The sequence below is a fragment of the Achromobacter sp. NCFB-sbj8-Ac1-l genome (assembly GCF_052695805.1).
This window is the reverse complement of sequence record NZ_CP199812.1, coordinates 3,681,296-3,737,454: the sequence shown is the minus strand read 5'-3', so window position 1 is coordinate 3,737,454 and position 56,159 is coordinate 3,681,296. Positions and strand designations below refer to the sequence as shown.

Here is a 56,159-nt window from a genome sequence, read left to right as displayed (position 1 = left end):
ATCAGGTTTTGAGGTTGGGCGATGTCTACGATGCTGACGACCCGGCCCAGCTGCGCCAGCACGTCGGGGCTGCGGGCCAGGGTGTTGCCGCCGACGGTGTCGAACACGACATCGACGCCGCGGCCGTCGGTCAAGCGCATGACGGCGTCGACGTAGTCTTCTTGTTCGTAGTCGATGACTTCGTCGGCTCCCTGGCTGCGAGCGAATTCGAAGTTGGCTTCGCGGACGGTGGTGTAGACCTTGGCGCCGATGGCTTTGGCGAGCTGGATGGCGACGTGGCCCACGCCGCCCGCGCCGCCGTGAATCAGGATGCTTTCGCCGACCCGCAGCCCGGCGCGCACGACCAGGGCTTCCCATGCCGTGCCGCCCACCAGGGTCAGGCTGGCCGCTTCAAGATGGCTGAGCGACGCGGGCTTTTTGCCGACGATGCTTTCGGCGGCGACGTGGTATTCGGCGTAGCTGCCAGGGCCGTCGAAGATCTGTGGGGTGTACCAGACTTCGTCGCCGACGGCGAAGGCGGTGACGCCGGGGCCGACGGCCTCGACGACGCCGGACACGTCGTGGCCGGTGATGGCGGGCAGGGGCACCAGGTCGGGGTAGTCGCCTCGGCGGACCTGGTAATCCAACGGATTGATGGCGGTGGCCTGCACGCGGACCAGGACTTGCCCCGCCTGGGGCACGGGCTTGGGCAGGTCACGCAGTTCGAAGGCGTCCGGGCCGCCAAAGGCGGTAAGTACTAAAGCTTTCATGAGAATCCTTGTTTCGGTAAAAAGGGATATCGGGAATTATCGATGTGTTGATGCGAAAAAATGGGGTGCGAAAAAAGTGCGAAAAAAAGGGTGAAGGGAACGGTGAAAAAAAGGGTGAAGAAAAGGGCACAGAAAAATCAGAGCTCTTTGCCAATCAGCCCGGCCAGCGCGCGGATGGTGGCTTCGTTGCGCTTGTAGTAGGTCCATTGGCCAATGCGCCGGACTTCGACCAGACCCGCGCGTTGCAGGGTGGCCAGGTAGTCGGACACGGTGGACTGCGACAGCCCGACGCCTTCTTGAATGCTGCTGACGCAGACGCCCACGGTGTGAACGTCGCCCTCGTCTTGCGGCGGGAAATTCTTGGCAGGGTCTTTCAACCCTTTGAGGATGTCCAGACGGGTGCGGTTCGAGAGGGCTTTGAAGATTTCGAGCAAGTCCATGGCTGCCATGATATCGGTATTTTCCGATATGTCAATACGCGGCCCGACGGCGTGAATGGCCTGTTCCCCTAAACCGGACGCCTGCGGACGGGAGAAGTTAACACTTGGGGGTGCGCAGGATTGTCCTGTCCACGCCCCCTGTCACGCCAGCCCCAGTCACGCCTCCCCAGCCACGCCCGAACCCGCCTCGATGCACTATCTTTTTCGCCCCATCAAACACCTGTACCCGATCCGAGAGTGGGCGCTTGAGCGGGGCGCCCAGATGCGGATTGCACCTGAAACGTACGAGATGTCGTTGCAGCTGGGCGAGCGCAAGGTGGTGCTGTTTCCGCGCTTCGTGACAGAAGAGCAGGGCCGCATCGTGTACCAGCGCGACATGTCGGCCGACGGCAATTTCATTGGCTGGATGCCGTACATCGTGAAGTCGTGGGCGCTGTCCAACGACAAGCGCAATTTCAAGGACTACGCGGTGGCCAATGGCCTGCGGGTGACGGCCAGTTGGTCCGAGGGCCCGGCCCTGGCGCCGGACTACATCGTGAAGCCGGCGGTGGGGTCATTTGGCGAGGGGATACGCGGGCCGTTCGGGCCCTTGGCGCCGCTGGATCCGACGGTGGCGTTGGCGGAAGGCGAGTTCTTCGAGCAGTTCATCCGGGGCCGCAGCGCCAAGGCCTGGTTCTGGAATGGCCAGCCCGTGGCGCTGGAGGTGTTGAACCCGCCGACGATCGCGGGGGATGGCCGGCGCAGCCTGCGCGAGATCGCGGCGCAACCGCGCGGCAATTTCGATGTGGCGCTGAACCTGGACGACTCGGTGCAGATTCTGGCCTGGCAGGGCGTGGATCTGGATTCGGTGCTGCCCGCGGGGACGGAAGTGGTGCTGGACTATCGCTACATGACGCCCTACGACCGGGTGACGGTGGCAAACCGCAATGTGTGGCCGTCGGTGGCGCCGGAGATTGCCGGGCAGTTCAGCTATGCCGGGCAACTGCTGTACCGCGGCATCGACGCGGCGGTACAGCGCAATTCCGTGTTCACGCTGGACGCGGTGATCGACGCCGAAGACCGGGTGTGGTTGCTGGAAATGAACAGCCATCCCATGATTCACCCCAGCGTGTATCCGCACATGCTGGCGTCGGTTTTCGATGATGAGGGGCAGGCCGACATGCACATGCTGTCCGACCAGCAAGCGGTGGCTTCGCCTTTGTCGTCCGGCCCGCCCGCTTAGCCCGGCTGGGCGGCTGGCCGCTTGATGTTGGCGGCGTCCACCAAGGTCTGCAGCAGGGTTTCATCCCACATCTTGAAGACGAGCACGCGGCGGTCGCTGGGGCAGATGCGCGAGACGGAGCGGCCGACGTGGTGGGGGTCGCCGCGCAGGATGGCGATGCGCCCCGGGCGGGGCATGATGCCGCCGCTGATTTCGCCGTCTTCGTCGAAGATCAACGTTTCGCCGGCCCAGGTGATGTCCCATTGCGGGCTGCAGTAGATCAGCACGGTCAGGTGGGCGGGGGCGACGGCGCGGTTGCGAAAGTCGAAGTGCGGATTGCCTTCGGTGCCGAAGGTGTTGGCGCTGACGCTGCATTCGTACAGGCCTAGCGTTCCGCCGAGGCGGGCGGCAACCATTTCCCAGGTTTCGCGCAGCACGTCCAGGGGCTCTTCCAGCGCATCCATCTGGTCTTGGACGCGGCCGAACAGCACTTCTTCGGTGACGGCGACGGGGTAGTACCAGTGGATGTCCAGCGAGTGGGTGTCGAACCGGCTGGCGCGGTTCAGGAAGTACATGGGCATCCAGTTGGACGCCTGGGTCAGGCGCTCGAGCAGGTCGGGCGTGAACCAGTCGTCGTGGATGTCAACGCCGGCGGGCAGTTGCATGGGGTTTCCGGATAGTGAAGCGTTCAGGGAAAGGGATGAGGGAAGGTCGACGCGGGATGGTGGCTGGCCACGCTGCCGCGCGGTTCCATGCCGCTGCCGAATGACATGGGCACCAGGCCGGGCGCAAAGGCGCGCGCAACCGTCAGGCGTTCGCCCGAGCCCAGGGCGCTCTGGCGGGGCGTGATGTCGACGAACAAGGGGGCGATGCCTTGCGCGACCAGGCCGTCGTACAGCGCCTGCGCGTTCGGCAGGTCGCGGCGTTCGGCCTGCGCGAAAGGCTGGTGGGTCGTGGGCGCGGCCAGGTGATCGGCCCGGTCAAACCAGGTGGGGTTGGCGTACAGGTCGAAGTGATCGTCGGGCGTACGGACGCTGGCCGGGCGGACGCGGCCGATGGCAACGCCGTGCAGCAGCGAGAACACGCGGGATTCCAGTTCGGCCAGGGCCGATTCCAGGGCGCGTTGCAGGCCTAGCCCGGCCCCTGCGCTGACGCAGGCGACACGCCGCTCGGCATGACGCGCCATCAGGAAGATCACCTGGGCGTAGGGGGACGGCAAGGTCTGGACCGAGACAGAGAAGCCGGTGTCGTGGATGGCCCGGACGCGGGCCAGGAACGCGCCAGGCAGCGAGTCGGCCGGCAGGCCCGTGCCGGGCTGCTGGGCAAGCCAATGGCGCATGAAGCCATCGCGTTCGATCAGTTCCAGCATGCCGGCCAGGCGGGCGTCGGCCTGGGTGGTGCCGGCGGCGCAGCCCGAGGAATTGCTGTACCAGTAGAACGCGCTTTGCCCATGGTGGTTGCGCAGCGAGTCGGCCGAATAGACCAGGTCGGCCAGCACGGCGATGCGTCGGCCGTCGGTCAGGCGTTCGGCGTTGGCCCAGAACTGGGGGGCGTGCTCATCGAATGGCTTGCAGGGAAAGCCTTTGCGGCGGTATTGCTGCGGCGTAAAGCGCGCGATCTCGTGCGGATGCAGGGCATCGGCCAGGTCAGCGTAGATGGCCTGGTTGAGGTCGCGCGGTTCGCAATAGCCTTGGCGTTCGATGGTCTCGGCGACGGCTTTGCGGCAGGCCAGCACGGGGTCGGTGTCGCGGCCCCAGGTGGGGCGTTCGATCGGGCCGTGCCGGAGTTTGGCGCGGCCGACGTAGTAGGGCAGCGTGTAGGCGGCCGAAGGCGCATCGGCCCACACGAAATCCACGGTGGGCGCGGCGTCGGCCTGGGCCAGTTGGCCGGCGCTGGGCAGGGCGCCGAAGATCGCCGCGCCCAGGATCAGGTGGTCCGGCGTACGACACAGGCTGCGCACGATGGCTTCGTAGTAACTGCCGAAGGTGACGAAGCCCAGATCGTGGCGGCTGGCGGCCAAGGCGCCGTTCTGCAATGCCATGCCGGCTTCGGTATACAGGTATTGCACCGCGCGGTTGCGATAGCGCAGCGTGGCCAGTTGTGCATCCGCCGCCAGGAAGATCATGCCCGCGGCCGATTCCAGCAGCCAGGGTTTGGCGATGGCGCGCGGCAGCGTCGCCAGCGACGGGTCGATCAATTCGTATTGCAGGCGATAGGCGTCGGGATAGCGCACGCGATACAGGCCCGGTGCCAGCGTCTGGCCCGCGTCGCCCTGGGTGGGCCGCTGCAAGGCGAGGTAGACCTCGGTCAGGTGCATGGCGCCGGCCGACGGCGTGGTGCGCCGCGGCAGCACGTGACCGGCGCGTTGGCGGGTGGTGCAGATGATGCCGGCCAGCGACCAGGCCAGGGCGTCCAGCGCGTCTTGCGACACGGGGGCATCGCCGTAGGTGTAGGTCGAGCGGCGGGCGTCCAGGGCGGCCTGCAGGGCGTCGTCCGGTTGGCGGGCGATGGCGCGTTGCAGGATGGGCCGGGGCGCTGCCGCGGCGGTGGGAAGGAGCTGCTCGGACGCGATGGCCGCGTGGGCAAACCGCTGGCCGATGCGGTCGGACAGGTTGTCGGGCGCTGGCTGGCCATAGGGATTGCTGCCCCAGGCAAAACCCATGTTGGCCAGCAGGTAGCTGCCGGCGTCCACCAGGGCGCCGCTGTCCAGCAGAAAAGGGATGAACCGGCTGAGCCGATCGCGGGTGTCGCGGTGGGTGACGCTGTCCAGCAGTTCCGTGACAGAACGGGTGCCGTCGCACAGGGCGAAGGCTCGGCGCAGCAAGGCGCGTTCGGCGCGAATGGCGATGTCGCCCTGGGCGTGGCGCACGGTGAGCGTGTCGCCATCGATCAGCGCGGGGCCGGCCAGCATGGGGCACACCCTGTCCGGGTCGTTGGCGCCCAGGTCTTCGGCGGTGATTAAGGCTGGCGTGAGCATGCAGAAGTCGTCAAGGAAAGGGATGGGGAAATTTGGCGTGGCGATGCACGGCGTCGACCATGCCCAGGGGTTCCAGGCCTACGCCGAACGTCAGGGGCACCAGGGACGGCACGAATGCCTTGACCACGTGCAGCGGGCGCGTGCCGTGGTCCAGTACGCATTGCGGGGTGGTGAGATCGACGATGACGGGCGCCAGGCCGGCCGCGGCCAGCCGGTGCGCCAGCGCGCCGGGCTGGGGCCGCTGCATCGGCTTGCGCCAGTCGACGGCGGGGGCTTGCGGTTGAATCAGCGCATCGGCGCGCCGGTAATACCGCCTGACGCCATACAGCTCGACATGATCGGACGGGGTGCGCACGGCGGCCGGGTGGCTGATCGTGGGGGCGTGGCCCAGGGTCCAGGCCAGCACGCGCGATTCCAGCTCGGCCAGGGCGTGCGCCAGGGCCTCGTGCGGATCGGCGCCTGCGGCCGCGCCCAGGGTCGTGAAGGGGCGTGCGTCGTCGCGCGCCCAGGCAATGAAAACGTGCGCCCAGGGCGAGTCCAGCCGTTGCAGGCTGACCTGGCAGGGCAGCCCACGCAGCCGTTGCAGGCTCGCCCGGATAGTCGCGGGGAGGTGGCTTTCGGCCAAGGGCGTGCCGGGCCGTTGGCCCAGCCAGTGGCGCATGAAGGCGTCGCGCTCGACCAGTTCCCACAGTGCGCGTTCGACGGCGTCGGGCAGCGTGGCGCCGGCCGCGCAGCCGGACGTCGTGGCGTAGGTCAGGGGGGGATGGTCGGCCAGGCCGGCGGCAACGAGCGACGGCCGGGCGTAGACCAGGTCAGCGGGAATCCAGGCGGGGCGGCCATCGTCGCTGTGCGTGGCGCGGGCCCAGTGGTAGCACTGGGCTGCCGAAAATGGCCGGAAAGGAAAGCCCGGCCGACGGTACTGGGCCGTGCGATACCGAATGAAGGCGGATGCGTCCCGCGCGCCGGGCAGGTCGCGGGCGCTGGCCTCGGCCGGCGCCGCCGGCGTACGCCAGGCCAGGCGTTCGATGGCTTCTGCACTGGCTTTGCGATAGGCGGTGTCCGGGTCCGGGGCGGCGCCCCAGGCCTCGTCGCCATCGGGCGCGTCGTGCCGCAGCCGGGCGCGGGCCAGGTGCAGCGACGGGGCGGCAGCCGACGTGGCCGCGTTGGCCGGCAGGCCGGTGTCGATCCACGAGAATTCCAGTTCCGGGCCGGTTGCCACCGCCACGGACGCGTTCGGCAGCGGGCCGAACACCGCCGAGCCCAGGATCAGTTGCGGCCCGGTGCCGCAAAGCGCCTGCACGGCCGCTTCGTCGTAGCAGCCCAGCGTGGCGTAGCCCAGGCCCAGCGCAGTGGCAGCCAGCGCGCCGTTGTGCAAGGCGGCGCCGGCTTCGGTGTACAGGTACTGCACGGCGCGGTTGCGGTAGCGGGTGGCGGCGACGGTGATATCACCGGCCAGAAACAGGGCGCCGGTGGCCGTCTGCACATGCCAGGGCTGGACGAAGGCGCGCATCAAAAGGGCGGCATCGCCGACGCGTTCGAGCGCCACCTGGCGTGGCCCGGGATAATGCACGCGGTAGACGCCCGCCGCACGGCCGTCGACGGGGCGGCGCAAGGCCACGTAGGGGTGGACCCGATGCAGCGCGCCGGCAGAGGCGAGAGTCCGCCGGGCCACGTCGCTGCCCAGCCGCTCGTGGCCGGTCCGCACGATGCCGCACAGCGCCCACAGCAAGCCCGTGAGGCTGCCGGCCGGCAGGGCCGTATCGGCGAAGGCGTAGCGGGAAATCCGCTTGTTCAGCGGCGCCATCCAGGCGGCGTCGTCGACGGTGTCGATGCGCAGGTCACCCGCGGCCGACGCGGCGGCGTGCGCGCGCGGATGCCGGCTGAGACGATCCGTGTCCTGTGTCGGCGCGGACCGGCCGTGCGGGGCGGCCTGCCAGGCGTATTGCAGTGCATGCGCCGTCAACAGATTGCCGTCCACCAAGGCCCCCGCCGCCAGCAGATCGGCCAGAAAGACCGCGAAGCGCGTGGCGTCGATGGCGGCGGGCAACGCCGACAGGATGGCATCGACAGGGCGCGTGCCGTCGCACAGATCCAGCGCCGCGCGCAGAAAGGCGGGCGGCGCGGTGACGGACAGCTCGCCGTCGGCGTGGCGGATGCGCAGGCGACGGCCAGTCAGGATGGCGGTGCCCATGACCGCCGGGCACATCGTGGTTGCCGCCCGCGGCGCCTGGGGGCCGGGCAGCGTGGCGGCGTCGGTCTGTGAAGCCATGAGGGTGTGAGGGGAAAGAAAAATCCCTCACTGCCGCCAGGCGGGCGAGGGATCGGGCAACGCGGACAACGCAGGGGGGGGCGGCGCGTGCTGCTCAGTTGCTGGCGTCGTCGCCGCTGCCGCCGGAGCCCAGCGGCATGCCGACTTTGTGGGGCAGGCGCATCTTGTGCGTTACCGACCATTCGACTTCCCGGCGGGGCTTCTTTTTCTCGACCTTGACCGCCGCGCCGCGTTCAAGCGCCTCGGCGGATTCCGCGACCTGTTGGGCAGCGATGAGCGTCATGGATATCTCCTGATATGTGTAGACAAAGAGGACCTGCATCGACCTTTTTTGCCATCCTCGACAACATATCCGGCTGGGGGTGGAAAAGTTTAGCGGAGCGACGGCATTTGCCGCGCGGGTATGGGGCATCAGCTTGCGCTACGATCTGGGCGGCCTGCATCCGATGACCGGTCGTCGCGTGTCGGATAGAGCGTTTGCGTTTTGGTTCGTGGCCTCGGCCGCGCACGCGTTGATTTTGTCACCGAATGAGGGAGCATGGCGCCCATTGCCATCCGAAGACGAAGGCCGTTTTTTCTGACGTTGATCCTGATCGCCATCCTGGGCTACGCCGGCCTGTCGATCTGGTCGTTCAAGCTGCAGGAAGACGGCGTGCCGCGCGGCAGCTGGTCTGCCCGCTCCATGCCGGCCATGCTGAACGCTTTTCCGGTGTTCGAGACGTGCGGTCCGGTGATGCAGCGGCTGGAAGGCCGGGACGGCGAACGTGCCCAGGCCAACTTTGTGTCGTATGCGTCTTCGTTGTCTGCCGAGGCGCTGCTCGGCCGCTACCAAACAGCCTTGGCGTCATTGGGGTGCACGGTCTCTCCGGGCGACGCGGCGCTGTCGCTCAGCCTGGCGTGTCCGGGCCAGGCCGTGTCGGGCTTCGATATCGAGGTCACCGACGGTCCAAGTTGCCGATCGGTCGAGGCGTTCTGGTGGGGCGGCGAGGACTGAGGCTTCCCGCGTCAGTGGGGCTAGGCCGTGCCCGGCGGCCCGTCTGGCAAGAACTCATCGTTGGCACGGGCAAATCGCTCGATCAGGAAATCCAGCAGCCGCCGCACGCGCGGCGCCATGTAGCGGGTGCCGTGAAACACGGCGTGCACACCCGATTCGGCGACGCTGTATTGCGGCAGTACGGCGTGCAGGCGCCCGGCGCGCAGGTCTTCGGCCGCGTCCCAGATGGTTTTGCGGGCAATGCCGCGGCCGGCCAGGGCCCAGTTGCGGGCGAGTGCGCCGTCGTTGGTTTCCCAGGCGCGTTCCAGCGGCACGGTAATGCTTTGGCGCTGGCCGTCGTGGGCGAAGTGGAACTGGTTCAGGGGGCCGGCGGCGGTGACCAGCACGATGAAGTCGTGGTCGGCCAGGTCGGCGGGCGTGCGGGGGTGGCCTCGCTTGGCAAGGTACTCGGGCGATGCGCACAGCACGCGCCAGTTGGGCGCCAGGTAGCGGGCGACCAGCGAGCCGTCCTGGGGTTGCCCGAAGCGAATGGCCAGGTCGATGTCGTCCTGCAGCAGGTTGGACAGCGAATCGGACAGGGTCAGCGCGATCTTCAGGTCGGGGTGGGCGGCGCTGAATTCGTCGAGCCAGGTGCTGAGCAGGTGGCGGCCGAAATCGGCGGACGCCGACAGGCGCAGCTTGCCGCGCACGCTGTGCTGGCCGGCCTGCAGCGCGGCTTCGGCATCGTCGATGGCGCGCAGCGCGACTTCGCAATGGGCCAGGTAGACGCGGCCTTCTTCGGTCAGGCGCAGTTGACGCGTGCTGCGGTGAAACAGTTTGGCGTGCAGCGCGGTTTCCAGCTTGATGAGGCGGGCGCTGGCCGCGGCGGCCGACAGGCCGAGCTTGCGGCCGGCGGCAGACAGGCTGCCCAGGGCCGCTGCCTGCGCGAACAAGCGCATGTCACCGAGTCGATCCGTTGCCATCTTTAAGCTGGATTTGAAAGTTATTCAAATTCTAGGCCAATTATCAAATTCAAAGGCAGGTAGCAGACTGGCGTCTCTTCAATCCAGGGCCTTGGCCCACGATGCAAGGGAAGCCAACAATGCGTCAAACCTCATCTTCGGCGGCAGTGGACGATCACGTGCCGGACGTCCGTACGTCGGACACCCGCACGTCGGACACCCGTATGCCAGACACCCGTAGGTCGGATATCCGTATGCCGGACGCCCGCATGCTGGCTACCCGTACGCCGGACGCCCGTACGCCAGACGCCCGTACGCCGGCTGCCCGAATGCCAGCAGCGCATACCCCCGCCCACGGGCAACCCGCCGCGAGGACGAGCCTGCCCATGGCGGCACTGCTGGCGCTGACGATGTGCAGTTTCATCGCGACGGCCAACGAGACCGTGCCGGCCGGCCTGTTGCCGCAAATTGCGCAGGGCTTCGGCGTGACCGAGGCGTGGGCCGGACAGCTGGTGACGTTGTGCGCGCTGGGGTCGGGCCTGGCGGCGATTCCGCTGACGCTGCTGTTGCGCGGCTGTCGGCGGCGCGTGGCGCTGTTGCTGGCGATAGGCGGATTTTTTGCCTGCAATGCGGTGACGGCGTGGTCGCCCTTTTACGGCTTGACGCTGGCCGCGCGTTTCCTGGTGGGCGTGGCGACGGGCCTGGCATGGAGTCTTCTGGCCGGTTATGCGCGGCGCATGGTGCCGCCCGCGCAGCAGGGGCGGGCCATGGCGGTGGCGATGGTGGGGATTCCGCTGGCGCTGTCGCTGGGGGTGCCGCTGGCGGCATGGCTGGGTGGCATCGTGGGGTGGCGCGGCATCTTCGGCCTGTTGTCGGGCCTGAGCCTGGCGCTGATGGCGTGGGTGTGGTTGAAGGTGCCCGATTACCCCGGCCAGGCCGAGGCGCGGCGCGTGCCGATGCGGCAAGTGTGGACGACGCCGGGCGTGCGGCCGGTGCTGTTCGTGATCCTGGCGTGGATTCTGGCGCACTACACGCTGTACACGTATGTCGCGCCGTTCATGGCGTCGTTGGGTATGGCGGGGGAGGTGGACGTGGCGTTGCTGGTGTTCGGCGTGGCGTCGTTGGCAGGCATCTGGATCACCGGGCTGCTGGTGGACCGTTGGCTGCGGGCGCTGGTGCTGGCCAGTCTGGCCGCGTTTGCCGTGGTGGCATGGGCGCTGGGACAGGGCCAGGCGCAGGCGTCCTGGGTGTTTGCAGGCGTGGCTGTGTGGGGCCTGAGTTTCAGCGGCGCGCCGACACTGTTGCAGACGGCCTTGGCCGACGCGGCGGGCGACGGGGCAGAGGTGGCGCAGTCGATGCTGGTGACGGTGTTCAACCTGGCGTTCGCGGCCAGCGGGGTGCTGGGCGGCGTGCTGTTGGAAACGACCGGGGCGGGCGCGTTGCCGCGGGTGGTGGCGGCGTTGCTGGCGGTGGGGCTGCTGGCGGCGGGGGCGGCGCGAACACATGGGTTCAGGCCAGGACGGCGCGCGTCGGGGCAATGAATTCGGGGCAATGAAGCCGAGGCACTGAAGGGATGGCTGTGAATCTGCGACATTGACTTGCGGCAATCACGGACAGCGTAGAAGGGGGGCGTCGCGGTACAGTTGGCAGCTTGGGCGGCAACGATGCCGCCGCTGCTTTTTCCCGGATGATTGCCGTGAATGCTTCGTTTGCCTTGTCCCGATTCGTTGCGGTCTGTGCGACCGGTCTGGCGTTGACGTCGCCCTTGCCCGCGCAGGCGCAAGCCAAGCCGGCGGCGTCGGGGTCAGCAACGGTTGGCTCGGGTGCTGCGGGCGCCAGCGCCGCACCCGCCGCGCCCATTTCCGTGCCCGCCGCCGGTACGATCGAAGTCGGTTTTTCTCCCGACCAAGGGGCCGAAACGCTGGTGCTGCGCGTGATCGATTCGGCCAAGACCGAGCTCAATGTGATGGCCTACAGCTTTTCCAGCAAAAGCGTCACCGAAGCGCTGGTGCGCGCGGCCAAGCGCGGCGTCACGGTGTCGTTGCTGGCCGACCATAAACGGAACCTGGTCACGGATCGCAGCGGCAAATCTCGCCATGCGCTGGAAACGCTGGCCGAGGCCGGCGTGAACGTGCGCATCGTGTCGGCCTTCAAGCTGCATCACGACAAGGTGCTGATCGCCGACAGGCAGACGGTGGAACTGGGCAGCTTCAATTTCGCCCATTCCGCGGCGCACGAGAATTCCGAGAATGCGCTGGTGAACTGGAACAACCCGGCGCTGGCCAAGGCGTACCTGGCGCACTTCGAGCGCAATTGGGCGCTGTCGCAGCCGTTCCGTTCGGCGGATTGACCGGCCGCGCGGCGGCTGTGCAAGCGGCCACGCCAGGTTGGCGCTCAGCCTGGCGTGGCCGGCATGTCCAACGCGGTGAAGGTTTCGCGCACGCATTCGGCCATGCGCCGGGCCAGCGTGTTGACCGGATGATGGTCGGACGTGACCGCGTAGCTGTGGAAATCGACCTTCTCTGAAAACGGGATCTCGCGCAGGTCCGCAATGCCGAGCGCGCGCGGCACCACGGGATTGACGATGGAAATGCCCAGGCCCTTGCTGACCATGGTGCAGATGGTGGTGGCGTAGGGCGTTTCTATCGACAGGATGCGGGCGTCGTCGGGAAAGTGGCGGTCGATGGCGGCGCGGTTGAAGCTGCCCGCGGGCAACGAGATGAAGTTCTCGTCGTGAAAGTCGGCCGGGGTCAGCAAGGCTTTGGCGGCCAAGGGATGCGCGGCGGGCACGATGCCGGCGCCGTGGGCGGTGTTGATGCGTTCGTAATGCAGGCCGGGCAGGTCGGTGTGCAGCGAGCAAAAGCCGATGTCGCAAACGCCCGTGGCCAGCCATTTGGCGACGACGTCGGATCCGCCGGTGTTGACCACCACGGGGATGTCGGAAAACTTCTCGCGGAACAGCCGGATGGCGTCGGGCAGCACGCATTGGGTGATGGACCCGACGGCGCCCACCCGCAGCAAGCCGGTGCCGCGGCGGCGGATCGAACTGGCGCTGTCGTTCAGCGATTCCAGGCCGATGAAGGCGCGTTCGACGTCGGCGTAGAAGGCCTCGGCTTCGGGGGTGGGAATGATGCGGGTGCCCACACGCTGGAACAGCACGAACCCCAGCGTTTTCTCGAGCAGGGCGATCCAGCGGCTGACGTTGGGCTGCGAGGTGTGCAACAGGCCGGCCGCGGTGGTCATCGAGCGCGTCATCATGACGGCGCGAAAGGCCTCGACTTGCTTGAAATTCATGGAAGGAAATCCTGGCGGGGCGAAACGGAAACACGCCGCTTGCGTCAGACGGCGCCGGGCGCATGGGCGTCTGCCAACCCCGGCGCGGCGAGCGGTCCAAATCATATCATTTCTGTATGAGTAGCTGTAAGAATCTGATTTGACGTATGAATTGGCCCGGCGAGAGACTACGGTTTTCCCTGTTTCCTCCGGACCCGATATGGAATCGAAAGTCAGTACGCGCTTGAAGCAACCCCTGGCCAAAGCGGTGTTGCAGCACCTTTTCCTGCCGCGCTTGAACCGGGAGTTCTTCGCCAATTTCGAGATGCTGACCCAGGTGAACCTGGCGCATCTGCTGATGCTGCACGAGCAGGGCATCCTGGACCACGACGCGTCGCAGCGCCTGGCGCAGGCGCTGCTGGTGATGCAGGCCGAAGGCCCCCATGTGGTCGAACTGGACGCGGCCCGCGAAGAGGCCTATTTCAACTACGAGGCGCACCTGATCAAGGCGGTGGGGCAGGAATTGGGCGGCCGCCTGCACACGGCCCGCAGCCGCAACGACATTGGCGCCACCATCGACCGCATCCGGGCGCGCGATTTTGCCGCCCGCATCGGCGCGGCCCTGATCGGCGTGTCGCAGGCGGCGCTGGTGCAGGCCGAACGTTACGCGGACTGTGTCATGCCCGGCTACACGCACATGCAGGCGGCGCAGCCGATCACCTATGGCTATTACCTGTCGGCGCTGGTGGATGCCTGGTCGCGCGATATCGGCCGGCTGGCGCACGCGCTGGAAACGGCGGATGCCTCGCCGCTGGGCGCCTGCGCGCTGGCCGGCACGTCGTTTCCGATCGACCGGGACAGGACCAGCGCGCTGCTGGGCTTCAGCGGCCCGCTGGCCAATGCGCTGGACAGCGTGGCGTCGCGCGATTTCGCGCTGGAACTGAGCGCGACGCTGTCGATCATGATGATCACGTGCAGCCGCATGGTGCAGGATTTCTACATCTGGTCCACGCCCGAATTCGGCTACCTGACGTTTCCGGACAGCATCGCGAGCACGTCCAGCATCATGCCGCAGAAAAAGAACCCGGCGGTGCTGGAATACCTGCGCGGCAAGACGGGCCACCTGATCGGGCTGACGTCGGCGGCGCTGACGACGGTGAAGTCGACCCATTTCACGCATTCGGGCGACAGTAGCCGCGAAAGCACGCGCACGTGCTGGGAGTCGTGCGAGGAAGCGCTGAAGGCGCTGGAACTGATGCAACTGCTGGTCGAGCAGGTGGCGCCCAACCGCACGCGCATGGCCGCGCGGGCGGCGGATGACTTTTCCACGGTGACGGACCTGGCCGACCTGCTGGTGCGCCGCGCGGATGCGTCGTTTCGCGACGCGCACCACGTCATTGGCGCAGTAGTGCGGCAGGCGCTGGAAGCGGGCCTGCCGGCGCGCGCCATCACGCCGGCAATGATCACGTCGGCGGCGGCCGAGCAGTTGGGGCGGCCGGTGACGCTGGACGAGGCGGACATCGCGGCTTGCCTGGACCCGGTGCGCAACGTGGCCGCGCGCCAGTCGCTGGGCGGCCCGGCGCCGCAATCGGTGCGGGCGCACCTGGCCGAGCAGCGCGCGCGGCTGGCGGTTCAGCAAGCGGCGATCGACGCGGCGCAGCGGCGGGCGTCCGAGGCGCGCGACGCCTTGCAGCGCCAGGCGGCCGCGTTGGCGGCCGCGGCAACGGCGGCGGCGTAGCGATCCTTTCAGACACGCCGTCTGATCCCGGCAGATTCACATCGATCCAACACACGGCACAAGGCGCGGCTTCCTGCGCCGCCGTATCAATCACAGCATGCAAGGGGAATTCAATCATGGTCAACGCATTGCCGAAGTTTGCCGTGGCGCTGGTCACGGCATTGGGCCTCAGCCCGGGCGCCCAGGCGGCGCAGGCGGGCTATCCGAACAAGCCGATCACGCTGGTGGTGCCGTTCGCGCCAGGCGGCACGGTGAACCTGATGGGACGCCTGTTGGCCAACCATATGTCCGAAAAGCTGGGGCAGACGGTCATCGTCGAGAACAAGCCGGGCGGGGGCGGCAGCATCGGGGCCAATTTCGTGTCCAAGGCGGCGCCGGACGGCTACACGCTGCTGCTGGCGACGATGGGGCAGCAGTCGATTCTGCCGCTCCTGTCCAAGAACCTGCCGTACAACGCCGACAAGGACTTCGCGCCGGTGGCGTTGTTCTCGACGGTGCCCAATGTGCTGGCGGTGTCCAAGGACGCACCGGCCACGACGGTGGCGGAATTGGTGGCGTACGGCCGCGCCCATCCGGGCAAGCTGAACATGGCGTCGGCAGGCATGGGGTCGGTCAACCATCTGACCGGCGAGCTGTTCATGTACCGTTCGGGCGCCAAGTTCGAGCACGTGCCTTACCGCGGTGCCGGCCCGGCCACGTCGGACCTGCTGTCAGGCCAGGTGCAGGTGCTGTTCGCCAATCTGCCCAACGTGCTGGCTTACGTGAAGACAGGCCAGGTGCGCGTGCTGGCGGTGGCCAGCGATAAACGCAGCGCGTCCCTCAAGGACGTGCCGACGCTGGCGCAAGCGGGCGTGAAGGATGCGGTGGTCGAGTCCTGGTATGGCGTGATGGCGCCGGCAGGCACCGACCCGCAGGTGATCCGCAAGCTGCAGGACACGGTGATTGCGATTGCCAACGACAAGGCGCTGGTGGGGCAGCTGGCCGATCAGGGCGCGGTGCCGTACCCGGGCACCAGCGAAGACCTGGCCAGGCTGTCTTCTGAAGAGACCCGGCGCTGGAAGGAAATCATCGACAGCGCGAAGATCCAGCTGGATTGAGCGCGTCAGGCGGGGCCACCGTGTTTGGCGGCCCCCCGGGCGTAGCCGCAGGGGGCAGACGCCTACAGGTCCATCACCATTTCATGCCAGGCCATGCCGCCATGGTCGGACGGCGAGGGCCGCACGTAGCGGTAGCCCAGCTTGCGGTAGAGCTCGACGTGGCGTTCCTTGCACATCAGGTGGATGGTCTGCTTGCCCCGTTGCCGGGCGTGATCGACGAAGGCGTGCATGAGGCGGGTGGAATAGCCCTTGCCCTGGTGGGCGGGGTCGACCACCACGGACATGATCACCACGTTGGGCGCGTCCGGGTCGTGGCCGACCAGTTCCTTGAACGCCTCGTCGGACATGACCACGTCGTGGGCGCAGCCGCTGTTGATGAAGCCGACGATCTGGCCGTCGGCCTCCAGCACCAGGAAGCCCTGGGGATACTGGGCGATGCGGGTGGCGATCTTGGCGTGCGTGGCGGCTTCGTCGCCTTCGTAGGCGGTGGTCTCGATCTGGAAGCAACGATCGACGTCGGCGGGTCGGGGCGGGCGAAATACCAGATTGGGCATGGCAGTGATGAGGCAGCTGAAACGAGCAAAGGCGGTATGGTAGCCGTTTCGCCGGCCGACGCTTCTTGCGCCGTGCCCGCCGATAAAAAAAGCGCATTCCCCAGGGCAGGGGAATGCGCCAAATAGCGGTGCGGCGTCGCACGAGAAACCTGCTTGCGGCGCCCCGCCGGCTTGCGGTACTTCGGCCCGAGTCCGCGAACTGCTGCGGGAACTCGCGGCCAGAGTAGATACTGTTGGTCGCACGGCTATACCGTGCGTCTCAGTTTGAGGGTAATCCACGGGTATTTACTTTTTGTTATGCTCGGCACAGCCCAGCCTGCAGCCCACCCGCGCAGCGACCCTCAAGCATGAACCCCAATGCTTTCCTGACCGGCCCGGCCCCGTCCGCCACGCCCGATATCGTCCACCATCATTTCGATGTGGCGGCGCAGGCTCCCGAACGCCGTTTCCTGGCGTGGCGCGAGCAGGTCGGGCATGTGGTGGATGTGCTGCCCAGCCGGGATGCGCTGCAGCAACCCTTCCAGGCCTCGATCGACCGCTTTCGGGTCGGCCCCCTGATGTTCACGGATTGCCGTTCCGATGCCATGCGCCTGGAACGGTCGCTGGTGCGCATTTCACGCGACAACATCCGAGATTTTGCCTTCCACGTGTTCCTGGAAGGCAGCGTGGACGAGGTCGCCGTGCGCAACGGCCCGCGTACGCCGGACGAGGGCGGCGCGGTACGGGTGCTGGCGGTGGATCTGGGCCAGCCGGTACGGATGCGGCGCCACGCCTGCCGCATGTTGACGTTTTTCGTGCCGGCGGACATGGTGCTGGAGGTGTTTCCGGACCCTGAGGCGCTGCATGGCCGGATGCTGCGGGACGCTACACCGCTGGTCCGGCTGGCGCTGCGGCAGGCCTCGGCCTTGGCGCAGGCGGTGCGCGGTTTGCGCGCGGCGCAGGCCCAGGACGACATCACCGCCTGCGTGCGCCTCTTGCTGGCGGCGTTCGGCCGGGATGCCCGGTTGTCCGGCAATGCCCGCGCGGCGGCGCGGGCCGCCATGTTCGGCGAGGTGCGGCGTTACATCCAGGCCAATCTGCACCAGGCCGGGCTGACGCCGGAAGCCGTGGTGCAGGCGCTGCGATTGCCGCGCCCGACGGTGTACCGGATGTTCCAGCACGAGGGCGGGCTGGGCGCCTATATCCGCAACCTGCGGTTGCGGCTGGCGGCCGAGGAACTGGTGCGCTATCCGCACCTGACGGTGATGGAAGTTGCCTACGGATTGGGGTTTGGCAGCGCGTCTGATTTTGCGCGGGCGTTCCGCCGCGCCTACGAGATGCCGCCGCAGGAATTCCGCGAGCAGTCCTTGCAGTGGCCGGACCGGATCAGGCGGCGGGCGTAGCGCGATCGTGTCGGGCGGGGGAGCGCCGTCGGCCGCCCTGACCGCCGGCCTTACGGCGCGCAGACCTGCCGTACGCATTCCCTCAACCAGCGGTGCCCGGGATCGGCGTCCATGCGCGGATGCCACAGCATGGACACGGTAAGGGCGGGCGTGTCGACGGGCAGTGCAAAGCTGTGCATGCCGGCGCGCAGGTTGCCGGTGTGGCGTTCGGGCACGCTGGCGATGAGATCGCTGCCGCGCGCCAGCGCCAGCGCGTCGGAAAAGCCGGCCACGAGGGTGGCGACGTGCCGGGTCAGGCCCAGCGCCGCCAGGGCCTCGTCGATGGGGCCTTTGTCCAGCCCGCGCCGCGACACCAGCACGTGCTGGCCGGCGGCGTAGCGGGCCGGCGTGATCTTGCCTTTGGCCAGGGGATGACCGGCGCGCACGGCGCCGATGAACTTGTCGCGGAACAAGGCGCGCGTGCGGATCTCGGGGCTGCTGGCGGCGCCGACCACGCCGGTTTCCAGGTCGACGGTGCCCTCGCGCAGGGGCGCGCTGTGCTTGTCGGACTTGGCGACAAAGCGCAGCGTGACGCCGGGTGCCTCGCGGCCGGCGAGCGCAATGAGCGCCCCGCCGAAATTTTCCACGAAGCCGTCGCTGGTACGCAGCGTGAAGGTGCGCGCCAGCCGGGAAGGGTCCAGCAGTTCGGCGGGGCGCAGTACGGCGTGGGCTTCCTGCACCAGCCGGGCCACGTGCTCGCGCAGTTCGATGGCGCGCGGCGTGGGCACCAGGCCGCGGCCGGCCCGCACCAGCAAGGGGTCGCCGGTGGTGTCGCGCAGGCGGGCCAGCGCCCGGCTCATGGCCGACGGGCTCAGGTGCAGGCGGCGCGCGGCGCGGGCGACATTGCCTTCGGCCAGCAGCACGTCCAGCGTCAGCAGCAGGTTGAGGTCGGGGCGGGACATGGCGCGACGTTATCACGACGCAGGCGTGGGATGGCGTCTGGTGCATGGATAAAGTGCAAATGCTGCGTCTTCCGCCAGGGTAAGGGCGGGCCTACGCTGGGGGGCAGGTCTGTTCGACGCATGTCGGGCGGTCCGTTCCGATGCCAACCTTCGCAGAAAGCCATGTCGCCAACTTTGTCGAACCCGAACCCGAACCCGGCCGCCGGCCGGCACCCCGCCTGGGCGCTGGCCAGCCTGTCCTTGTCCCTGTTGCTGGCGTCCCTGGGCACCAGCAGCGCCAACGTGGGGCTGCCGACGCTGGCGCAGGCCTTCGCCGCACCGTTCCCGCAGGTGCAGTGGATCGTGCTGGCCTACCTGCTGGCGATCACGGTCTGCGTGGTCGGCGCCGGCCGCCTGGGCGACCAGTGGGGGCGCAAGCGCCTGTTGCTGGGGGGCATCGCGGTGTTTACCGTGGGGTCGGCGCTGTGCGGCCTGGCGCCCACGCTTGGGCTGCTGATCGCGGCGCGGGCCGTGCAGGGAGCGGGCGCGGCCGTGATGATGGCGCTGTCGATGGCGTTCGTGGGCGACATCCAGCCCAAGCATCGGACGGGCAGCGCGATGGGGCTGCTGGGCACGATGTCGGCCGTGGGCACCGCGCTGGGGCCGACCCTGGGCGGCGTGCTGATCGCGGCGCTGGGCTGGCGCTTCCTGTTCCTGGCGAACTTGCCGCTGGGCCTGCTGGCCATCGTGCTGGCGGCGCGCCATCTGCCGGCGGACCGCGAAAGGACGGCTGGCCTGGGCTTCGACTTGGCCGGGACGGTCGTGCTGGGCGTCGCGCTGGCGGCCTATGCCCTGGCGATGACGCCGGGACGCGGCCAATTCGGCGGCCTGAACATCGGCTTGCTATGGGTCGCAGGGGCGGGCGCATGGCTGTTCCTGCGGGTCCAGGCGCGGGTGGCAGCCCCGTTGGTGCGTCCGGCCATGCTGCGCGATCGCGGCCTGGCGGCCGGCCTGGCCATGAACGCACTGGTGTCCACGGTGATGATGGCGACGCTGGTGGTCGGCCCGTTCTATCTGACCCAGGCGCTGGGGTTGGGCGCGGCCGCGGCCGGGGGGGTGATGTCGGTGGGGCCGCTGGTCAGCGCGGTGTGCGGCGTGCCGGCCGGCCGTCTGGTGGACCGCCATGGCGCGGCACGGATTGCGCGGCTGGGACTGGCGGCCATGGTCGCGGGCGCGGCGTTGCTCGCGGCGCTTCCCGTAGCGCTGGGGGTGGCGGGTTACCTGGGGCCGATTGTCGTGCTGACGGTCGGCTACGCGGTGTTCCAGGCGGCCAACAACACCGGCGTCCTGGCCGATGTCGACGCGCATCAGCGCGGCGTGGTGGCGGGCATGTTGAATCTGTCGCGCAACCTGGGGCTGGTGACCGGGGCTTCGGCCATGGGGGCGGTGTTTGCACTGGCCGCCGGGGCGGCGGACCTGGCGGCGGCGCCGCCCGAGGCGGTGGCGCGGGGGATGGGGGTGGCGTTTGGCGTGGCCGCGGGGCTGGCGGCTGGCGCCTGGGGAATCGGCTGGCGCCAGCGTCGGCCTTACCGGCTGCCGGTTTCGTAGATGTCCCAGGCCTGCCTGGCGTCGGCGTTGTCGTGAATCATTGCCATCAGCGCCCGCACCACCGCCGACGGGTCGGCGTGCTGGTAGACGTTGCGGCCATACACCAACCCCACGGCGCCCTGGTCCAGCAGTTCACGCGACCGGCCAAACACCTGGCGCAGGTCTTCGCGGCCGCCGCCGCGCACCAGCACCGGGCAACGGGCGGCCTGCACCACGCGATGAAAATCCTGCGCATGCGTGGTGGGGTCGGCCTTGACGATGTCGGCGCCCATTTCGCGCGCCAGCCGCACCAGCGTAACGATCTTTTCGGCGTCGCCGTCGACCATGTAGCCGCCGCGCTCGGTGTGCGGCGCCATGACCAGCGGTTCGATCATCAGGGGCATGCCGTAGCGGTCGCAGTCGGCGCGCACGCGGGCGATGTTGGCTACGCACTGGCGGAACAGGTCGGGTTCGCCGGGCAGCATGAACAGGTTGACCACGACGCAGGCCGCGTCCATCTGCACGGCGGGCAGCACGGGGTCTTGTTCGTTCTGCAGCACCGCCCACATGACGCGGTGGATGGTGGCGTTGTAGGGGTTGCCCATGTCCAGGCGCATCACCAGGGCGGGCTTGTCGCGGCCGGGTTGCTGTTGCAGCAGGTCGGCCTGGCCGTAGTTCAGCTGGATGGCGTCGGGGCCGGCGGCCAGCAACTGGGCCATGACGGCGGGCATGTCTTCCAGCCCGGACAGGAAGCTGGGCTCGTTGCACACGCCATGGTCCACGGCGATGTCCAGGCAACGGCCGGCGTTCAGCAGGCGGTTCAGGCGGGCTTGTTTAAGGTGCGGCATGGGGGGGGCTCCGGGGTCAGTCCAGCGCTTGCAGATGGCGCTGGGCGGCCGCGTCGATGGCGGCGATATGGTTGGGTTCCAGGCGCAGCGCGGCGGCGCGGGCGTTCTGGGTGGCCTGGCGGGCGTCGCGGGCGCCGCACAGCGCCACGGTGACGCCGCCGGGCCGGGTGGTCCAGGCGATCATCAACTGCGACAGGGTGCAGTCCAGTTGCCAGCGCAGCGGTTCCAGGTCCTGGAAAAACGCGTGCAGCCGGGTGCGGTTGGCAGTGGAAAAGCGCGGGTTGCCGGCGCGCTGGTCGTCGCCGCCGAACTGGCGCGCCGGGTCGATGGGGCCGGCCAGCAGGCCCAGCGCCAGCGACGAATAGCCGAGGATGCCGACATTGTGTTCGTGGCACAGCGGCATCAGGGTGGATTCGATGTCGCGGTCGATCAGGCTGTAGCGTTCCTGGATGGCGTCCACCGCGCCGTGGCGCAGGTATTCGGCCAGGATGTCGGGTTCCACATTGCTGACGCCGATGCCGCGGATCTTGCCCTGGCGCTTCAGGTCGAGCAGGGCATCCATGGTTTCGGCCACCGGCGTGGTGTCGTCCTGCCAGTGGGTGATGTACAGGTCGATGTAGTCGGTGCGCAGGCGCGCCAGGCTTTGCTCGACCTCATGGAAGATGGACGCGCGCCCCAGATGGCGGTGCACCGCCTGGCCGTCTTCGTCAAAGAAGTGGCGGCCCTGGCGGGTGTGCCAGACCAGGCCGCACTTGGTGGCGATCACGGCGTGCTGGCGGCGGCCTTCCAGGGCCCGCCCGACCAGGTCTTCGGCGTGGCCCAGGCCGTAGGCGGGGGCGGTGTCGATCAGCTGCACGCCGGCATCGAGCGAGGCGCGGATGGCGTCGATGGCGGCGGCATCGTCGTTGCCGCCCCACATCCAGCCGCCCATGGCCCAGGTGCCCAGGCCCACGGTCTGGCAGCGGATGCCGGAAGTGCCCAGCGTGGTGGTGTTCATCGGTGTCCTTTCTTGACGTTCATGAGATGGTCGACGGTGACGGCGCCCAGGAGGATCAGGCCCTTGACCACGTCCTGCCAGTACGGCGACACGTCCAGCAGGATCAGCGAGCTGGTCACCACCGACAGCAGCGCCAGGCCCAGCACGGCGCCCAGCACGGTGCCCGAACCGCCTTTCAGGCTGGCCCCGCCGATGACGACGGCGGCGATGACGTTCAGTTCCATGCCGACGCCGAACGTGGGCGTGGCGGCGCCGAAGCGCGCGGTGTACACCACGCCGGCCAGGCCGGCCAGCGCCGAGCACAGCACGGTGACCCAGAACTTGACGCGCCCGGTGCGGATGCCGGCATACAGCGCGGCCTTTTCGTTGCTGCCGGTATAGAACACCTTGCGCAGCAGGGCCGAGCGGCGCAGGGCGAAGTCGCTGAGGGCGACGATGGCGCCGAAGATCAGGATCACGGCGGGAATGCCGGCAATGGTGCCCTGGCCGATGAACTTGAACTGGGCCGGCAAGGAAAACAGCGACTGCGGCGTGCCCTGGGTGATGGCCAGGCACAGGCCGCGCACGATCACCATGAAGGCCAGCGAGGCGATGAAGTGGGAGAGGCCGATGCGCGTGACGCAGCCGCCGATCAGGGCGCCCACCGCGGCGCTGGCGGCAATGGCCGCCAGGCCGGCTGTCCACGGGTCCAGCCCCATCAGGAACAGCTTGCCGGTCACCACCATGGCCAGGCACACCACCGAGCCCACCGACAGGTCGATGCCGCCAACGATGACCAGGAAGGTCATGCCGACCACCACGATGCCTTCAATGGAAAACGACAGCAGCATCGCCCGCACGTTCTCCCAGGTCAGGAAGTGGGGCGAGGCGAAACTCATCACGATGCACAGCGCGGCAATGATCAGCAGCAGGCCGGCTTCGCGCAGGCTGGCCAGCCGGTGGCGCAGGCGCGGCGGCGCGTCGGCGGCCCGGGCAGGGGGCGCCAGCGCCGCGCCGGCGGATTGCGGGGAGGGTAGGTCGGTCATCATGCCGTCTCCTGTGCGCCCAGGCCCGAGGCCAGCCTGAGCAGCTTTTCTTCTGTCATGTCGGCGCGGGCCAGCTCGCCGGCCAGCCTGCCGTTGCGGATCACCAGCGCGCGGTCGCACAGGCCGATGATTTCGGGCAATTCGGATGAAATCACCACCACGCCGACGCCCTGGTCGGCCAGCTCGCGCAGCAGGTGGTGGATTTCGGACTTGGCGCCCACGTCGACGCCGCGCGTGGGTTCGTCCATCAGCAGCACGGCGGGGCGGGTGGCCAGCAGCTTGGCGATGGCCACCTTCTGCTGGTTGCCGCCCGACAGGCAGGCGGCTTCCTGGCCCACGCCGGCGGACTTGAGCTTGAGCCGCGTGCCCAGGTCGACGGCCAGCTGGCGTTCGGCCGTGCGCCGCAACAGGCCGAAGCGGCTGCTGATGCGGGCCAGCGCCATGGACGACACGTTCTGTTCGATCGGCATGTCCAGGAACAGGCCGGCGGCCTTGCGATCTTCGCTGAGATAGGCGATGCCATGGCGCAGCGCGTCGGCATAGCGGCGCAGCCGCAGGCGCTTGCCGCGCAGGCTGACCGTGCCTTGGCGCGCGCGCCGCAGGCCGCAGACGGTTTCGGCCAGTTCGCTGCGGCCGGCGCCCATCAGCCCGGAAATGCCCAGGATTTCGCCGCGCCGCAGGCGGAATGAAATGCCGTGCACGCGTGCGCCGTCGTCGATGTCCTGTACATCCAGCAGGATCTCGGGCGGCTTGCCGGTGTCGGCCTGGCCGGGCGGGTAATAGTTGCCCAGGTCGCGCCCGACCATGCTGCGCACCAGGGTGTCCGGCGTCATGTCGGCAATGGCGGCGCAATGCACGTCGCGGCCATCGCGCAGCACGGTGACGCGGTCGCAGTGTTCGAAGATCTCGGCCATGCGGTGGCTGATGTAGATGATGCCGATGCCCTGCGCCTTCAGGCCGTGCAGCACGCGAAACAGCGCGGCCGATTCCACTTCGGTCAGCGCCGCGGTGGGCTCGTCCAGGATCAGCACCTTGCAGTCCAGCGTCAGGGCGCGGGCGATTTCGACCAGTTGCTGGCTGGAAATGCCCAGTTGGTCCACCCGCAGCGCCGGGTCGATGTCCTGGCCCAGTCGCCGCAGCACCTGGGTGGCGCGGCGCTTCAGGTCGGCGTAGTCCATCCAGGCGCGCGGTTGCGTGTTGATGTGCGGCATGAACAGGTTTTCGGCCACGGTGGCATCGCCGCACAGCGCGATTTCCTGGTGTACCAGGCCGATGCCCAGCCGCATGGCGTGGGCCGGGCCGTCGATGACGACCCGCTGGCCTTCCAGCAGGATGTCGCCGGCATCTGGCGCATGGATGCCGTCGATGATTTTCATCAGCGTCGACTTGCCGGCGCCGTTCTCGCCGCACAGGGCATGGATTTCGCCCCGTTGCAGCGAGAAGTGCACGCCGGCCAGCGCCTGCGCCGCGCCGAAGCGCTTGCTGATGCCCTGCAGTGCCAGCAGGGGCGCGGCGGGCGTCATTCGTTGATGCCCTTGGTGCCGCGGCGCGCCAGGTACTTGTCCCAATAGAAGTCGTCGGCGTTGGCCTTGCTGACGATGGACAGGCCGTTGTCCAGGAACGGCACGGCCATGGGGTTGCTGCCGTTGCGCTTGGCGTCGTTCATCGGGTCGATCAGTTGCTGGTTGCGGGCCAGGAACAGCAGCATCATGCCCATGTAGCCCTGCACGCCCTGGTTGGGGTTGACCGAGCCGTAGACCTCGCCGGACTTGATCATGTCCAGGATCTTGGCGTTGACGTCGCAGCACAGCACCTTGATGTTCTTCTTGGTTTCGATGCTGGCCTGGGCCGCGCCCAGCGCGGAATTGGCCTCGGGCATGAACAGCGCGCCCAGGCCGGGGTTGGCCTGCGCCAGGCTCAGCGTGGCCTGGTAGGCCTTGTTGGGGTCCTGGTTGCTGGCCGCGCGGCCCACCAGCTTCATGCCGGGGTGCTTGGTTTTCATGCGGTTGATGAAGGCGGCGATGCGGCGGTCATGGTTGTCCTGGCCGGGGTTCTCCAGCACGGCGTATTCGCCCTTGCCGCCCAGGGCCGCGGCGATGGCGTCGGCCGCCTGCGCGCCTTCGCGGTCGTTGTCGGACGTCACGAACGACACGCGCTTGGAATTGGGCGAGTCGGCCGCAAACGTCACCACCGGGATGCCCATGGCCGCGGCGCGGTTGATGGGCTCGATGAACGGGTCCGGGTTCATCGGGTGCAGCAGGATGCCGGCGGGCTTGCGCGCCAGTTCCTGCTCGAACGAAGCCAGTTGCTTGTTGACGTCATATTCGGGCGTGCCGGAATACCGGGTGCGTACGCCGAGCGACTGGCCCAGCTGCTTCATCATTTCGTACACGGGGAACCAGTACTCCACCCCCGACACCATCACGTTCATCACGTAGACGTCGTCAGGGTTGCCGCGCAGCCCGGGGGCTTGCGGCGTGGCCTGTGCAAAGGCATTGGCGCTGGCCAGGCCCGCGCCCGCCGCCGCCACGGTCTTCAGGAAATCTCGTCTCATGTCTCCGCTCCTTGACTTGCATGGATGCAACCAACGGCCCTGTGGCCCGGGGAACCTGCCGATCGACCTGAAATGATCGATTCGTTGTTATGACATCGACAGCACTATAGGGCAGCCGAAATTTTTAGATTACTAGGGGAAACACTGCTATCCTGCCGAAAATTTCCGTAGACAATGTTATGACATGAGAACAGACATCTACCTCGGGATAGACATGGGCTCCACGGGCTTGAAGGCGGTTGCCTTCGAAGCCGGGAGCGGGGCCACCCTGGCGGCCGCGGGCGGGGCATTGCCTTACCGGCAACTGCCGCACGGCGGGTGCGAGCTGGCGGCCGATGCCATCGAAGCGGCGCTGGCGCATGCCTTGCAAGGCGTGGCGCAACAGTTGGGCGAGCGCCTGCGCGATCTGCGCGCGCTCAGTTGCACGGGCCACGGTGCGGGCCTGTATCTGCTGGACGAAGGTGGCCGCTTGCTGGGCGGGGGCGCGGTCGCCTCGACCGACCAGCGCGCCGCGGCCCGCGCCCGCGCGCTGGGGCTGCGGCTGGGCGATGCGCTGTATGACGAGGTGGGTTGCCGACCGTGGTCGGGGCAGTCGTCGCTGATCGCCGCCGAACGTTTCCAGGCCGATCCGACGCTGCGCGGCCGCACGCGGCACCTGCTGTTCGCCAAGGACTACCTGGCGTTTCTGCTGACCTGCCAAGTCGCCACCGATGCCAGCGACGCCAGCACGGCGGGGCTGTTGAATCTTAAGACCGGCGGCTGGTCGGCAATGGCCTTCGAGGCCGCCGGGGTGGCCGACCTGCATGGGCAGGCGGCGCCTCTTCTCACGGCTGGATCGGTGGTCGGGCAGGTGTCGGCGTCGGCCGCGGCCGCCTTCGGCTTGCCGGCGGGCGTGCCGGTGGTGCTGGGCGCGATCGATCTGCTGGCGTCGTTGCGGGCCGTGGGCGCCGAGCGCCTGGGCCACGCGGTGGCGGTGCTGGGCACCTGGTGCGTCAATGCCGTGGTGGCGCCCGCGCGCGAACCCAAGCCGCAGGTCGGCGCCATCGTGCGTTTCGGCGACCCCGACCGCCGGCTCTATCTTGAGAACAGCCCGTCGTCGATGGCCAACGTGGCCTGGGCCGCGCGGGCGCTGCAATTTCCCGATGCGGCCGCGGTGGTCGACAGCGCGATGTCGGTGCCCCTGGGGGCCGAGGGGCTGCGGTTCCTGCCGTTCATCCATGGCGGCAATTGGCCGCCGGGGGCCAGCGCGGGGTTCGTGGGGCTGCAAGGCCACCACACTCGCGCCCACATGGCCCGCGCCGTGGTGGATGGCGTGGCGGCCTGGCATGCCTGGCATCTGAAACGCCTGGCGGCGCAGGGGCTGGGCGTGCCGGGCAGGGTGGCCGCGCTGGGCGGCGGCGCGCGCGACCGCCGCATGGCGCAGTTGCTGGCGGGCCTGCTGGGCCACGCGGTGGAACGCTGCGGCGACGATGAAACCGGTGCGCGCGGCGCGGCGGGCTACGCGGCGCTGTCGCAGGGCGCGGCGGATTGCCTGCCGGCGCCGTGCGAGCGAGTCGAGCCGGATCCCGCCCAACGGTCGGCGCATGCCGACTTCTATGCCGAATTCCATGCGCTGGTGGACAGCATGGCGCCGGCCTTCGCGCAGGTGTCGGGAGCCGCGCGATGAGCGCCGCCGGTACGCCCACGGCCGGCACGCCCGCAGCCGGTATGCCCGCAGCTGGTACGCCCGCAGCTGGTACGCCCGCCGCAGGTACGCCCGCCGCCGACACCCCATACTTGCGTCCCGCCCAGCTCGCTGGGCGGCACTTTTCCACCGTGGTCGTCGGCGCCGGGGTCAACGGCGCGGGCGTGTTCCGCGACCTGTGCCTGCAAGGTGTGGACTGCCTGATCGTGGACAAGGGCGACATCGCCGCGGGCGCCAGCAGCGCGCCGTCGCGCATGATCCATGGCGGCCTGCGCTACCTGGAAAGCGGCGCGTTTTCGCTGGTGGCCGAGGCCACGCGCGAACGCAATCTGCTCTTGCGCAACGCCGCCCACCTGGTGCGGCCGCTGGAAACCGTGGTGCCGCTGTCCAGCCGCTTCGGGGGCCTGGTGGGCAGCGTGCTGCGCTTTGCGGGCCTGCGCGCCTCGCCGGGCGCGCGCGGGCTGTGCGTGGTGGGGCTGGGGCTGCGCCTGTACGACCGCCTGGGCCGGCGCCAGCGCGTCATGCCGGAACACCGCATTGCACGCGTGGCGGCGGCAGACGGCGCCTTGTTCGGCGCGGCGGTGCGCTGGACGGCCACCTACTACGACGCCTGGATCCGCCACCCCGAATGGCTGGTGCTGGAACTGATCCGCGACGGCCACCGCGACCAGTCCGAGTCCGTTGCGTCCAACTACTGCCGCGTCACGGCGTGCCAGGGGCGCACGGTGACCCTGCGCGATGCGCTCACCGGCGAATCGGTGCAGGTCACCGCCGACACCGTGGTCAATGCCACCGGCGCGTGGCTGGACCGTTCGGCCGGTGCGCTGCAAGGCCAGGGTTCGCGCGTGATGGGCACCAAGGGCTCGCACCTGATCCTGGATCATCCGGCGCTGCGCGATGCCTTGCGCGGCCGCATGGCGTATTTCGAGGCGTCCGACGGCCGGGTCTGCATCGTGTATCCCTTCCTGGACCGCGTGCTGGTCGGCTCCACCGACATTCCGGTGGACGATCCGGACCAGGCGGCCACCGATCCGGCCGAGATCGACTACCTGCTGGACGTGCTGCGCGAGGTGTTCCCGCGGCTGGATTTCGGCCGCGGCAACGTGGTCTACACTTACGTCGGCGTCAGGCCCCTGGCCCAATCGGATGCCGACAAGCCGGGCCAGATCTCGCGCGACCACGCGGTGGTGATCGATCCGCCGAATGCCTCGCGGGATGTGCCGCTGATCTGCCTGGTGGGCGGCAAATGGACCACCTTCCGTTCGCTGGCGCAACTGGCGGCCGACGCGGTGCTGGCGCAACTGGGCCGCACCCGCGCGCAGTCCACCGAGCAGTTGGCCATCGGTGGCGGCGCCGGCATGCCGGCCGATGCGCCAGGGCTGGACCGCCTGCTGGATGACATCCAGGCGGCCAGCGGCTTGAGCCGAACGCGCGTGGCCGAACTGGTCAGCCGGTATGGTTCGGGGGCGCGGGCGCTGGCGCGCGGCTTTGCGGACCAGGGCGATGCGCCGCTGAAGCACGCGCCGGAATACTCGGCCCCGGAAGTCCGCTTTCTGTGCCGCGACACGGCCGTGCAGCACCTGGCCGACCTGGTGATCCGCCGCACGCTGCTGGCCATTCGCGGCCGCATGACCGCCGCGCTGGCGGGCGAGCTGGCCGGTATCGCCGCGGCCGAGCTGGGCTGGAGTCCCGCGCGCCACGACGCCGAGTTGCAGGCCTGCATCGCCACCTTGCGCGACCGGCACTTTGTTTTGTTTCCCGTTTCGATTTCCAGTCCCGTCACGATATGAGCAGCTCGACCCCTACCGAAGACACCGTGCTGGACCGCAGCGCCGGCGCCCCGTTGTGGGCCCAGTTCCGCGACGTGGTGCGCGGCAAGATCCTGCAAGGCGAATTGGCCGTCGGCGCCAAGCTGCCGACCGAGGCCGAATTCGGCGAGCAGTACGGCATTTCGCGCATCGTGGTGCGCGAGGCCCTGGCCGACCTGGTGCGCAACGGCCTGATCTACAAGATCCGCGGGCAGGGCGCGTTTGTGTCGGCGCGCGAACGCGACGAGGATTTCGTCTCGACGGTGCTGGGCTTCTCGGATGAAATGGAGCGCAAGGGCCGCACGGTGCGCACCCAGGTGCTGCTGCAGGAACTGCGCGCACCCACCGCGCGCGAGGCCACGTCGCTGGGCTTGAGCGACCACGCGCAGGTCGTGGCGCTGAAACGCCTGCGCAGCGTGGACGGCGAATTGCAGCTGTTGGTGGAAACCGCGGTGCCCGCCGACCTGGCGCCGGGGCTGAACCGCACCCGGCTGGAAAATCGTTCGCTGTACGACGTGCTGCGCCGCCAGTATGGCCTGCGCATCGTGCGCGCCGAGCGCTGGATCGATGCCGTGCTGCCCGACGCCGAAACCTGCGCGCTGCTGGGCATGACCGAGCCCGAGCCGCTGCTGCGCATCGAGTCCATCGCCTACGGCGCCAATGGCCGGCCGCTGGAACACTACCGCGCGCTGCACCGCTGCCAGACCAGCCGTCTGCACGTCCAGACGACGACCTAGGGCCTGGGTGGCAGACGCCGTACCGCCGTCACAGCACGTTCATCAGCCGTAGCACCCACCAGCCCAGGCCCACGGCCACCACCCCCAGCACGATGCGCAGCAGGCCGCCGCCGCTGCGCGGCACGGCGCCTGGCGCCGGGGCATCAGGCGAAGGCGCGCTCGCCGCGAACGCATCCGCCCGCGGCGCGCCACTTGCCGTGGGCGCGGCATGGCGCACGTCGGGAATATCCGTTTCGATGATGAATTCCGGCTTGTCCGGATCGGGCCGGCCCGCCGCGCCCGCCAGTCCGCCGATATCCACGCCGGCGTCCTTCAGCATGTCCCACAGGCCGCCATCGGCCAGGCCGCCGCGCAGCGCCTCGATGCGCTCGCGCTCGGCGCGCGGCACCTCGTCCAGGCTGGCGTAGCGCCGGCCGTTCACCGTCACGGCGCCATCCTTGATCTCCACCTTGAACGGGCCGTCATCGCCGCTGCTGTCGTAGCGCCATTGCTCGCTGACCCGCACGTCGGTGCCGCCCAACTGGCCGTCCAGCAGCGATTCGATGCTGGCGCGCTGCTCGCTGGACAGGTCGTTCGTGGTGCTCCAACGGGTCGTCGTGGTCGACGTGCGCCAGGTTTTGCTTTTCTCGGTCATGGAGTAGTGTCTGTAAGTAACTTTTATTGGCAGGCTGTACAGCGTGCTGGCCGCGAAAGAAACGGGGCCTTCGCACTATACAGAGCGGTCGTGGGCGGGTCGTCTTCTTACAGTGTCCTTAATGCAAAACTGAATCCCAAGTCAAGAAAAGCGATCTGATCCGGTCTATCGACCGGATCAGATCGGTCAAAAAGCGCATAATGAGGGCCGCTTTCCCTTACGTCCCTTTTCAAAGGGCAAGCTGTTTTTATGTAACGAAAAGCGTGTTGTTTCTAGCCCGGCAGTTCGTGTTTCCAGGGTTCATGTTCGGTAGCGCGCTAGGACAACTTGGAATTCTCACGGAGATGTCTATGACACAAGACGCAAAACCGCGCAGGCGGTTTCTGCAGGCGTTGGCCATCGTGCCGGCGTCGACGCTGGCGGTTGGCACGTTGACCACGGCCTGTACCAACGCCTCGGAAGGCGGCGCGGCAAGCGCGGCCAAGGCCTACGAGCCCACCTACTTCACCAAGCCCGAATGGAACTTCATCGTCGCCGCGGTGGATCACCTGATCCCCGCTGACCAGTACGGTCCGGGCGCGATCGAAGCCGGCGTGCCGGAATTCATCGACCGCCAGATGGAAACGCCTTTCGGCCACGGCAAGCTCTGGTACATGCAGGGCCCGTTCCATCCCGACGTGGCGCCCGAACTGGGCTACCAGCTGAACCAGAATCCGCGCGAGGTCTATCGCCACGGTATCGAGGCCTGTGATGCCTGGTGCAAGAAGACCCACGGCAAGGTCTACGCCGAACTCGACAAGCCCCTGCAGGAGCAGATCCTGAAAGACCTGCAAGGCGGCAAGATCGAACTGGAAAGCGTGCCTGCCAAGACGTTCTTCAGCTTCCTCCTGTCCAACACCAAGGAAGGCTTCTTTGCCGACCCGATGTACGGCGGCAACAAGAACATGGTGGGTTGGAAGATGGTGGGTTTCCCTGGCGCACGTGGCGATTTCATGGACTGGGTCGACCAGCCCAACGTCAAGTATCCCTATGGGCCTGTTTCGATTTCCGGGGAAAAGGGGTAAGCCATGGCGATCAAGAAAGACAAAGTCGATGCCGTGCTGGTCGGATTCGGCTGGACCGGTGCGATCCTGGGTCAGGAACTGACCGAGGCCGGCCTACACGTGCTGGCGCTGGAACGCGGCGTCATGCAGGACACGCCCAAGGACGCGGAATACCCCAAGGTGCTGGACGAGCTGGCGTACTCCGTGCGCGGCAAGCTGTTCCAGGACCTGTCCAAGGAAACCGTCACGATCCGCCACGGCGTGGATGACGTGGCGGTGCCGTACCGCCAGAACGGCTCGTTCCTGTTGGGCACGGGCGTGGGCGGCGCGGGTTTCCACTGGAACGGCATGCACTACCGCGCGCTGCCCGAAGAGCTTGAACTGCGCACGCGCTACGAAACGCGCTACGGCAAGAAGTTCATTCCCGAAGGCATGACCATCCAGGACTTCGGCGTCACCTACGACGAACTGGAACCGTACTTCAGCAAGTTCGAGTACGTCTGCGGCACGTCGGGCAAGGCCGGCAACCTGAACGGCAAGATCGTCGAAGGCGGCAACCCGCTGGAAGGCAAGCGCAGCAAGGAATTCCCGCTGCCGCCGCTGGCCAATACCTACGGCGCCCAGCTGTTCGAGAAGGCCGCGCGCGAAGTGGGCTTCAACCCGTACCCTGCGCCGGCCGCCAACGCGTCCGGCCCGTACACCAATCCGTACGGCGTGCGCCTGGGCCCCTGCAATTTCTGTGGCTTCTGCGAAAACTACGGCTGCTACATGTATTCGAAGGCCTCGCCGCAGACCACGATCCTGCCGGTGCTGCTGAAAAAGCCCAACTTCGAACTGCGCACCCAGTCGCACGTCATCAAGGTCAACCTGGATTCGACCGGCAAGAAGGCCGTCGGCGTGACCTACATCGACGCCGAGGGCCGCGAGATCGAGCAGCCCGCGGATCTGGTGATCCTGTCGGCCTACCAGATGCACAACGTGCGCCTGTTGCTGCTGTCGGGCATCGGCAAGCCCTACGATCCCAAGACCAATGAAGGCGTGGTGGGCAAGAACTACGCCTACCAGATGAACGGCGCGGTCAACGTGCTGCTGCCCAAGGGCACCCAGCTCAACCCCTTCGTGGGCACGGGCGCGGGCGGCGTGGGCATGGACGACCTGAACGGCGACCAGTTCGACCACGGCCCGCTGGGTTTCGTGGGCGGGGCCAGCATCCGCCACGTGCGCTACGGCGGCCGTCCCATCAAGACCACGCCCACCATGCCGGGTACGCCCAGCTGGGGCACGGCCTGGAAGGCCGGCGTGCAGGACGCCTACCAGCGCTACATGACCATCGGCATTTCCGGTTCGGTCATGTCGTACCGCGACGCCTACCTGTCGCTGGACCCGACCTACAAGGACAGCTTCGGCCAGCCCTTGCTGCGCATGACGTTCGATTGGCACGACAACGAATTCGACATGCTGGGCTACATGGGTGGCCGCATGGACGAAGTGGCCAAGGCCATGAAGCCCGAAAAGCACTTCGTGGCCGTGCGCAAGAAGGGCGCGCGCTACGACACCCGGGTCTACCAGAGCACGCACAACACCGGCGGCGCCATCATGGGGTCCAACCCCAAGGAAAGCGTGGTCAACAAGTACCTGCAAAGCTGGGACGTGTCCAACGTGTTCGTGATGGGCGCCTGCGCCTTCCCGCAGAACATGGGCTACAACCCGACAGGGCTGGTCGGCGCCTTGGCGTACTGGGCCGCGCAAGCGATTCGCGACCAGTATCTGAAAAACCCCGGCCCGCTGGTCCAGGCCTGAGGAGCGCACAATGATGAAGAAAACCATTGCTGCGGCGCTCTCGATGCTGGTGTGCGGCGCCGCCTGGGCGGCCGACGGCACCCCGGCCGCCGCGGATGCGCAGATGATCAAGCAGGGGGAATACCTGTCGCGCGTCGGCGACTGCATCGCCTGCCATACGGCCACCAACGGCAAGCCGTTTGCCGGCGGCCTGCCGATCGAGTCGCCCATCGGCACGATCTATTCCACCAATATCACGCCCGACAAGGACACGGGCATCGGCAACTACACCTACGAGGACTTCGACCGGGCCGTGCGCCACGGCGTGGCCAAGGACGGGCATTCGCTGTATCCGGCCATGCCGTATACCGCCTACGCCAAGGTGACGCCGGATGACGTCAAGGCCTTGTACGCCTACTTCATGCACGGCGTTGCGCCGGTCAAGCAGGCCAACAAGGACACCGACATCACCTGGCCGCTGTCGATGCGCTGGCCGCTGGGCGTGTGGCGCTGGATGTTCGCCCCGGACGTCGTGACGGCCCCCGCCGCCAATGCCGCCGCGCTGGCCGATGCGGACAAGCAGGCGCTGCTGCGCGGCCAGTACCTGGTCGAAGGCCTGGGCCATTGCAGCACCTGCCACACGCCGCGCGGCGTGGCCTTGCAGGAAAAGGCGTTGAGCGACGCGGACGGTTCGGCCTTCCTGTCGGGCGGCGTGGTCGAAGGCTGGCTGGCCAAGAACCTGCGCGGTGACATGACCGATGGCCTGGGCAGCTGGAGCAAGGAAGACATCGCGACCTTCCTGAAATCCGGCCGCAACGGCCACTCGGCGGCGTTCGGCGGCATGGCGCAGGTGGTGCAGGACAGCACGCAGCACCTCACCGATGCCGACCTGAACGCCATCGCGGTGTACCTGAAGAGCTTGCCGCCGGTCAACAAGGACGCAACCAAGCCGCTGGCCTACAACGAGACGGTGGCGCAGGCGCTGCGCACCGGCACGGACAAAGGCGACGGCGCCATGGCGTTCCTGAACAACTGCGCGGCCTGCCACCGCAGCACCGGCAAGGGCTACACGGAAACGTTCCCGCAACTGGCGCTGAGCTCGACCGTGAATTCGGCGGACCCGACCTCGCTGATCCACATCGTGCTCAAGGGCGCGCAGATGCCGGGCACGACGGCGGCCCCCACGGCCTACGCCATGCCGGGCTTTGACTGGCGCATGACCGACAAGGAAGTCGCCGACGTGGTGACCTTCGTGCGGTCCAGCTGGGGCAACCAGGGCGCCAAGGTCAGCGCGTCCGACGTGGCCAAGGTGCGCAAGGACGTAGGCGCGGCGCCGCAGCCCAAGCGCTAGCTTCACGCGTTTTGCATGCGGCCAACGGCGTCGCGTTGCCTGCGGGCGGCGCGGCGCCGTTTCTTTGGAAGTCATCTTTGGCGGCTTGCCCGAACGTGGCCTGTGGGCAGCGACAACAGCCTTGCCGCGACCCTGCCGGGGCCCTATAGCGGCCGTTCGTAGCGCCGTGCCTGCGCCGTGATGCCGCCGATCTGGTCGGTTTCCGTGCCGGCATATAGCCAGCCCTGGCGTTCATAGAAATCGATGGCGCGGGTGTTGCCTTCCAGCGCGTACAGGTACAGGTGAGAGGCGCCGCGGGCGCGGGCCCAGGCTTCGGCCTGGGCCACCATGCGCTTGCCGGCGCCCGTGCCCTGGTAGGCGGGCAGCACGTGCAGGTTGTCCAGCAGCACGCCGTCCGGGTTGCCCTGTTCCTGCTTCACGCACACAAAACCGATAGGCTGGCCGTCCTGTTCGGCGATGAACACGGCCTGGGCGGCGGCGTTGGCGTCCTGCATCCGGTCTTGCCAGTGCACCATCCGTTCGCTGGCCAGATTCGTGTCGAGAAAGCCGTCGGGCAGCAGGCCGCGGTAGGTGACGGCCCAACTGGCCGCGTGCATCTGCGCGATGGCGTCGGCGTCGCGGGCGGTGGCCAGGCGCAGGGTCACGGTGGGAGCGGGCATGGGATCCTTGTTGACAGGGTTGCTGGGCGCGCGCATCATCTTCGCATGAACCGCCCGCAATCTTCGTTCGCCTTGATTATTCCCCCCATTGGGCCAATGGTGGGTTAGCGCGCGTCGGATCATCGCTACATCAACCCGCCACTGGCGGGTTTTTTGTTGGCCCGCCGCTTGGCTTCTTTCCTGAAGGCATGCCATGCAATCCACGCTTTCCCCTGCCACGTCCACGCCGACGCTGCACTTCCTGTGCGGCAAGATCGGCGCCGGCAAGTCCACCCTGGCCGCGCAACTGGCGTCGCGGCCGCACACGCTGCTGATCACCGAAGACGCCTGGCTGGCCGCGCTGTACCCGGGTGAAATCCTGGACGTCGCCGACTATGGCCGTTGCGCCGGCCGGCTGCGCAATGCCATGGGCAGCCACGTGGTTGCGCTGGTACGGGCAGGGCTGTCGGTGGTGCTGGACTTTCCGGCCAACACCCGCCGCAGCCGCGAGTGGCTGCGCGAGGTCGCCACGGCCGCTGGTTGCCCGCATCAACTGCATTTCCTGGATCTGCCTGACGCGGTCTGCAAGGCGCGGCTGCGTGCGCGCAACGCCTCGGGCACGCATCCGTTCACGACCAGCGAGGCGCAGTACGACGCCATCACCGCGTATTTCGTGGCGCCACAGGAGGACGAGGGGTTCGAGATCGTGCGGCATGGATGAATCCGCGTCACCGGCCAGGGGCCGCGGTGCACGGGGGGGGGCCGGCCTGCTATGATTACTGGATAAATAACCAGTCTTCCGGCGCCGCCGATGCTTGCCCCGCACCGCTACTACTACCTGCACAATTTCCAGCGCGCCCTGGCGTGGGTCGGCGAACGCTATGCCGACCTGCTGGACGACCGCGAACGCCGCTTCATGGCGGATTTCGCGGCGTTGCCGCAGGCCTCGCAGGCGTTGCTGGTGCGCATGCTGATGCGGCGCGGGCCGTGGTTTCGGGCCAGCCGGCTGGTCTACGAAGAAATCGCCGATACCGTGGATGCCGCGGCGCCGCTGCTGGCGCTGGGCTGGCTGGATGCCGATGCGCCCATGACGCTGGACGAACTGTTCGGGTTGCATACGCGGCCCGAACTCGACCGGATGTTCGCCGGGGCGGCGGCCAAGGGGGCGCGCAAGGGCGACTGGCTAGAGGCCTTGCGGGCAACCCACCCCGCGGCCCAACCCTATGCGGATTGGGCCGATCAGGCCGACCTCGCCTGGCGCGTTGAAGTGGCCGATCTGTGCGAACGCCTGCGCCTGATGTTCTTCGGCAATCTGCACCAGGATTGGTCCGAATTCGTGCTGGCCGACCTGGGCGTGTTCCAGTACGAAGCGGTGCCGCTCGATGCGGCGTCGCGGGCCTTTCAGTCGCGCGACGACGTCGACCGCTACCTGGCGCTGCACGCCTGTCGCCGGGCGCTGGATGACGTGCCGTACGACCTGCTGGACCTGGACGCCCTGTTGCAGGCGGTGGCCGATTGCGCCAGCGGCAATGCCTGGCTGGAAAAGCGTCGCGCCAAGGTGCTGCTGCGCATCGGCCAGGCGTGCGAGCGGGCGCAGGATTGGCCCGCGGCCCAGCGCGTCTATGCCCAGTGCGCCTATCCCGGTGCGCGGCACCGCCGCATCCGCGTGCATGAACGCATGGAACGTTTCGACGATGCGCTGGCGTTGGCCTTGCAGGCCCAGGCCCAGCCCGAAAGCGAAGAAGAAACCCAGCGCCTGGCACGCATGCTGCCGCGCCTGCGTCGCAAGCTGGGCCACGGCGCGCCGCGTGGCGCGGCGGCCGCGCCGGTCACGCGCATCGACCTCGAACTTGACCGCCCGCAGCCGCCCGCGCCCGTGGAATTCGCCGCGCGCGACCACCTGCACCGCGATGACGCACCGGTGCACTACGTGGAAAACACGCTGATCAATTCGTTGTTCGGCCTGCTGTGCTGGCCGGCGGTGTTCGCGCCGTTGCCGGGGGCGTTCTTTCATCCGTTCCAGCGCGGTCCGGCCGACCTGGATTCCCCCGACTTCCACGCCCGGCGCCAGGCGCTGTTCGACGAATGCCTGGCGCAGCTCGACACCGGGCAGTACCGCGCCACCATCCGCCAGCGCTACGCGGAAAAGCAGGGTGTGCAGTCGCCGTTCGTGTTCTGGGGCGCCTTGTCCGACGCGCTGCTGGATCAGGCGCTGGCCTCGCTGCCCGCCGCCCACCTGAAGCTGTTCTTCGAGCGCTTGCTGCGTGACGTGAAGGCCAACCGCTCGGGCTTGCCCGACCTGATCCGGTTCCAGCCCGACGCGCCGGGCTATGAACTCATCGAAATCAAGGGGCCGGGCGACAAGCTGCAAGACAACCAGATCCGCTGGCTGGCTTATTGCGCGGCGCATGGCATGCCGGTGCGCGTGTGCCATGTCAGCTGGCGCGAGGCCGCGGCATGAGTTATGCGGTCGCGGTGCGCGCGCTGTGCGAATTCACCGCCCGCGAGGGCGACCTTGACCTGCGTTTCACGCCGGCGCCCAGTGGGCTGGAGGGCATGGCCGGCCACGCGGTGGTCACCGGCAGGCGCGGGCCGGCCTATGAAACCGAAGTGGCCCTGTCCGGCCAGTACGACACGCTGCTGGTGCGGGGTCGCGCCGATGGCTACGACCCCGTGGCCAACCGCCTGGAAGAAATCAAGACCTACCGCGGCAGGTTCGACAGCGTGCGCGACAACCACCGCGCCGCGCATTGGGCGCAGGCACGGGTCTATGCGCACCTGCTGTGCCAGGCGCGCGGCCTGGCCCAGGTGCGGGTGGCGCTGGTGTATTTCAACGTAGCCACCGAAGAAGAAACCGTGCTGGCCGAAAGCCGCGATGCGGCCTGGCTGGCAGCGTTTTTCCAGGAACAATGCAGCCGCTTCCTGGCCTGGGCGCGCACCGAACTGGCGCATCGCCAGGCGCGCGACGCGGCGTTGGAAAAGCTGGCGTTTCCGCATGGCGAATTCCGTAGCGGCCAGCGCGAGCTGGCCGTATCCGTGTACCGCACGGCGCGCGATGGCCGCTGCCTGATGGCGCAGGCGCCCACCGGCATCGGCAAGACGCTGGGCACGCTGTTTCCGCTGCTCAAGGCCAGCCCGGGCACGGGGCTGGACAAGGTGTTTTTCCTGGCGGCCAAGGGGTCGGGGCGCGGCTTGGCGCTTGAGGCCCTGGATACCCTGAATGCGCAGCCCGCGGCGCCCGGGCTGCGGGTGCTGGACCTGGTGGCGCGCGACAAGGCCTGCGAGCATCCCGACAAGGCCTGCCATGGCGATTCCTGCCCCCTGGCGCAGGGGTTCTACGATCGCCTGCCCGCGGCGCGCGAGGCGGCGTTGGCATTGATTCAAGAGGGTGACCCACGCGAAGACGACGGCCCGCGCTCACCCCCAGGTCTCGATTCAAGCTCACGCCCGCACAACGGCGTGGTTGCGGGGCAAAGCGGGCGTCGGCCCCACGGCCGCCTGGATGCGCCCACGGTCCGCGCCGTGGCCCGCGCGCATCACCTCTGCCCCTACTACCTGTCGCAGGAACTCATCCGCTGGAGCGACGTGGTGGTGGGCGACTACAACTACTACTACGATGCCACCGCCATGCTGCATGGCCTGACGCAGGCCAATCAATGGAAGGTGGCGGTGCTGGTGGACGAGGCGCACAACCTGGTCGAACGCGCCCGCCGCATGTACACCAGCGAGCTGGACCAACTGACCCTGGCCGCTGCGCGCCAGGCCGCGCCCAAGCCGCTGAAAAAGGCCCTGGACGGCCTGCAGCGTTCGTGGACCGCGCTGAACAAGAAACAGGTCGAGGCCTACCAGGCCTACGACGCCGCACCGGCCGGGGTGTTGGCGGCCGTGCAGAAAGCGGTGGCGGCCATTACCGATTACCTGGGCGAGTCGCCGTTGGCGCAGGATGATCCCGTGCTGGCGTTCTATTTCGAAGCGCTGCATTTCATGCGCCTGGCCGAGCAGTTCGGCTCGCACGCCTTGTTCGACGTGACGCGGGCCGATGGGCGGGGGCAGGGCGCCAAGACGCCGCCGTCGACCCTGTGCGTGCGCAACGTGATTCCCGCGCCCTACCTGGCGGCGCGCCACGCGGCGGCGCATGCCACGGTATTGTTTTCGGGCACGCTGAGCCCGCAGCAGTTCTATCGCGATACCTTGGGGCTGCCGGCGGATGCTGCCTGGATCGACGTGGCCGCGCCGTTCCAGGCCGAGCAACTGGTGGTGAAGGTGGTGGGCAACGTGTCCACCCGCTATCGCGACCGCGAACGTTCGCTGGCGCCCATCGTGGACCTGATCGCGGCCGAATACGCACGCCGGCCGGGCAACTACCTGGGGTTCCTGAGCAGTTTCGATTATCTGCGGCAGGTTTCCGACCTGATGCGCCAGCGTCATCCGCAGGTGCCGATCTGGCTGCAGACGCCCGGCATGGGCGAAACCGATCGCGCGGCGTTCCTGGCGCGCTTTACCGAGAGCGGGCAGGGCGTGGGGTTTGCGGTGCTGGGCGGCGCGTTTTCCGAAGGGGTGGACTTGCCGGGCAAGCGGCTGATCGGCGCCTTCATTGCCACGCTGGGGCTGCCGCAGGTGAATGCGGTGAACGAAAACATCAAGCGCGCCATGGACTTGCGCTATGGCGAGGCGCAGGGCTACGACTACACCTATCTGTACCCCGGCATGCAAAAGGTGGTGCAGGCGGCCGGCCGGGTGATCCGCACCGAGCAGGACGTGGGCACGGTGCATCTGATCGACGACCGGTATCGGCGGGCCAAGGTGCGCAAGCTACTGCCTGGCTGGTGGCGGGTGGACTAGGGCCAGGGCAGCGGGCGCGGGCGGGCCGGGTCTACGGCAGGCCCTTACGCCGGGCGCAGGTCCGTCAACGGCTGGTTCGGGTCGCGGCTGAGCTGATAGCCGTACCACAGGCTGCGCGCCATACGGTTTGCCATTTCGCCCGCGGCCTCGGCCAGGGCGCGATTGGGCAGCGCGGCAAGGGTTTCGCCCCATAGCGCCAGCCAGCGTTCGAACAATTCGGCGCTCAAGTGCGGCATGGCCACGTGCTTGGGCATCGGCATGCCGGTGAAGCGCCGGGTGCCTCGCAGCACGGCCGACCAGAAGTCCGACAGTGTGGCCAGATGCTCGTCCCAGTCGTGCACCTGGGCCTCGAATACCGGGCCCAACGCGTCGTCGGCGCGCGCCTTGGCATAGAAGGTATGCACCAGGTCGCGGATTTCGGCTTCGGTGCAGAGGTCGGATTCGGACAAGGGCGTCTCCCCGGGCGACGGCTGAAAAGATGGCCTGGATAGTAGGGCGCGAGGGAGGCGGGCGAGTTGATCTGGCGCAAACCGGCGCGATCCGACGGCATCAGGATGTTTGCGTGCGCACGGTCGCTGCCGGCGTCGCCCGCGGGCGCGCCAGCAACGCGTACACCAGCACGGCCAGCAGCAGCGCGATGCCCGCCAGGACATACAGCACTTGGCCGAAGGCCGTGTCATAGGCCTGGTGCAGCAAGGGGCCTGCGCCGGGCAGCACCTCGGTCGCTTCGGCCAACTGGCCCAGGGCGGTGCGGTTGGCGGCTTGCAGCAGGGCCGGGGCGCCGGCGCCGGGCAGCGCGCTGGCCGCCTGCGCGTGGATCAGCGTGGCGAGCAAGGCGCTGACCACGGCAATGGCCACGCCGTCGGCGGACACGCGCACGGTGTTGAAGATGCCGGTGGCCATGCCGACCCGGTCGCGTTCTACCACGCTGACCGCCATGGCGTCCATCAGCCCCCAGGGCAGGCCGATGCCGATTCCGATCAGGCCCATGGGCAGCCACAGTGCATCGGCGCCGCCGGACAGGTCACGGGCCAGCCAGGCCAGGCCGGCCGCCACCGCGACCAGGCCTGCGCTGGACAGCGCGCCCGGGCTGGCCCAGCGGGTCAGCAGCGCCGCCAGGAAAGGCACGACCAGCAAGGGGGCGGCCAGTCCGATCATCAGTTGTCCGGCTTCCAATGCGCGATAGCCGTCGATGCCGATGAAGCGGCCGGGCAGGATGGCGATCAGCACGATGAAGAGAAAGGCGGGCGAGGCCGCCAGGACCTGCACGCCGACGAAGCGCGCGCTGCGAAACAGCGACAGGTCCAGCATCGGATGCGGCGTGCGCAGCTCGGCGATGATGAAGGCGGTGGCCAGCAGCACGGAGGCGATCAGCGACCCGGCGACCGCGGGGTCGGCCCAGCCGTTTTCGGGGGCCAACAGCATGCCGTAGGTGAACAGCCCCAACGCGCCCGTGAAGCTGAGCGCGCCGCGCCAGTCGAAGCGTCCGTGCGTCACGCCCGGCGTGGCCCGCACGCTGGCGGCCACCAGCGCCAGGCCGATCAGCCCCACCAGGCCGGTACCGTGAAAGACCCAGCGCCAGCCGGCCGTCTGCACCAGCCAGCCCGAGATCAGCGGGCCGAACGACAGGCCGATGCCGAACGTCGTGCCCAGCAGGCTGAAGGCGCGCGCGCGGGCCGCGCCATGGAACAGCGGCGCCAGCGACGACATGGCCGCGGCAAAGGCCGCCGCGCCGCCCACGCCCTGCATCAGCCGCAGAACGTCGATCCAGCCGGCCGACGGCACCCAGGCGACGGGAAACGTAAAGGCGCAGAACCACGCCAGCCCGCCCAGCCAGACGCGGCGCGGGCCGTACAGGTCGGTCAGGCTGCCGGACACCATGATGACGCTGCCGTAGGCCAGGATGTAGCCGTTCAGGATCCAGTTCAATTGCACCGGCGTGCCGCCCAGCGCCTGGCTGATCGAGGGCAGCACCACGGCGGGGCCGGTGAAGCACAGCGGAATCAGTACGGCGGTCAGGCAGGCGGCCAGCAATTGCAGCCAGCGGTTGGGGGCGGGGGAAAGCTCAGGCGATGTCATGGTCGGATCCGGCGGCGCAGCGCCGCAAGCGAAACAGGAATGTGGGCGTGATGTGGGGGGGGGCACGCCACTCAGCCCACGCAGTGCCCGCAGAATAGGCAGCCAGCCATAAAAGAAAAATAGGCTAGGATTCCGAATATTCCGGACATGAGAGTCCGTATTGAGATGGCGGAAGACGGAACAATGGACAGCAAGGCAACGGGATCGCGAGGCGAGGAAAATGCATGACCAGGCGACGCAATGCATGACGAGGCAACGCAATGAATGACGAGGCAACGCAATCAATGACGAGGCAGCGCAATGAATGACGAGGCAACGCAATCAATGACGAGGCAGCAATGACGAGGCGACGCAATGGATAGCCTGAGCGGTATCGGCGTGTTCGTGCTGGTGGCCGACACGCGCAGCTTTGCCGAGGCGGGCCGGGTGCTGGGGGTGTCGGCGTCGGCGGTGGGCAAGAGCGTGGCGCGGATGGAGGCGCGGTTGAAGGTGCGGCTGTTTCATCGCAGCACCCGTCACATTGCCCTGACGCCGGAAGGCGAGAAGTTCCTGGAGCGCTGCCGCCGCATCCTGTGCGAGGTCGAAGCGGCGGAACTGGAATTGTCCGAAGCCAGCGGCACGCCCAGCGGCCGGCTGCGGGTGAGCCTGCCGCGCTACAGCGGCTTGTTCGAGTCGGCGCTGGCCAGTTTCCTCAAGCGCTACCCGCAGGTCGAGCTGGACCTGGACTTCACCGACCGCATGGTCGATGTGATTGGCGAAGGCTACGACGCCGTGGTGCGCACTGGCGAGATGGACGATTCGGGACTGAAACGCCGCCGCCTGGGCCCGTTCCGGCGCGTATTGGCCGCCTCGCCGGACTATCTGGCAACACAGGGCACGCCGAAGCGCGCGGCCGATCTGCTGCGCCACAGCTGCCTGCATTACCGCTACCCCAGCACCGGCAAGCTGGAAAAATGGCCGCTGAAGGTGGGCCCCACGGCGCAGCCGCCCGAACTGCCGCTGACCCTGGTGTGCAACAGCGTCGAGATGCGGATATTCCTGGCGCTGAGCGGGCTGGGCATCGTCTGCCTGCCTGACTTCACCATTCGCAAGGAGCTGGCGGACGGTCGGCTGCAGATCGTGCTGGATGAACGCACGCGCGGCAACGGCACGATGTGGGCGCTATGGCCCGCCAGCCGGCATCCGTCGCCCAAGCTGCGGGTGTTCGTGGATCACCTGGCGCAGCATCTTTTTGAATAGGTCCCGAGGGGTGTCGCCACCGAAGGCGCCAGATGCCGCCGTCTGGCGATACCGTCCGATAAACGCGTTGCACGGATGAGACAGGCATCCAATCGCGGCATCTTTCAGGTAATAATGATACTTATTCCTATTAAATCGATGTCGATGCCATGCCGTGCCCGCCCACTGACGCCGCCGCCTTGTACAGCGACCACCATGGGTGGTTGCAGCGCTGGTTGACGTTTCGCCTGAACAACGCCTGTGACGCGGCGGACCTGGCCCACGATACCTTCGTGCGGGTGCTGGCGCGGCCACGCGGCATCGAGGGCGGCGAAGGCGGGCAGCGCGCCTACCTGACCACGATCGCACGCGGTCTGCTGGTGGACCATTGGCGCCGCCAGCGGCTGGAACAGGCCTACCTGGAAGCCCTGGCGGCTCGCCCCGAGGCCGTGGCGCCGTCCGAGGAATCACGCGCCATCATCCTGGAAACCCTGTTCGAGATCGACGCCATGCTGGACCGGCTGCCGCCCAAGGTCAGTCAGGCCTTCGTGCTGGCACAACTGGAAGGCGTGGGCTATGCGGACATCGGCGCGAGATTGGGCGTGTCGGAACGCATGGTGAAGAAATACATGGCGCAGGCCATGCTGCATTGCATCGCCCTTGCAGCAAGCGCCAGCGGCGCGCCAGGTGCGCCTGGTGCAGCCGGTGCAGCCGGTGCTGCCGGCACGATCGGCGCGGTCGGCGCGGCGACGGTCCCGCCGGGGCATTGAATGCGGCAGGCCTTGACGGAAAATCCGGTCGCCGCGGCCGGGCCCGCCCCGGATTTCGACACCCTGCAGCAGGCCGCCGAATGGTATGCGGTGTTGCGCGACCACGGCTGCACGGCCGCTGACCGGCAGCGCTGGACGCGCTGGGTGCAGGCGCGCGAGGCCCACCGCCAGGCCTGGTCGTATGTGGAACAGGTCAGCGGCCGTTTCGACGTGCTGGCCGGTCAGGCCGGCGCCGCGCTGGGAGCAGGGGTGTTGCGGGCCTCGGGCCAACGGCGCCGTCGCGTGTTGCGGCTGTGCCTGGCTTGGGGGGCGGCCGGTGTGGCGGGACTGTTCACGGTACGCGGGACGCCCTGGCGGTCGTGGCATGCTGGCCTGCGCACGGGGGTGGGCGAGGTGCGCGAAGAAATCCTGGCCGACGGCACGCATCTCTGGCTCGACACCGACACCGCGGTCGAACCGCGCTACGACGACCATCGCCGGCTGTTGCGCCTGTATGCCGGCGAGATCCTGGTGGACACCGCGGCCGATCCGCGCCAGCGACCCTTCCTGGTGTGTACCGACCAGGGCCTGCTGCGGGCGCTGGGCACGCGTTTTTCGGTACGCTGCGGCCCCACCGACAGCACGCTGGACGTGTTCGACGGCGCCGTGGAGCTGAGCTGCGCCGATACCGGCGAACGGCGCCGCGTGGCGGCAGGCGAACGGGCGGTGTTCACGCGGTCGGGCATCGCCCCCGCAGCGACCGCCGACCCGGCCCGGCACGCGTGGGCGCGCGGGGTGTTGCTGGCCGACAGCCTGCCGCTGGCCGATTTCCTGGCAGAACTGGGGCGCTACCGGCGCGGCTACCTGGGCTGCGATCCCGCGGTGGCGGGCCTGCGCGTGATGGGCAATTTCCCCTTGGCGGACACCGACAATGCGCTGGCCATGCTGGAAGCCGTGCTGCCGGTCAAGGCCAGCCGTACCTTGCCCTGGTGGGTGGTCGTCCGTGCAGTTCCCTTTTCGGTTCCTGGTTCGGTATAGACATTGCAGGCCTGTGCTTGCACAACCCGAATTCAGGAGCTTTCATGTCGATCCCCCACGCGCCCGCGCCGCGTCCGGCCTTGCGGCGGGCCTGGCTGTCCCGGCAACTGTCGGCCGCGGCCGCCACCGTGGCGTTGGCCACCACGCTGGCCCCGCCGTGCGCGGCGGCCGGTCCGTCGGCCCCGGCCGCCACCGTTCATCACGTCGATGTCGGCCCGGGCCGCTTGACCGACGTGCTCAACCGCTATGCCTTGCAGGCCGGCGTGCTGCTGGCTGGCGACAGTCGCCTGACCGATGCGCTGCACAGCGACGGCCTGCGCGGCGCCTACACGGTCGAAGACGGTTTTGCCGCGCTGCTGGCGCGCCACGGCATGCAGGCGCAACGCGGCGCGTCGGGCGCCTGGTCGTTGCGGGTCGTGCCGCAAGGCATCAGCACGTTGGCGCCCGTGACGGTGGACGGGCGCAGCGAAAGCGCCACCGGTCCGGTGGACGGCATGCTGGCGCGGCGCAGTTCGGGCGGCACCAAGACGGACACGTCCATCATGGAAACGCCGCAGGCGGTGTCGGTGATCACGCGCGACCAGATGCAGGCGCAGGATGTGCAATCGGTGTCGCAGGCGCTGCGCTATTCCAGCGGGGTGTTCACCGAGTACCGCGGGTCGTCGAACCAGACCGATGAAGTCTTCATGCGCGGCTTCGGCTACGCGCCCAAGTTCCTGGACGGGTTGGCCTATGGCTCGGCGTCCAAGGGGCAGATCGATCCCTGGCTGCTGGAACGGGTGGAAGTGGTGCGGGGTCCGTCATCGGTGCTGTATGGCCAGGCCAGCCCGGGCGGCATCCTCAACCTGGTCAGCAAGCGGCCGCAGGCCGAGCCTCTGCGCGAGGTGCAGTTCGATGTCGGCAACCACGAACGCGCCTCGGCCGCGTTCGATGCCGGCGGCAAGATCGACGACGACGGCAAGCTGCTGTATCGGCTGAGCGGACTGGCGCGCACCCAGCACAGCGACGTGGATGGCGTGCGCGATGAACGCGTGGCGCTGGCGCCGGCGTTCACGTGGCTGCCCAACAGCGACACGCGCTTCACGCTGCTGACCAGCTACCAGAACGAGCCCGAAGCCGGCTACCGCAACTTCCTGCCGGCCATGGGGCTGGTGTATGGCGGCAGCAAGGGCTATGGCCACATTCCGCGCAGCTTCAACGGCAGCGACCCCGACTACGACAAGTCCTGGCGCGAGCAGGGCTCGGTGGGATATGAACTGGAACACCGGCTGAACGGCACTTTCACGCTGCGCCAGAACCTGCGCTATTCGACCATCAGCCAGCGCTACCGCAAGCTGGTGTTCGGTGTGCTGCTGCCCGACCAGGCCACGTTCACGCGTACGGCCAGCGACGAGCACGAGAAGATCCGCCAGGTCGTGGTGGACAACCAGGCGCAGGCCGACTTCGACCTGGGCGCCACGCGCCACACCGTGCTGGCCGGGGTGGACTACCGCCAGACGCGTACCGACTACCAGCTGCTGCGCGGCAAGGGTCCGACGCTGGACTGGCGCAACCCGGTCTATGGCCAGCCCGTGGGGCCGCTGGCGCTGATGACCGACCAGTTGCAGACCGCCTCGCAATTGGGCGCCTACTTGCAGGACCAGGTGCGCATCGGCCAACTGAACGTGGTGCTGGGCGGCCGCAAGGACTGGTCGCGCGCGCGCACCGAGAACCGCCTGGGCGCCGACAGCCGCCAGGACGATGACGCCTTCACCGGCCGCGTCGGCGCGATCTACAACTTCGACAATGGCCTGGCGCCGTACGCCAGCTATTCGACGTCGTTCGAACCCGAACTGACGCGCGGCGCGCCCGGATCGGACCCGTTCAAGCCCACCACCGGCAAGCAATGGGAAGCCGGCCTGAAGTACCAGCCGCCCGGCACCGATGCGATGTTCACCGCGTCGTATTTCGACCTGCGCCAGCGCAACGTGGCCACCTACGACAGCACCATCGGGTTCAACGTGCAGACGGGCGAGATCGCCTCGCGCGGAGTCGAGCTGGAAGCCCGCGGCAACCTGACGCGCCAGCTGGAAGTGGTGGCGTCCTACACCTATGTGGACCCCAAGGTGCGCCAGAGTTCGCAGGCCGGCGTGCAGGGCAGGCAGCCGGCGCGCCAACCGGGCCACCTGGCGGCGCTGTGGGGCATGTATACCGCCGCCGAGGGGCCGCTGGCCGGCCTGGGCGTGGGCGCGGGGGTGCGCTATGTGGGCACCAGCTACGGCGATCCGCTCAATACCTTCAAGGTGCCGGCCGTGACGCTCTACGACGCTGTGCTGCGCTACGACCTGGCGCAGGTGTCGCCGCGGCTGGCCGGCGCGCGTCTGCAACTGAACGTCAACAACCTGTTCGACAAGACCTACGTGGCCTCGTGCGCCGGTGAAACCGCGTGCTTCTACGGCACCGGCCGCACCGTGTCCGCAAGCCTGAACTACCGCTGGTAAGGAAAACGAAGATGCATAGCAGCAAGATGAATCCGTGGCGGGCCGCTCCCTTGGCATTGGCGTTGGCCTTCGCGTTGGGCGGCCCCGGCGACGCCCGGGCGCAAAGCGCCCAGGGCCAGGTCGTGCCCGGTACGCCAGCGGACACGGCGTTGACCTTGTCCAAGGGCGAATTCCTGGCGGGTGACTGGGAAGCCGCGCGCGGCGTCACGCTGGACCTGCTGGACGCCGACGGCCGCCACGTGCGCCGGCTGAGCGACGATGAACGTCCGGCCGGCGGGCTGATGCTGGTGGCGCCGGCCGACGGCCGCTACCTCGTGCGCGCGGCCGGGCAGGGCGCCTACCGCTGGACGGTGGCCGAACGCGTGCCGCTGGCGGCGCAGCGCGCGCCCGCACCCGTTATCGACAGCCCGCGGTTGGCGGCCTTGGCGGGCACGCTGGCGCAGGGCGGCAGCACCGAAGCCTTCTGGCGCGAGATCGCCGAACGCGGCGCGCCGCTGGTGGAACCGGTGGATGCCACGCACGACCGCGTGACCTTCCTGTGGCGCGGCGCCGAGCGCAATGTGCGGCTGTTCGGCAGCCCGTCTTCCGACCACGCGCCGTTGCAGCGGCTGGGGGCGTCAGACGTCTGGTACAAGAGCTTCGTGCTGCCCCGGTCGGCGCGGCTGTCGTACAAGATGGCGCCCGACGTGCCCGAACTGCCGGCGTCCGACACGGCCCGGCGCCGCGCCATCCTGGCCACCGCGCAGGCCGATCCCTTCAATCCCAAGGCCTATCCTGAGCGCGGCATCGACGCCTTCCAGTACGCGTCGGTGCTGGAACTGGCTGATGCGCCCGCCCAGCCCTGGGTGGCGCCGCGCGCCGGCGTCACACCGGGCACGGTCCAAACCCGTCCCCTGGCCAGCGCCATCCTGGGCAACACCCGTGATATCCACCTGTACCGGCCAGCCGGTTGGCGCCCTGGCGCCGCCCATAATCATGTGCTGGTGCTGTTCGATGCCGGGCCCTATCTGAGCCGGGTGCCCACCCCGACGATTCTGGACAACATGATCGCCGCGGGCGTGATTCCGCCGACGGCGGCGGTGCTGATCTCGAACCCCACGGCCGATTCGCGCGCGGCCGAACTGCCGCCGAATCCGGACTTCGCCGATTTCCTGGCGCGCGAACTGATGCCGTGGGCGGCCCGGCAGGGCATCGCCGCGCCGGCCGCCCGCACCGTCATCGGCGGGTCCAGCTACGGCGGCCTGGCATCGTCGTATGCGGCGCTGCGCCATCCCGAGGTGTTCGGCAACGTGCTGAGCCAGTCGGGCTCGTACTGGTGGGGCCAGCCGGGCCAGGAAGACCAATGGCTGACGCGCCAGTTTGCCGCCCGGCGCACGCTGCCGGTGCGCTTCTACCTGGTGGCGGGACGGTTCGAGATGGGCCGCGGCGGCCAGCCCGGCATCGTCGAAACCAATCGCCATCTGCGCGACGTGCTGCAGGCCAAGGGCTATCGGGTCACCCACCAGGAAGTGGCGGGCGGGCACGACTACCTGAGCTGGCGCGGCACGTTGTCCGACGGGCTGATCGATCTGATCGGCACGGGCCGGGCGGCGCGCTGACCGGTTCGATGCGGGGAGCGGTCGGGCGTTGGCAGGATGGGGGGCAATGCCGGACAGGCTGGCGTCATCGAATGTTTGCTATATGATGGCTGTCATATCAGGATCATCAGCGTGTTCGACGATTGCCGTGGGCGTGCGCGACGCCCCGGTTGACCGGCCTTTCCCTTCCCATTCCGGAGCCCTGCGCATGACGTCCGATTCCTCCCAGTCCGCCCGCGTGTCCACCGCCCCGCAACGCGAACCCAGCCTGGTCGATCAGACCGGCGCCGGCCTGAGCGGCCTGGAGCAGTTGCGCGCGTTGTTGGCCTCGGGCCGCAAACCCGGCATCCTGGTGTCGCTGGACTTCGATTTCATCGAGGCCGAGGAAGGCCTGGCGGTGTTCGCCGGCACGCCCGGCCCGCATGCCTACAACCCCATCGGCACGGTGCACGGCGGCTATGCCGCCACCTTGCTGGATTCGGCCTGCGGCTGCGCGGTGCATTCGCGCCTGTCGGCTGAACAGGCCTACACCACGCTGGAACTGAAGGTGGCCTATCACAAGGCCATCACGCGCCACAGCGGCTTGCTGCGCGCCGAAGGCCGCGTGCTGTCATTCGGCCAGCGGGTGGCGTATGCCGAAGCCAAGCTGACCGATGCGCAGGGTCGCTTGCTGGCGTCGGCGACGTCCACGCTGTTGGTGTTTGCGCGTCCGTCCGTCTGATTCCGTGCGCGGCCGTGCGGCGCGATGACGCCGGAATGTCTCTCTTGATGGCTGTGCGCGCCGTTTGACGGCGTAGTATTGTCGGCGTGCCAATGGCGGCCCGATCGCCAGCCCGATCGCCAGCCCGATCGCCAGCCGGCCAGCAAGCCGGACCGACGGCTCGAACGCAGCCCCCAGAGCAGCCCCAAGAGCAGACCCAAGAGGAAACAACGATGGAACCCCGCACCCCCCCGCCCGCGCCCCTGGGCCGCCTGAACGATATCGTCGCCATGCCCGCCCATGCGCTGTCGGACGCCATCCGTCAGCGCCGCGTCTCTTGCCGCGAGGTCATGGCGGCCTATCTGCAGCACCTCGACGCGGTCAACCCGCAGTTGAACGCCATCGTGGCGCGGCGTGATGCCGACGACCTGCTGCGCGAAGCCGACGAGCGCGACGCGCAACTGGCGGCGGGGCAGTGGCTGGGCTGGCTGCATGGCCTGCCGCAGGCGCCCAAGGACCTGACCGCCGTGCGCGGCATGGTCACGTCGATGGGCTCGCTGGTCTACAAAGACCACGTCCCATCGCACGATTCCATCCTGGTCGAACGCATGCGCGCGGCAGGGGCGATCTTCATCGGTCGCAGCAATGTGCCGGAGTTCGGCCTGGGCTCGCACACCTATAACCAGGTCTATGGCACCACCCTCAATCCGTACGACCGGTCCAAGACGGCCGGCGGCAGCAGCGGCGGGGCGGCGGCGGCCCTGGCCGCGCGTCTGTTGCCCGTGGCCGATGGCAGCGATTTCGGCGGTTCGCTGCGCAATCCGGCGGCGTTCTGCAATGTCTACGGCATGCGGCCGTCGGCCGGGCGCGTGCCCTATGGGCCGTCCAACGAAGTGTTCCTCAAGCAGTTGTCGTACGAAGGCCCCATGGGCCGCACGCCGCGCGACGTGGCGCGCATGCTGTCGGTGATTGCCGGGCCGGATGCGCGGGTGCCGCTGTCGCTGGGCGATGATCCGACCGTGTTCGCGCAGCCGCTGGACGCCGACCTGCGCGGCACGCGCATCGGCTGGCTGGGCGACTGGAACGGCTACCTGCCTATGGAACCGGGCATTCTTGAACTGTGCGAGCAGGCGCTGGCGGACCTGGAAACGGCGGGCTGCGAGGTCGACGCCTACCGCGTGCCGTTCGACCCGGCGCGGCTGTGGCGCATCTGGCTGGCCCACCGCCACCTGATGGTGGGCGGGCAGTTCCATGGCCTGGTGCGCGACCCCGCAACGCGCAAGCTGGTCAAGCCCGCCCTGATCTGGGAAGTCGAAGGCCTGGACGGCATGACGGCGCACCAGGTATTCCAGGCCACCGAAGAGCGCAGCGCCTGGTACCAGACGGTGCTGGCCATGTTCCAGGACGTCGATTTCCTGGCGGTGCCCACGGCCCAGGTGTTCCCGTTCGATGCGCAGCTGGACTGGCCCAAGGAAATCGCCGGCCGCAGCATGGATACCTATCACCGCTGGATGGAAACCGTCACGCCCTGGACGCTGGCCGGTTGCCCGGTGATCAGCGTGCCGGTGGGCTTTGGCGCGGCCGGGCTGCCCATGGGCATGCAGCTGATCGGCCCGCCGCGTGGTGACCTGGCGGTGCTGCGGCTGGCGCATGCCTATGAGCAGGTGCGCGACTGGGTGGGGCAGCGTCCGCCTCAGGGCTTGTGGAACTGATTCATAGGCATATACAATTTTGCATATGCAATTTTGAGCGGCGGGGCTGCCATGACGATCCCGAAACCTGCCTTCCGGCCTCGCGAAGCCAAGCTCTTTCGCAACAACCGCAGCCAGGCCGTTCGCATCCCGGCCGAATTTGAATTGCCGGGCGATCGCGTGCTGATCCGCCGAGAGGGCGATAGGCTCATCATCGAACCGCTGGCAGGGCCGAGAAACGTCGTGGAATTGCTGGCGCAATGGCAGCAGGAAGCGCCGCTCGGACCTGATGATCAGTTTCCGGATATCGCCGATCCGCCACCGCCGCCCGAGGATGCGCTGTGAGCGGCTATCTGCTGGATACCAGCATCATCAGCGCGCTCCTGCGCGACCCCGCCGGTCCGGCGGCGCGGCATATTGCCCGGGTCGGTCATCGCAAGGTGTGCACCAGCGTCATCGTCGCGGCCGAGTTGCGCTTCGGGTGCGCCAAGAAGGGCTCCGCCAAGTTGCGCGCCAAGGTGGAGCGCTTGCTGGAGGTCATCCCCGTCTTGCCGCTGGAAGCGCCGGCCGATGCCAGATACGGCGCCATCCGCGCCGAGCTGGAAGCGGCGGGGCAGAGCATCGGCGGCAACGAGATGTTGATCGGCGCGCATGCCTGCGCGCTGGGTCTGACGCTCGTGACCGGCAATACCCGGGAATTCGAGCGTATCCGCGGCCTTGCCGTCGAAAACTGGTTGCGCTGAAGCCTGTGGCCGCAGGCATGCGAGCATTGGGTACGCGTTGTCACACTAAAAGACAAGCCCTTGTAAGAGGGCTTTGCTTTTTTCCGACGAACCAGGGCGGCTTTATGGGGTTTCCCCTGTTTTTTCATGGCTGAGCGGCCGCGCCTTTGCAATAATTGTTGATTATTCCCACATCCCGTCATGAACGGGCGGCCGGCGCGCCGACAACGTGCGCCGCCAGCGTCGACCGCGCCGATCCGAGCGCGGGCAGCCGATACTGCACAAAGGTCCCCGGTATGAAGAATCTGACACTACGTGAACGCATCATCGCCAGCTTCCTGGTCATCCTGGCCATCATGGCGCTGATGGTGGTGGTCGATTACCAGCGGTTGCTGCAGGTCGAGGCCGAGGCCGAGTCGATCAATTCGGACGCGGTGCCGGGCATCTACTACAGCACGTCGATCCGTTCGTCGTGGTTCGCGGGCTTCGTGGTGGTGCAGGACGCTTTCAACAGCGACTCCGAGCAGGAGCGCCAGGCTGGCCTGGCCGCGCTGCCCAAGAATGACCAGCAACTGCACGAGAACATCGAGCAATACCGCCGCACGGTGGTGCGCGGCGACGACCGGCGGATGTTCGAGGAATTCGAAAAGACCTTGCAAGCCTACATGCGCATCCGCGGCGAAATCCTCGATCCCGCCATGCAGGCGGACCCGGCCAAGGCGCAGGCCAAGATCAAGTCCGACCTGCGTCCGGCGTTCTACATCGGCCGCGATGTGCTGGCCCAGATGGTGGCGGCCAACAAGCAGCAGGCCGACGAGTCGGCCATCAGCATCCAGAAGGCCGTGGACACGGCCGAGGTCGGCATGCTCGTGTCGCTGGGGCTGGCGATCGTGGCCGCCGTCATCTGCGGCATCCTGCTGATGCGCGCCATCGTCAACCCCATGAATGCCATCGTCAAGACGCTGGAAGCCACCGGCAGCGGCGACCTGACGCGCCGGCTGACGCTGGCCCGCAAGGACGAATTCAACGCCATCGAGGGCGGGTTTAATGGCATGGTGGACGAACTGACCGGATTGGTCAGCAAGACCCAGCGCTCGGCCGTGCAGGTGGCCACGTCGGTCACCGAAATCGCGGCCACGTCCAAGCAGCAGCAGGCCACCGCATCGGAAGTGGCGGCCACCACCACCGAGATCGGCGCGACGTCGCGCGAAATCTCGGCCACCTCGCGCGAGCTGGTGCGCACCATGACGGAAGTGTCCGGCGCCGCCGAGCAGACGGCCTCGCTGGCCGGCAGCGGGCAGGTCGGCCTGGCGCGCATGGAAGACACGATGCGCAACGTGGTCGGCGCGGCCGGTTCGGTCAATGCCAAGCTCGCCATCCTCAACGAGAAGGCCGGCAATATCACGCAAGTAGTCACCACCATCACGAAGGTGGCTGACCAGACCAACCTGCTGTCGCTGAACGCCGCCATCGAAGCCGAGAAGGCCGGCGAGTACGGCCGCGGCTTCGTGGTGGTGGCGACCGAGATCCGTCGCCTGGCGGACCAGACGGCCGTGGCGACCTACGACATCGAGCAGATGGTGCGCGAGATCCAGTCGTCGGTGTCGGCCGGCGTGATGGGCATGGACAAGTTCTCGGAAGAAGTGCGCCGCGGCATGGCCGACATGCAGCAGGTGGGCGACCAGCTGTCGCAGATCATCCAGCAGGTGCAGACGCTGGCGCCGCGCGTGCAGATGGTGAACGAAGGCATGCAGGCGCAGGCGACCGGCGCCGAGCAGATCAACCAGGCCTTGCAGCAACTGAGCGACGCGGCCCAGCAGACGGTGGAATCGCTGCGCCAGTCCAGCCTGGCGATCGAAGAGCTGACGCTGGTGGCCAACGACCTGCGCAGCGGCGTATCGCGCTTCAAGGTCTGAGGCGGCCATGCCCGACCTTGCCCCGATCCCGCCCGCGGCGGCCGGCAACGCCGCCGCCCGGCGCCGTTTGTACCTGCTGTTTCGCATCGGCGCGGACCGCTACGCGCTGGACGCGGCCGACGTGGTCGAAGTGCTGGGCATGCGCGCATTCAAGCAGGTCCCCGGCACGCCGCCCTGGGTGGCCGGCGTGTTCGACTGCCGCGGCACGGCGGTGCCGGCCATTGACCTGAGCGCCTTGGCGGGCGCCGGTGATGCGGTGATGGTGACCAGCACCCGGCTGGCGCTGGTGCGCTACCGGCCCGACGGCCAGGGCGACGCGCGCTTGTTGGGGCTGATCCTGGAGCAGGCGACCGAAACCGTGCACTATGATCCCGCCGCGTTCCAGCCCGTGGGGCTGGACATGCCGGCCGCGCGCTACCTGGGCCCCGTACTGAGCGATGCGCGCGGCATGGTGCAGGCCGTGAGGGTGGCGGATCTGTTGCCCGAGCCGGTGCGCGCATTGCTGTTTCCCGCCGACGCGGCGCGGGCAGGAGCCCTGCCATGATGCGGGTGGATGAATTCAGCACGGTGCTCAAGCGCAAGATGGGGCTGGACAGCGGCTCGATCGGCAAGGCCGCGATCGAACGCGCGGTGCGCCTGCGCATGCAGGCCGTGGGCGCGGACGAGGAGCAGGACTACCTGATGCGGGTACAGACCTCGCCGGCCGAGATGCAGCAGCTGATCGAGGCCGTGATCGTGCCGGAAACGTGGTTCTTCCGTTACCCGGAATCGCAGGCCGCGATGGCGGCGCTGGCGCGCGAGCGCTTGTTTGGCACGGGGCTGTCGGCAAGGGCATCGGCCGCCGCGGCACCGGCCGCCGCGGCATCGGCCGCCGCAGCATCGGCCGCCGCAGCCACCGCTTCCAGCGAACAGGTCTTGCGGGTGTTGAGCGTGCCTTGTTCCAGCGGCGAAGAACCTTACTCCATCGCCATGGCCTTGCTGGATGCCGGCGTGCCAGCCGCGCGCTTCCAGGTGGACGCGGTGGACATCAGCGAACGCATGGTCGAATTCGCCCGCCGCGCCTGCTACGGCCGCAATTCCTTCCGTGGCGACGACCTGTCGTACCGCGACCGCTATTTCACCGAAACGGCCGAGGGCCATCAATTGGCTGCGCACGTCACGGCCCGCGTGCGCTTTCTGGCGGGCAACCTGTTCGACGACCAACTGTTGCCGCACACGGCGCCCTACGACTTCGTATTCTGCCGCAATCTGCTGATCTATTTCGACGCCGCCACCCAGGAACGGGCCGTGGCGGTGCTGCGCCGCTTTGCCCGGCGCGACGGCATTCTGTTCGTGGGGCCGGCCGAGACCAGCCTGCTGACGGCGCGGCGCCTGCCGGCGGTGCCGATGGCGCGGGCGTTTGCGTTCCGGGCCGAACCGGCGGCCCCGGTTGACGGCGCCGCGCCCGCTTCGATGGCCTGGACGGCGCCGCCGCCCGCTCCTCGGCCCGCCTTGGGGGCGCAAGGCCGCGCGCCGATCCGGGCCGTGGCGCCCCGCCCGGCCGTCGCCACGGCGTCCGCCTTGGCGGGCCATAGCGCCGCCCATTCCCCGTCCTATCCTGCGCCTGCCGCCCACGACACCGAGGCCTCGCTGCGCAGTGTCGCGATGCTGGCCGACCAGGGCCGTGTCGCCGAGGCGATGACGCGGTGCCGCGCTCACCTGGACCGCCACGGCGCCAGCGCCCAGGCGCTGTACCTGCTGGGCCTGTTGCAGGACGCCGAAGGCGACGCCCGCCAGGCCCAGGCCGCCTACCGCAAGGCGCTGTACCTGGACCCGACCCACCGCGAGGCGCTGCTGCACCTGGCCGCGTTGATCGCGTCCGAAGGCGACCAGGAAGGCGCCCGCCGCTTGCAGGCGCGCGCCGCGCGCCAGGAGGCCCGCCGTGACT

49 protein-coding genes (3 of these 49 only partly in view) are annotated in these 56,159 nt (G+C 68.3%); 30 read left to right on the top strand and 19 right to left on the bottom strand.

Annotation, left to right across the window (positions count from 1 at the left end):
* Together ACUDP5_RS17035 and ACUDP5_RS17030 are read right to left on the bottom strand one after the other, a co-directional pair.
* On the bottom strand, positions 1-749 hold the 5' portion of the coding sequence (locus ACUDP5_RS17035; RefSeq protein WP_445656678.1) for a zinc-dependent alcohol dehydrogenase family protein. It extends 235 nt beyond the left edge of the window; the window shows 749 of its 984 coding nt (coding positions 1-749); it begins with the start codon at positions 747-749; the stop codon falls past the left edge of the window.
* A 137-nt stretch (positions 750-886) separates the two neighbouring features.
* Positions 887-1,189 carry an ArsR/SmtB family transcription factor gene (locus tag ACUDP5_RS17030; RefSeq protein WP_263914521.1) on the bottom strand — a complete coding sequence of 101 codons (303 nt, stop codon included), beginning with the start codon at positions 1,187-1,189 and terminating at the stop codon, positions 887-889.
* 262 nt (positions 1,190-1,451) lie between these two features.
* On the opposite strand from ACUDP5_RS17030, the gene ACUDP5_RS17025 reads away from it, so the two are divergent.
* Complete coding sequence (locus ACUDP5_RS17025; RefSeq protein WP_445656677.1) at positions 1,452-2,411, top strand: hypothetical protein; 960 nt, start codon at positions 1,452-1,454, stop codon at positions 2,409-2,411.
* Here the strand turns inward: ACUDP5_RS17025 and ACUDP5_RS17020 are convergent.
* The 4 genes from ACUDP5_RS17020 to ACUDP5_RS17005 all read right to left on the bottom strand — a co-directional run bounded on the left by ACUDP5_RS17020 (position 2,408) and on the right by ACUDP5_RS17005 (position 7,919).
* Positions 2,408-3,055 (bottom strand): 2OG-Fe(II) oxygenase, encoded by a 648-nt coding sequence (locus ACUDP5_RS17020; RefSeq protein WP_445656676.1) that lies wholly within the window; start codon positions 3,053-3,055, stop codon positions 2,408-2,410. The two genes, ACUDP5_RS17025 and ACUDP5_RS17020, sit on opposite strands and share 4 nt — an antisense overlap.
* A 23-nt stretch (positions 3,056-3,078) precedes the next feature.
* On the bottom strand, positions 3,079-5,367 hold the full coding sequence (locus ACUDP5_RS17015; RefSeq protein ID WP_445656675.1) for a YcaO-like family protein: 2,289 nt from the start codon (positions 5,365-5,367) through the stop codon (positions 3,079-3,081).
* Positions 5,368-5,377: 10 nt separating this feature from the next.
* Positions 5,378-7,636 carry a YcaO-like family protein gene (locus tag ACUDP5_RS17010; protein WP_445656674.1) on the bottom strand — a complete coding sequence of 753 codons (2,259 nt, stop codon included), beginning with the start codon at positions 7,634-7,636 and terminating at the stop codon, positions 5,378-5,380.
* A gap of 94 nt (positions 7,637-7,730) precedes the next feature.
* Positions 7,731-7,919, bottom strand: a complete 189-nt coding sequence (locus ACUDP5_RS17005) for a hypothetical protein (RefSeq protein ID WP_263914423.1) — start codon at positions 7,917-7,919, stop codon at positions 7,731-7,733.
* Positions 7,920-8,174: 255 nt separating this feature from the next.
* On the opposite strand from ACUDP5_RS17005, the gene ACUDP5_RS17000 reads away from it, so the two are divergent.
* Positions 8,175-8,630: a hypothetical protein gene (locus tag ACUDP5_RS17000; protein WP_445656673.1), complete on the top strand. Its 456-nt coding sequence runs from the start codon at positions 8,175-8,177 to the stop codon at positions 8,628-8,630.
* 20 nt (positions 8,631-8,650) lie between these two features.
* Here ACUDP5_RS17000 and ACUDP5_RS16995 read toward each other — a convergent pair whose 3' ends face one another.
* On the bottom strand, positions 8,651-9,592 hold the full coding sequence (locus ACUDP5_RS16995; protein WP_445656672.1) for a LysR substrate-binding domain-containing protein: 942 nt from the start codon (positions 9,590-9,592) through the stop codon (positions 8,651-8,653).
* A gap of 365 nt (positions 9,593-9,957) precedes the next feature.
* On the opposite strand from ACUDP5_RS16995, the gene ACUDP5_RS16990 reads away from it, so the two are divergent.
* Together ACUDP5_RS16990 and ACUDP5_RS16985 are read left to right on the top strand one after the other, a co-directional pair.
* A complete protein-coding gene (locus tag ACUDP5_RS16990; protein WP_445656671.1) occupies positions 9,958-11,112 on the top strand; it encodes an MFS transporter in 1,155 nt (384 codons plus the stop codon).
* A gap of 155 nt (positions 11,113-11,267) precedes the next feature.
* Complete coding sequence (locus ACUDP5_RS16985; RefSeq protein ID WP_263914427.1) at positions 11,268-11,921, top strand: phospholipase D family protein; 654 nt, start codon at positions 11,268-11,270, stop codon at positions 11,919-11,921.
* A 44-nt stretch (positions 11,922-11,965) separates the two neighbouring features.
* Here the strand turns inward: ACUDP5_RS16985 and ACUDP5_RS16980 are convergent, their stop codons facing one another.
* Positions 11,966-12,865 carry a LysR substrate-binding domain-containing protein gene (locus ACUDP5_RS16980; protein WP_445656670.1) on the bottom strand — a complete coding sequence of 300 codons (900 nt, stop codon included), beginning with the start codon at positions 12,863-12,865 and terminating at the stop codon, positions 11,966-11,968.
* A gap of 199 nt (positions 12,866-13,064) precedes the next feature.
* Here ACUDP5_RS16980 and argH point away from each other — a divergent pair, with 199 nt between their 5' ends.
* Positions 13,065-14,582 carry an argininosuccinate lyase gene (gene argH / locus ACUDP5_RS16975; RefSeq protein WP_445656669.1) on the top strand — a complete coding sequence of 506 codons (1,518 nt, stop codon included), beginning with the start codon at positions 13,065-13,067 and terminating at the stop codon, positions 14,580-14,582.
* 116 nt (positions 14,583-14,698) lie between these two features.
* The gene (locus tag ACUDP5_RS16970) at positions 14,699-15,679 is read left to right on the top strand and encodes a tripartite tricarboxylate transporter substrate binding protein (protein WP_263914430.1); all 981 of its coding nucleotides are present in this window, start codon (positions 14,699-14,701) and stop codon (positions 15,677-15,679) included.
* Positions 15,680-15,741: 62 nt separating this feature from the next.
* Here ACUDP5_RS16970 and ACUDP5_RS16965 read toward each other — a convergent pair whose 3' ends face one another.
* Positions 15,742-16,233 carry a GNAT family N-acetyltransferase gene (locus ACUDP5_RS16965; RefSeq protein ID WP_263914431.1) on the bottom strand — a complete coding sequence of 164 codons (492 nt, stop codon included), beginning with the start codon at positions 16,231-16,233 and terminating at the stop codon, positions 15,742-15,744.
* A gap of 347 nt (positions 16,234-16,580) precedes the next feature.
* On the opposite strand from ACUDP5_RS16965, the gene ACUDP5_RS16960 reads away from it, so the two are divergent.
* Positions 16,581-17,615, top strand: a complete 1,035-nt coding sequence (locus ACUDP5_RS16960) for an AraC family transcriptional regulator (RefSeq protein ID WP_445656668.1) — start codon at positions 16,581-16,583, stop codon at positions 17,613-17,615.
* Between the two features lie 50 nt (positions 17,616-17,665).
* Here ACUDP5_RS16960 and ACUDP5_RS16955 read toward each other — a convergent pair whose 3' ends face one another.
* Positions 17,666-18,556, bottom strand: a complete 891-nt coding sequence (locus ACUDP5_RS16955; protein WP_263914434.1) for a LysR family transcriptional regulator — start codon at positions 18,554-18,556, stop codon at positions 17,666-17,668.
* A gap of 162 nt (positions 18,557-18,718) precedes the next feature.
* Between ACUDP5_RS16955 and ACUDP5_RS16950 the strand changes: the two genes are divergently transcribed.
* A complete protein-coding gene (locus tag ACUDP5_RS16950; RefSeq protein ID WP_445656667.1) occupies positions 18,719-20,143 on the top strand; it encodes an MFS transporter in 1,425 nt (474 codons plus the stop codon).
* Here the strand turns inward: ACUDP5_RS16950 and ACUDP5_RS16945 are convergent.
* Genes ACUDP5_RS16945 through ACUDP5_RS16925 form a run of 5 tightly spaced genes read right to left on the bottom strand, consistent with a single transcriptional unit; the run spans position 20,122 to position 25,546 of the window.
* Positions 20,122-20,970 (bottom strand): class I fructose-bisphosphate aldolase, encoded by an 849-nt coding sequence (locus ACUDP5_RS16945; RefSeq protein WP_445656666.1) that lies wholly within the window; start codon positions 20,968-20,970, stop codon positions 20,122-20,124. The two genes, ACUDP5_RS16950 and ACUDP5_RS16945, sit on opposite strands and share 22 nt — an antisense overlap.
* 16 nt (positions 20,971-20,986) lie before the next feature.
* A complete protein-coding gene (locus tag ACUDP5_RS16940) occupies positions 20,987-21,967 on the bottom strand; it encodes an aldo/keto reductase (protein WP_445656665.1) in 981 nt (326 codons plus the stop codon).
* Positions 21,964-22,995 carry an ABC transporter permease gene (locus ACUDP5_RS16935; RefSeq protein WP_445656664.1) on the bottom strand — a complete coding sequence of 344 codons (1,032 nt, stop codon included), beginning with the start codon at positions 22,993-22,995 and terminating at the stop codon, positions 21,964-21,966. Before ACUDP5_RS16935 ends, ACUDP5_RS16940 begins: the two co-directional genes overlap by 4 nt.
* Positions 22,992-24,515, bottom strand: a complete 1,524-nt coding sequence (locus ACUDP5_RS16930; RefSeq protein ID WP_445656663.1) for a sugar ABC transporter ATP-binding protein — start codon at positions 24,513-24,515, stop codon at positions 22,992-22,994. Before ACUDP5_RS16930 ends, ACUDP5_RS16935 begins: the two co-directional genes overlap by 4 nt.
* Positions 24,512-25,546 carry a substrate-binding domain-containing protein gene (locus tag ACUDP5_RS16925; RefSeq protein WP_445656662.1) on the bottom strand — a complete coding sequence of 345 codons (1,035 nt, stop codon included), beginning with the start codon at positions 25,544-25,546 and terminating at the stop codon, positions 24,512-24,514. Before ACUDP5_RS16925 ends, ACUDP5_RS16930 begins: the two co-directional genes overlap by 4 nt.
* A gap of 184 nt (positions 25,547-25,730) precedes the next feature.
* Here ACUDP5_RS16925 and ACUDP5_RS16920 point away from each other — a divergent pair, with 184 nt between their 5' ends.
* The 3 genes from ACUDP5_RS16920 to ACUDP5_RS16910 are packed head-to-tail and all read left to right on the top strand — an operon-like array spanning position 25,731 to position 29,775.
* Positions 25,731-27,212 (top strand): FGGY family carbohydrate kinase, encoded by a 1,482-nt coding sequence (locus ACUDP5_RS16920; protein WP_445656661.1) that lies wholly within the window; start codon positions 25,731-25,733, stop codon positions 27,210-27,212.
* 41 nt (positions 27,213-27,253) lie between these two features.
* Entirely contained in the window at positions 27,254-29,020 is a 1,767-nt protein-coding gene (locus tag ACUDP5_RS16915; protein ID WP_445659181.1) for a glycerol-3-phosphate dehydrogenase/oxidase, read from the top strand.
* Complete coding sequence (locus ACUDP5_RS16910; protein WP_445656660.1) at positions 29,017-29,775, top strand: GntR family transcriptional regulator; 759 nt, start codon at positions 29,017-29,019, stop codon at positions 29,773-29,775. Before ACUDP5_RS16915 ends, ACUDP5_RS16910 begins: the two co-directional genes overlap by 4 nt.
* 28 nt (positions 29,776-29,803) lie before the next feature.
* On the opposite strand, the gene ACUDP5_RS16905 is transcribed toward ACUDP5_RS16910, so the two are convergent.
* Positions 29,804-30,409 (bottom strand): hypothetical protein, encoded by a 606-nt coding sequence (locus ACUDP5_RS16905; RefSeq protein ID WP_445656659.1) that lies wholly within the window; start codon positions 30,407-30,409, stop codon positions 29,804-29,806.
* Positions 30,410-30,759: 350 nt separating this feature from the next.
* On the opposite strand from ACUDP5_RS16905, the gene ACUDP5_RS16900 reads away from it, so the two are divergent.
* Genes ACUDP5_RS16900 through ACUDP5_RS16890 form a run of 3 tightly spaced genes read left to right on the top strand, consistent with a single transcriptional unit; the run spans position 30,760 to position 34,582 of the window.
* On the top strand, positions 30,760-31,473 hold the full coding sequence (locus ACUDP5_RS16900) for a gluconate 2-dehydrogenase subunit 3 family protein (protein ID WP_445656658.1): 714 nt from the start codon (positions 30,760-30,762) through the stop codon (positions 31,471-31,473).
* A 3-nt stretch (positions 31,474-31,476) separates the two neighbouring features.
* Positions 31,477-33,252 carry a GMC family oxidoreductase gene (locus tag ACUDP5_RS16895; RefSeq protein ID WP_263914447.1) on the top strand — a complete coding sequence of 592 codons (1,776 nt, stop codon included), beginning with the start codon at positions 31,477-31,479 and terminating at the stop codon, positions 33,250-33,252.
* Between the two features lie 10 nt (positions 33,253-33,262).
* The gene (locus ACUDP5_RS16890) at positions 33,263-34,582 is read left to right on the top strand and encodes a c-type cytochrome (RefSeq protein ID WP_445656657.1); all 1,320 of its coding nucleotides are present in this window, start codon (positions 33,263-33,265) and stop codon (positions 34,580-34,582) included.
* Between the two features lie 143 nt (positions 34,583-34,725).
* Here the strand turns inward: ACUDP5_RS16890 and ACUDP5_RS16885 are convergent, their stop codons facing one another.
* Positions 34,726-35,241: a GNAT family N-acetyltransferase gene (locus ACUDP5_RS16885; protein WP_445656656.1), complete on the bottom strand. Its 516-nt coding sequence runs from the start codon at positions 35,239-35,241 to the stop codon at positions 34,726-34,728.
* A gap of 193 nt (positions 35,242-35,434) precedes the next feature.
* Here ACUDP5_RS16885 and ACUDP5_RS16880 point away from each other — a divergent pair, with 193 nt between their 5' ends.
* The 3 genes from ACUDP5_RS16880 to ACUDP5_RS16870 all read left to right on the top strand — a co-directional run bounded on the left by ACUDP5_RS16880 (position 35,435) and on the right by ACUDP5_RS16870 (position 40,062).
* Positions 35,435-35,941, top strand: a complete 507-nt coding sequence (locus tag ACUDP5_RS16880) for an AAA family ATPase (RefSeq protein WP_263914451.1) — start codon at positions 35,435-35,437, stop codon at positions 35,939-35,941.
* Between the two features lie 90 nt (positions 35,942-36,031).
* Positions 36,032-37,681, top strand: a complete 1,650-nt coding sequence (locus ACUDP5_RS16875; RefSeq protein WP_445656655.1) for a VRR-NUC domain-containing protein — start codon at positions 36,032-36,034, stop codon at positions 37,679-37,681.
* Positions 37,678-40,062: a helicase C-terminal domain-containing protein gene (locus tag ACUDP5_RS16870; RefSeq protein WP_445656654.1), complete on the top strand. Its 2,385-nt coding sequence runs from the start codon at positions 37,678-37,680 to the stop codon at positions 40,060-40,062. Before ACUDP5_RS16875 ends, ACUDP5_RS16870 begins: the two co-directional genes overlap by 4 nt.
* 44 nt (positions 40,063-40,106) lie before the next feature.
* On the opposite strand, the gene ACUDP5_RS16865 is transcribed toward ACUDP5_RS16870, so the two are convergent.
* Complete coding sequence (locus ACUDP5_RS16865; RefSeq protein ID WP_445656653.1) at positions 40,107-40,511, bottom strand: group III truncated hemoglobin; 405 nt, start codon at positions 40,509-40,511, stop codon at positions 40,107-40,109.
* A 100-nt stretch (positions 40,512-40,611) separates the two neighbouring features.
* A complete protein-coding gene (locus ACUDP5_RS16860; protein ID WP_445656652.1) occupies positions 40,612-42,141 on the bottom strand; it encodes an MFS transporter in 1,530 nt (509 codons plus the stop codon).
* Positions 42,142-42,495: 354 nt separating this feature from the next.
* Between ACUDP5_RS16860 and ACUDP5_RS16855 the strand changes: the two genes are divergently transcribed.
* Positions 42,496-43,380, top strand: coding sequence for a LysR family transcriptional regulator (locus ACUDP5_RS16855; RefSeq protein WP_445656651.1), 885 nt, complete (start codon positions 42,496-42,498; stop codon positions 43,378-43,380).
* Positions 43,381-43,529: 149 nt separating this feature from the next.
* Positions 43,530-44,129 carry a sigma-70 family RNA polymerase sigma factor gene (locus ACUDP5_RS16850; protein WP_445656650.1) on the top strand — a complete coding sequence of 200 codons (600 nt, stop codon included), beginning with the start codon at positions 43,530-43,532 and terminating at the stop codon, positions 44,127-44,129.
* On the top strand, positions 44,130-45,146 hold the full coding sequence (locus tag ACUDP5_RS16845; RefSeq protein ID WP_445656649.1) for a FecR domain-containing protein: 1,017 nt from the start codon (positions 44,130-44,132) through the stop codon (positions 45,144-45,146). It abuts the gene before it with no gap.
* 44 nt (positions 45,147-45,190) lie between these two features.
* Positions 45,191-47,626 carry a TonB-dependent siderophore receptor gene (locus ACUDP5_RS16840; RefSeq protein ID WP_445656648.1) on the top strand — a complete coding sequence of 812 codons (2,436 nt, stop codon included), beginning with the start codon at positions 45,191-45,193 and terminating at the stop codon, positions 47,624-47,626.
* An 11-nt stretch (positions 47,627-47,637) separates the two neighbouring features.
* Entirely contained in the window at positions 47,638-49,224 is a 1,587-nt protein-coding gene (gene fes / locus ACUDP5_RS16835; RefSeq protein WP_263914460.1) for an enterochelin esterase, read from the top strand.
* 187 nt (positions 49,225-49,411) lie between these two features.
* Entirely contained in the window at positions 49,412-49,924 is a 513-nt protein-coding gene (locus ACUDP5_RS16830) for a PaaI family thioesterase (protein WP_263914461.1), read from the top strand.
* A 212-nt stretch (positions 49,925-50,136) separates the two neighbouring features.
* Positions 50,137-51,615 (top strand): amidase, encoded by a 1,479-nt coding sequence (locus ACUDP5_RS16825; RefSeq protein WP_445656647.1) that lies wholly within the window; start codon positions 50,137-50,139, stop codon positions 51,613-51,615.
* Between the two features lie 51 nt (positions 51,616-51,666).
* On the top strand, positions 51,667-51,939 hold the full coding sequence (locus ACUDP5_RS16820; protein WP_263914463.1) for an antitoxin: 273 nt from the start codon (positions 51,667-51,669) through the stop codon (positions 51,937-51,939).
* Complete coding sequence (locus ACUDP5_RS16815) at positions 51,936-52,337, top strand: type II toxin-antitoxin system VapC family toxin (protein WP_263914464.1); 402 nt, start codon at positions 51,936-51,938, stop codon at positions 52,335-52,337. Before ACUDP5_RS16820 ends, ACUDP5_RS16815 begins: the two co-directional genes overlap by 4 nt.
* Before the next feature lie 275 nt (positions 52,338-52,612).
* Complete coding sequence (locus tag ACUDP5_RS16810; RefSeq protein ID WP_445656646.1) at positions 52,613-54,232, top strand: methyl-accepting chemotaxis protein; 1,620 nt, start codon at positions 52,613-52,615, stop codon at positions 54,230-54,232.
* Between the two features lie 7 nt (positions 54,233-54,239).
* Positions 54,240-54,776 (top strand): chemotaxis protein CheW, encoded by a 537-nt coding sequence (locus ACUDP5_RS16805; protein ID WP_263914467.1) that lies wholly within the window; start codon positions 54,240-54,242, stop codon positions 54,774-54,776.
* A protein-coding gene (locus ACUDP5_RS16800; RefSeq protein WP_445656645.1) for a CheR family methyltransferase crosses the window boundary here: on the top strand, positions 54,773-56,159 show its 5' portion. Its footprint extends 2 nt past the window's final position; only the first 1,387 of its 1,389 coding nucleotides appear in the window; its start codon is at positions 54,773-54,775; its stop codon straddles the right edge of the window (only 1 of its three bases is visible, at position 56,159). The genes ACUDP5_RS16805 and ACUDP5_RS16800 overlap by 4 nt, the downstream gene beginning before the upstream one ends.
* Positions 56,154-56,159, top strand: partial view of a chemotaxis protein CheW gene (locus tag ACUDP5_RS16795; RefSeq protein WP_263914469.1) — the 5' portion only. It continues 666 nt past the right edge of the window; only the first 6 of its 672 coding nucleotides appear in the window; it begins with the start codon at positions 56,154-56,156; its stop codon lies off the right edge, out of view. Before ACUDP5_RS16800 ends, ACUDP5_RS16795 begins: the two co-directional genes overlap by 8 nt.

Excerpts from the sequence above, each read along its gene's own strand:
- ACUDP5_RS17030 (WP_263914521.1), bottom strand. The coding sequence starts at position 1,189 with ATGGACTTGCTCGAAATCTTCAAAGCCCTCTCGAACCGCACCCGTCTG.
- ACUDP5_RS17025 (WP_445656677.1), top strand. The coding sequence starts at position 1,452 with ATGCGGATTGCACCTGAAACGTACGAGATGTCGTTGCAGCTGGGCGAG.
- ACUDP5_RS17020 (WP_445656676.1), bottom strand. The coding sequence starts at position 3,055 with ATGCAACTGCCCGCCGGCGTTGACATCCACGACGACTGGTTCACGCCC.
- ACUDP5_RS17015 (WP_445656675.1), bottom strand. The coding sequence starts at position 5,367 with ATGCTCACGCCAGCCTTAATCACCGCCGAAGACCTGGGCGCCAACGAC.
- ACUDP5_RS17010 (WP_445656674.1), bottom strand. The coding sequence starts at position 7,636 with ATGGCTTCACAGACCGACGCCGCCACGCTGCCCGGCCCCCAGGCGCCG.
- ACUDP5_RS17005 (WP_263914423.1), bottom strand. The coding sequence starts at position 7,919 with ATGACGCTCATCGCTGCCCAACAGGTCGCGGAATCCGCCGAGGCGCTT.
- ACUDP5_RS17000 (WP_445656673.1), top strand. The coding sequence starts at position 8,175 with ATGGCGCCCATTGCCATCCGAAGACGAAGGCCGTTTTTTCTGACGTTG.
- ACUDP5_RS16995 (WP_445656672.1), bottom strand. The coding sequence starts at position 9,592 with ATGGCAACGGATCGACTCGGTGACATGCGCTTGTTCGCGCAGGCAGCG.
- ACUDP5_RS16990 (WP_445656671.1), top strand. The coding sequence starts at position 9,958 with ATGGCGGCACTGCTGGCGCTGACGATGTGCAGTTTCATCGCGACGGCC.
- ACUDP5_RS16980 (WP_445656670.1), bottom strand. The coding sequence starts at position 12,865 with ATGAATTTCAAGCAAGTCGAGGCCTTTCGCGCCGTCATGATGACGCGC.
- argH (WP_445656669.1), top strand. The coding sequence starts at position 13,065 with ATGGAATCGAAAGTCAGTACGCGCTTGAAGCAACCCCTGGCCAAAGCG.
- ACUDP5_RS16970 (WP_263914430.1), top strand. The coding sequence starts at position 14,699 with ATGGTCAACGCATTGCCGAAGTTTGCCGTGGCGCTGGTCACGGCATTG.
- ACUDP5_RS16965 (WP_263914431.1), bottom strand. The coding sequence starts at position 16,233 with ATGCCCAATCTGGTATTTCGCCCGCCCCGACCCGCCGACGTCGATCGT.
- ACUDP5_RS16960 (WP_445656668.1), top strand. The coding sequence starts at position 16,581 with ATGAACCCCAATGCTTTCCTGACCGGCCCGGCCCCGTCCGCCACGCCC.
- ACUDP5_RS16955 (WP_263914434.1), bottom strand. The coding sequence starts at position 18,556 with ATGTCCCGCCCCGACCTCAACCTGCTGCTGACGCTGGACGTGCTGCTG.
- ACUDP5_RS16950 (WP_445656667.1), top strand. The coding sequence starts at position 18,719 with ATGTCGCCAACTTTGTCGAACCCGAACCCGAACCCGGCCGCCGGCCGG.
- ACUDP5_RS16945 (WP_445656666.1), bottom strand. The coding sequence starts at position 20,970 with ATGCCGCACCTTAAACAAGCCCGCCTGAACCGCCTGCTGAACGCCGGC.
- ACUDP5_RS16940 (WP_445656665.1), bottom strand. The coding sequence starts at position 21,967 with ATGAACACCACCACGCTGGGCACTTCCGGCATCCGCTGCCAGACCGTG.
- ACUDP5_RS16935 (WP_445656664.1), bottom strand. The coding sequence starts at position 22,995 with ATGATGACCGACCTACCCTCCCCGCAATCCGCCGGCGCGGCGCTGGCG.
- ACUDP5_RS16930 (WP_445656663.1), bottom strand. The coding sequence starts at position 24,515 with ATGACGCCCGCCGCGCCCCTGCTGGCACTGCAGGGCATCAGCAAGCGC.
- ACUDP5_RS16925 (WP_445656662.1), bottom strand. The coding sequence starts at position 25,546 with ATGAGACGAGATTTCCTGAAGACCGTGGCGGCGGCGGGCGCGGGCCTG.
- ACUDP5_RS16920 (WP_445656661.1), top strand. The coding sequence starts at position 25,731 with ATGAGAACAGACATCTACCTCGGGATAGACATGGGCTCCACGGGCTTG.
- ACUDP5_RS16915 (WP_445659181.1), top strand. The coding sequence starts at position 27,254 with ATGCCCGCAGCTGGTACGCCCGCAGCTGGTACGCCCGCCGCAGGTACG.
- ACUDP5_RS16910 (WP_445656660.1), top strand. The coding sequence starts at position 29,017 with ATGAGCAGCTCGACCCCTACCGAAGACACCGTGCTGGACCGCAGCGCC.
- ACUDP5_RS16905 (WP_445656659.1), bottom strand. The coding sequence starts at position 30,409 with ATGACCGAGAAAAGCAAAACCTGGCGCACGTCGACCACGACGACCCGT.
- ACUDP5_RS16900 (WP_445656658.1), top strand. The coding sequence starts at position 30,760 with ATGACACAAGACGCAAAACCGCGCAGGCGGTTTCTGCAGGCGTTGGCC.
- ACUDP5_RS16895 (WP_263914447.1), top strand. The coding sequence starts at position 31,477 with ATGGCGATCAAGAAAGACAAAGTCGATGCCGTGCTGGTCGGATTCGGC.
- ACUDP5_RS16890 (WP_445656657.1), top strand. The coding sequence starts at position 33,263 with ATGATGAAGAAAACCATTGCTGCGGCGCTCTCGATGCTGGTGTGCGGC.
- ACUDP5_RS16885 (WP_445656656.1), bottom strand. The coding sequence starts at position 35,241 with ATGCCCGCTCCCACCGTGACCCTGCGCCTGGCCACCGCCCGCGACGCC.
- ACUDP5_RS16880 (WP_263914451.1), top strand. The coding sequence starts at position 35,435 with ATGCAATCCACGCTTTCCCCTGCCACGTCCACGCCGACGCTGCACTTC.
- ACUDP5_RS16875 (WP_445656655.1), top strand. The coding sequence starts at position 36,032 with ATGCTTGCCCCGCACCGCTACTACTACCTGCACAATTTCCAGCGCGCC.
- ACUDP5_RS16870 (WP_445656654.1), top strand. The coding sequence starts at position 37,678 with ATGAGTTATGCGGTCGCGGTGCGCGCGCTGTGCGAATTCACCGCCCGC.
- ACUDP5_RS16860 (WP_445656652.1), bottom strand. The coding sequence starts at position 42,141 with ATGACATCGCCTGAGCTTTCCCCCGCCCCCAACCGCTGGCTGCAATTG.
- ACUDP5_RS16855 (WP_445656651.1), top strand. The coding sequence starts at position 42,496 with ATGGATAGCCTGAGCGGTATCGGCGTGTTCGTGCTGGTGGCCGACACG.
- ACUDP5_RS16850 (WP_445656650.1), top strand. The coding sequence starts at position 43,530 with ATGCCGTGCCCGCCCACTGACGCCGCCGCCTTGTACAGCGACCACCAT.
- ACUDP5_RS16845 (WP_445656649.1), top strand. The coding sequence starts at position 44,130 with ATGCGGCAGGCCTTGACGGAAAATCCGGTCGCCGCGGCCGGGCCCGCC.
- ACUDP5_RS16840 (WP_445656648.1), top strand. The coding sequence starts at position 45,191 with ATGTCGATCCCCCACGCGCCCGCGCCGCGTCCGGCCTTGCGGCGGGCC.
- fes (WP_263914460.1), top strand. The coding sequence starts at position 47,638 with ATGCATAGCAGCAAGATGAATCCGTGGCGGGCCGCTCCCTTGGCATTG.
- ACUDP5_RS16830 (WP_263914461.1), top strand. The coding sequence starts at position 49,412 with ATGACGTCCGATTCCTCCCAGTCCGCCCGCGTGTCCACCGCCCCGCAA.
- ACUDP5_RS16825 (WP_445656647.1), top strand. The coding sequence starts at position 50,137 with ATGGAACCCCGCACCCCCCCGCCCGCGCCCCTGGGCCGCCTGAACGAT.
- ACUDP5_RS16820 (WP_263914463.1), top strand. The coding sequence starts at position 51,667 with ATGACGATCCCGAAACCTGCCTTCCGGCCTCGCGAAGCCAAGCTCTTT.
- ACUDP5_RS16810 (WP_445656646.1), top strand. The coding sequence starts at position 52,613 with ATGAAGAATCTGACACTACGTGAACGCATCATCGCCAGCTTCCTGGTC.
- ACUDP5_RS16805 (WP_263914467.1), top strand. The coding sequence starts at position 54,240 with ATGCCCGACCTTGCCCCGATCCCGCCCGCGGCGGCCGGCAACGCCGCC.